The organism is bacterium, assembly GCA_020444065.1.
Classification (GTDB): Bacteria; Sumerlaeota; Sumerlaeia; order SLMS01; family JAHLLQ01; genus JAHLLQ01.
Genome location: JAHLLQ010000013.1, coordinates 1 through 51,024, shown reverse-complemented (window position 1 = coordinate 51,024; position 51,024 = coordinate 1). Strand labels below are relative to the sequence as shown.

At 58.2% G+C, this 51,024-nt stretch carries 16 protein-coding genes; 10 read left to right on the top strand and 6 right to left on the bottom strand.

Annotation, left to right across the window (positions count from 1 at the left end; genetic code table 11):
• Positions 1-336: 336 nt before the first annotated feature.
• From KQI84_19430 to KQI84_19420, 3 genes are all read left to right on the top strand, one after another.
• A complete protein-coding gene (locus tag KQI84_19430; GenBank protein ID MCB2157055.1) occupies positions 337-6,900 on the top strand; it encodes a right-handed parallel beta-helix repeat-containing protein in 6,564 nt (2,187 codons plus the stop codon).
• Between the two features lie 670 nt (positions 6,901-7,570).
• Positions 7,571-18,016 carry a fibronectin type III domain-containing protein gene (locus KQI84_19425; protein ID MCB2157054.1) on the top strand — a complete coding sequence of 3,482 codons (10,446 nt, stop codon included), beginning with the start codon at positions 7,571-7,573 and terminating at the stop codon, positions 18,014-18,016.
• Positions 18,017-18,907: 891 nt separating this feature from the next.
• On the top strand, positions 18,908-26,623 hold the full coding sequence (locus tag KQI84_19420) for a hypothetical protein (protein MCB2157053.1): 7,716 nt from the start codon (positions 18,908-18,910) through the stop codon (positions 26,621-26,623).
• Between the two features lie 256 nt (positions 26,624-26,879).
• Here the strand turns inward: KQI84_19420 and KQI84_19415 are convergent, their stop codons facing one another.
• The 6 genes from KQI84_19415 to gnd all read right to left on the bottom strand — a co-directional run bounded on the left by KQI84_19415 (position 26,880) and on the right by gnd (position 36,993).
• On the bottom strand, positions 26,880-29,417 hold the full coding sequence (locus KQI84_19415) for a WD40 repeat domain-containing protein (protein ID MCB2157052.1): 2,538 nt from the start codon (positions 29,415-29,417) through the stop codon (positions 26,880-26,882).
• 547 nt (positions 29,418-29,964) lie between these two features.
• The gene (locus KQI84_19410; protein MCB2157051.1) at positions 29,965-32,310 is read right to left on the bottom strand and encodes a hypothetical protein; all 2,346 of its coding nucleotides are present in this window, start codon (positions 32,308-32,310) and stop codon (positions 29,965-29,967) included.
• Positions 32,311-32,491: 181 nt separating this feature from the next.
• A complete protein-coding gene (locus KQI84_19405) occupies positions 32,492-33,163 on the bottom strand; it encodes a lactate utilization protein (protein ID MCB2157050.1) in 672 nt (223 codons plus the stop codon).
• Complete coding sequence (locus KQI84_19400; GenBank protein ID MCB2157049.1) at positions 33,160-34,572, bottom strand: iron-sulfur cluster-binding protein; 1,413 nt, start codon at positions 34,570-34,572, stop codon at positions 33,160-33,162. Before KQI84_19400 ends, KQI84_19405 begins: the two co-directional genes overlap by 4 nt.
• On the bottom strand, positions 34,569-35,372 hold the full coding sequence (locus KQI84_19395) for a (Fe-S)-binding protein (GenBank protein ID MCB2157048.1): 804 nt from the start codon (positions 35,370-35,372) through the stop codon (positions 34,569-34,571). Before KQI84_19395 ends, KQI84_19400 begins: the two co-directional genes overlap by 4 nt.
• Positions 35,373-35,535: 163 nt before the next feature.
• Positions 35,536-36,993 (bottom strand): decarboxylating NADP(+)-dependent phosphogluconate dehydrogenase, encoded by a 1,458-nt coding sequence (gene gnd / locus KQI84_19390; GenBank protein MCB2157047.1) that lies wholly within the window; start codon positions 36,991-36,993, stop codon positions 35,536-35,538.
• Positions 36,994-37,394: 401 nt separating this feature from the next.
• Between gnd and KQI84_19385 the strand changes: the two genes are divergently transcribed.
• The 7 genes from KQI84_19385 to KQI84_19355 form a co-directional block, all read left to right on the top strand.
• Positions 37,395-39,722, top strand: coding sequence for a hypothetical protein (locus tag KQI84_19385; GenBank protein MCB2157046.1), 2,328 nt, complete (start codon positions 37,395-37,397; stop codon positions 39,720-39,722).
• A gap of 125 nt (positions 39,723-39,847) precedes the next feature.
• Positions 39,848-47,908: a hypothetical protein gene (locus KQI84_19380; GenBank protein MCB2157045.1), complete on the top strand. Its 8,061-nt coding sequence runs from the start codon at positions 39,848-39,850 to the stop codon at positions 47,906-47,908.
• Positions 47,905-48,390: an immunity 26/phosphotriesterase HocA family protein gene (locus KQI84_19375; GenBank protein ID MCB2157044.1), complete on the top strand. Its 486-nt coding sequence runs from the start codon at positions 47,905-47,907 to the stop codon at positions 48,388-48,390. The genes KQI84_19380 and KQI84_19375 overlap by 4 nt, the downstream gene beginning before the upstream one ends.
• Positions 48,391-48,473: 83 nt before the next feature.
• On the top strand, positions 48,474-48,968 hold the full coding sequence (locus KQI84_19370) for a hypothetical protein (protein ID MCB2157043.1): 495 nt from the start codon (positions 48,474-48,476) through the stop codon (positions 48,966-48,968).
• 101 nt (positions 48,969-49,069) lie between these two features.
• Complete coding sequence (locus tag KQI84_19365) at positions 49,070-49,441, top strand: hypothetical protein (GenBank protein MCB2157042.1); 372 nt, start codon at positions 49,070-49,072, stop codon at positions 49,439-49,441.
• Positions 49,442-49,456: 15 nt separating this feature from the next.
• Positions 49,457-50,170 carry a hypothetical protein gene (locus KQI84_19360; GenBank protein ID MCB2157041.1) on the top strand — a complete coding sequence of 238 codons (714 nt, stop codon included), beginning with the start codon at positions 49,457-49,459 and terminating at the stop codon, positions 50,168-50,170.
• A gap of 226 nt (positions 50,171-50,396) precedes the next feature.
• Positions 50,397-51,024, top strand: a 628-nt coding sequence (locus KQI84_19355; protein ID MCB2157040.1) for a hypothetical protein, incomplete at its 3' end; no start/stop codon positions are given.

The following is a 51,024-nucleotide window of genomic DNA, read 5'->3' as shown; positions in this document are numbered from 1 at the left end:
TCACATGGACCCGCTCGTAGCCCCATCCGATCCTTGCGTGGGCAATCTCGCGGATTCGCAGCCGCCGCGAAACACCCCGAGGAGGAAAGAACCAATGAATTTGATGTCCAAGCCGTCGAGGGTTCGATCTCCCACGGCTAAGCACTCCGCGAGGCCAGGAACTGCGAGGTAGTGCTCGACACCCCCCGCAGCATCGAGCAAGTCTCAGCAACCTGGTGGCGACTTTTTTGCCCCTCTCGACCCCGCCCCTGGTACCGTTTGGAGCTGTCATTTGCATGCAACGGCCTCGAACACTGAAGTACCCATGAAGTACGAGGATACAGGAAGGGACTCGAGATGGAGAAGAAACGACGCAGCGAGAATACCGCGAGGAGCAGCTCTCTCTTGCTGCCACTCCACCTAGGGGCGCTGGCACTGCTGCTCCTGACCACGATGGCTCCTCTCTCAGCGGAGGTCATCACGGAGGATACGACGTGGTACACGACCGGCACGATTGTCATGGCGACCACGGTTACGGTAGCCGGGGGCGCAACGCTGTCCATCGAGCCGGGCGTCGAGGTCCGGGTGGCAGATGGCGGAGTGATCCGCGTCAGCAGTGGCGGCAATCTCGTCACGCAAGGGACCTTGGATCTCCCGGTTCTGTTTACGCACGATTCTGACACGCCGACCTCGGGCGGCTGGCAAGGGGTCTACGTGGCCCCTGGCGGAGCGGCTGAACTGGTCCACACGATTGTGGAGTACGGTAATGCGAACAATCAGAGCTCTGCAGTGGACTACCGCAATGGTGGCATTGTTACCGTGGCTTCGCCTGACGTCGTCTTGGAAGACTGCCTGCTGCGCCATGGCGTCCAAGACGGATTCGTCATCACCGACGGCAACAGCACTCAGGCCATCGACGTCGAACTCCAGAACGTCGAGATCATGGACTGCCCGCGCTACGGCATTGAGATCCGCGCCCAGCAGAATGCGTCGATGCCCCGGTTCGAGGGACTGAACATCCACGGATGTGGCGACGCCGCCATCAACGTCACGAATCTCGGTGACACCCCGGTGATCGGCGATGCCACGCTGACGGGTAACGGCTTCGACGGCGTGAGGGTCTACCCGGGCTGGGACGCCCCGCGCGACGTTACAATCTCCGGCGCCGTTCCTTGGCGGATGCACCAACTGCGGGCCGCCGCCGGTACAACTGTGCGCGTCGAGGACGGGGCGCAGATCCAATTCACGCCGACCGGAGGCCTTGGCCTCCAGGTCCCGACCGGCGGCGCCCTGATCGTGGAGGGAACAGCGTCGGACCCGGTCGTCTTCACGTCCGGCCAGGAAAGCCCAGCTGCCGGGGACTGGCCGATCATCCAGTTCAGCGGCGGGTCGACGGTGCGCCTTGACCACTGCCGGCTCGAGTATTCCAAGGGCATCCAGTGCCAGACCCAGGACGCGGAACTTCGCAACACGGTGATCTCCGACTGCCCGGACGGGGGGTTCTACTACGCGCCGGACAGCAGCTACGCGTATGCCCGCCCCCTGCTTCTTAACACGACGTTTGCCAACTGCGGGGACTACCCCATTCACGCCCCGTATTTCTTCTCGGATCTCCCCCTCATGGACGGGCTGGTGTTGACGGGAAACAACCCCGACAAGATCATGCTGGACGGGGGATACTCGCCAAACTTCCCGCCCGGGACGGAAGTCACGATCCCGGATCCGGGATATCCGATCGTTATCATGTGGGGTTACGTGTCGAGGGGCCTGACGGCCAACATCGAGGCAGGAGTGCACTTCGAGAGCGGGCAGGGCACGGGGATCACGGTCCAGGGGTCCAGCACCGGCGGGGAAGCCCTGTTGCGACTCCGGGGCACGGCGGACAACCCCATTCGCTTCACGGATTCGCGGGGAACTCCGGGCCAGGCCCTCTACCTGACCGTTAATGGCTCCGGCGGGTTCCTCGGTCGCGTCGACATGGAGCACTGCACGTTTGACGGTGGCAATTATGATGCGGCTGTCAGTGTTGCCGCCGGAGGGTCCCTTACAGCTCGCGACTGCACATTCAACGGCAACCAGGATGGCAAGGGAGTCGGCGTAAGCAACGCGGACGCGAGGTTCACGCGCTGCTCCTTCACGAACAACGCCAACTACGGACTCGAACTCGGCGGTTACGAGCACACCGTCGTCCTGGAGGAATGTCTGATTTCCGGCAACGGTCAGGATGGCATCTACACGATTGGCCCCCGCGTGATCACGGGCTGCGACATTACCAACAACGCCGGGGCGGGCATCAGCACGTGGTACGCTCTTGGGACAAGCACCGTTCCACCGCCCGTGCTGGTCGCCAACCGGATTTCCGGTAACGGCACGTTCGGTGTCGAGAACACCGCGCGCGCGGTTGGCGCGGAGGTGCCCGGCAAGGTCATCGCACGGAACCACTGGTGGGGCGATCCGACGGGGCCATACCACGCCACGCTCAACCCGGGCGGGCTCGGCGACCCGGTCAGCGACAATATCACGTTCGTCCCGTGGGCCACATCGCCGGACCTGGCCGGATCGAGTGACCAGATGCCCATCTCGCTGGACCAGCCCACGACCGGAACCGTCTCGGGAACCCGGATCTACGCCCTTGTCTTCAACGGCGACGAAGCACCGAACGTGCTGGCCCGCCTGAACCCCACGGGAGGCGCCGGAACGTGGAAGTTGACGGAACGCGACGGGGAACTCCCGACTGCCGGGCTCTACGACCGGACCGGAACCGCCCGCAACGGCGGGCACGAGATTCTAATCCCTTCTCCCGGACCCGGCATCTACTACTTCGCTGTCACGTACAACGACCCCGCCGGCGAGGCCGGGTCTTATGAGTTCGAGATCCGTTCCACCTGGCGTGCGTTCACCGGCATGGAAACCGCCTCGGCAGGCAACGGCGGGCTGTTCACACAACGCCTCGATGGAGCTGGCTTCGAGTCCGGCATGACCGTGGAACTCCGCTCTCCCGCCGGAGGATCACTCCGGACCTTCACACCGTCCGATGTCACACCAACAGAACTGGTTGTGCCGATGGACCTGAGCGGATTGCCCGTTGGCATGACGGATGTCGCGGCAGTTTGGCCAGACACCGATGAACTGGTTCTCCAGGATAGTTTCGAAGTGGAAGCAGGACAAGGCGGCGAGTTCTGGGCTTCGTTCAATCGCCGCTTCGACATCGGCGTCTATCGTCCCTTCCGCGTCCAGATGCTCGACGTCTACTACGGGAACAGGGGGGACGCTGATGTGCCGAGCCGGCTTCTGGTCCTGAACTTCCCGGATCAGATCATGGCGCGCGCCTCCCTCGAAGATGAAGGGGATCCGGAGAGCCTCCAGATCTTCACACTGGGTCCCCCGTCTTCTCCTGGAAAGCTGCCACCGGGCTTCCAGGGACACGTCGTAGTCTACTACACCGTCAGCAGTGAGATGGGAGCTTTCACATTCAACCTGGAAGAGAAGGCGCCGGATGACACGGTCATCGACTGGGATTCCCAGAAGGACACGCTGCGGCCCGCCGACATCGATACCGCCACCTGGGATTCCTCCTGGCCGGCCATCAAAGCCGCCTTGGGCGGCACCACCGTAGAACACCTCAACGCCCTTGCCGGAGCGGCGGAACGCCTTGTCCTCATGGGATCCGCTTCGACGAACCCGGGCTGGTCCGTCAGCCACCTCGTCGACCTTCTGGTCCATGAAGCAGCAGGAGCCGCTCACGCCGCCGTGTCAGGTCGCCTCACCCTCTTGCCGTGGGGCCGACCCCAACCGACCGCTGCCGTCAAACTCTATGACATTGCCGCACCCGATACAAACCCTCGCACCGTTCGGACAAACAACTCCGGCGACTTCTACTTCGCCAACATTGCAGACGGCACGTACGAAATCTTTGTGAACGAGTACTTCCTCGACCAGAAGTGGATCGTCACCGTTGCCTCTCAGCAGGATGTGCTCGGGCTCGACATCCCCATCTACGAAGACAACCCCAACCCCATCGGACCAGACGGCGTGCTTCTCGGCCATTCCCCGTCCCTCGTTTCAGGGGCCGGCGGCTCCGTCTACATGACTTGGGAAAACAGTGGAGAGCTCTGGTCGCTGGCCTGGACCGACAACGCATGGCAGGGTTCGACGGCCATCGCGGCCGAGACAGGCGCCAACCCCGACGTGGTCTATGACCCCGACCTGTTCGGTGCCGGGGAACCGGGATTGCTCGCCGCATGGGAAATCATGGATGCCAACCAAGTTAATACGCTGGCCTGGTCCGCCGGCAAGTATACGGGTAGCGCGTTCGAATGGACCATCCCCGTGGCCTTGACTTCTGACGCCAATGACGACCTCTCGCCGCAGATCGTGCGAGCGCAGGACGGCTCCTGGATGGTGATCTGGATGCAGCGGGCCAACGGGGCGGCCGATGATACCGACCTGTACCTGACCACGCTGGATCCTGCCACCGCAGGCGCGTGGTACGTCCCGCCGGTACCGAAAGCAGACCGCTCCCTCGCTGTCTGCGATAGCTTCAACTTCGCGACAAAGATCGAGATCCCCAATAAACTCCAGGAGGTCTTTGGCAAGAGCTACGAAGCCGAAGTCGGGTGGGAGCTCTGTGAGGACACGGTCTCCTGTGGCGAATACAAGAAGTCTGGAGGAGCCAACCTGTCGATCACGCTCGGCGACTCGCTGACCGGGACTGTGGCTGGACAAATGCAATCCTCCTACCGCCTCTCCTGCAAGCCCTGCCGATACATGCCCTGGACGATGCGCCTGAACGCGTCAGGCGGGCTTGAGGCCAATTTCGCCCGTCCCGTCCCTGTTATTGTGGCTGGGATTCCCGTGGGCACCGCGAAGTTCTCGCTTCCCGTTGCATTGCAGGTGAAGGGAAGCCTCGGCTGGCAACGCGATTTCATGGGATGGCCCGACTCCGGTTTCGTCGGAATCGACTGTGTCGGCGGCGGCCGTGTTGTTATCGAAGATCACCTCGGATTCAGCAAGGGGCAGGGCGACCTCAATATCACCGGGTCGTACCAGTGGAACCCCAACGAGGGCTTCAAAGTGGACGGGGCGTGTATCACACTCTCAGGCGAAGCATCCATCGGCGCTGGCTTCCTCAAGCGCAAAATTAGCAAGCAGTGGGGCGAGGCGTGCCGCCGCGGTGAAGTCCGCCTCGGCGATGAACGCTGGATTACCAACGACACGATTCACATCTCACGGACCAGCATTGACGGGGACATTCTCGTCAGCGAGTCCATGGAAGTGATCGTCAGCCCGCTCACGGGCACGGGGGGCGTTTACGAAGGCTCGCCGGTGCTCTCCACGGTGCCATCTGATCTCTACGACGATGGTGCACCGGCCGTCGTTCGCAACGCCTCGGCCAACGAGGTGTACCTTGTCTGGACCAAGGACACGGGAGACTACAACAACGGTCTCGGTAACCAAGTTGTCTTCTCGGTCGATGACGGGACGGGCTGGAGCGCTCCCGAAGCGGTGCAGGCGCAGCGGCACTTCAACCGCGACTGTGCCGCCACGCTGGACCCCAATGACGACCTGTTCGCCGTCTGGTCGCAAGGCTCCGCGGCGGGCTTGACGTCGGGCTCCTCGGTCAGTGAGGTCGATGCTGCCGTCCAGGCGTGCGACATCGTGTTCGCACGCCGTGTCGCGGGGGCGTGGGAGGACCCGTCCCCCATCGCCAGCCCAGGGGGGCGCAACGACCAACCGTGCGTCCTCAGGCTCGGTAGTCGGATCCTCGTGACCTGGGTCCAGACTCTTTCGGATACGGAGGCCCGGGTTCTTTCCTCGTCCTGGGACGGAGCGCGCTGGACGGCTCCCGCCATTGTCAGCAGCTCGGGCTGGTGCAACGCCCCCGCCATTGCCAGCCTCGGGTCCACCGCGCTGCTCGTCTGGTCCGAGGACGAAGACGCCGATCTGGAGACAACGGCCGACACGCGACTGCGCTATGCTACCGCGGGCTCGAATGGCGTCTGGACCAGCGCCGCCTTCATCCCGGCATCCCTCACGTCAGACGTTCAAAACACAGAGAACGTGGCGCGAGCCACAACCCGCGCCGACATCATGCGCTTCAATAGGGCAATCCCAAGACCCGACAGCTCGTGCTGCGGTGACAACTGCAAGCCCTCATACAAGAAGCCGCGGCCCAGGAAACCGCCTCAACCTCTCAATGAACGTGACAATTACTCACTGAATGAATTCGTCTCAAAGGATCCCAACGAGAAACACAGCCCGCTCGGCTGGGGCGTCTCCCATGTTGTGGATCGAGGCGACGAAGTCATCTACACCATCCTCTTCGAGAACAAGGCCGAGGCGGCAGCGCCGGCACAGGATGTCTTCGTGATCGATGACGTCTCCGAGAGCCTCGACTGGACAACCTTTGAGATTCGCAGCCTTGGCTGGGGTTCCGAGCAGATGGCCTTCGAGGACGCTCCCGCTGCCATCGATGAGTACATCACGATCGCCGACTACCGCGCCGAAGTGGGCGCCGACTGGCTCCTCAACATCAACGGCAGCATCGATGAGACAACGGGGCGCGTGTCGTTCACGTTCCGCACGCTCGATCCCATAACCGAGGAACCCCCTCTGGATCCCGAGGCAGGCTTCCTGCCCCCCAATGATGAGACCCACCGCGGCGAAGGCTTCCTTGTCTTTGCCATGAAGCCGAAACCAGACCTGGCGGAGGATCTCACCGTCACGATCTCCAACGTCGCGACCATCATCTTCGACTTCGAAGACCCCATCGTCACTAACCAGGTGGATAACCCGGTTGGCGACGTTCCGGAGCTCTGGGCCGCGATTCTGACACGCCTGGTGGGCTCGGAAGAGTCAACGGAACCGATTGATGTCAACGGCGACGGTGCGTTCGACGTAGGCGATCTCCTGGCACCGTAGGCCCTGGAGCTGTCGGTGCCTCCAGACATTGAAATTGCCCCTTCGTCCTCACGGCCGGGTGGGGACTTCTGCGACCGCCCTCGCACCCCCCTGGTACCGTTCTGGGGGGCTGCAGGCCGGGTCGACACTTCTCCATGCAACTTCGGCAGTGAGGCATTGGGGAGCCGGCTCTCCCTACTGGACGCCGGCGAGCCTGCAAGAGAAAGAACCAGCTTGCGAAGAGGCTGGTTCGTATTGTCGTTAAAAATTGCCTCCCCACGTGGACTCGAATCACGAACCTGCGGGTTAATGGGCGAGTTCTTCGCCATTGGTATTATTGAGTCTATCGCCAGAGCATTGTGGTTTCAGCGACCCGCAGCACACCCGGACATGCTGGCACCACGCTGAGACGTGGTGGACTTGCAGGTTCTTGCAACTCCTGACCCTCTGGCGAGGACAGAGGCAGAGACATTGAATTCAATACTCAAATAGGACCGAATACGACGGATCGAGATCGGGTGAGCCTGATTGCAGAACACCTGCTGAATCTCTCTGGGCCCACTTCATGCTCTATCGCAGATATCGCATCCCCTAATGCACCAGGTGAGCACTCAATCACACAACTGGGGCCCTCTGCTTCGCAGCGGCGCGTGGTTTCGAACTCCATTCGATAAGATTCGAGGGCTCCAACATGACTGGTCGACGAACGGTTTCCCGAGGGGGCACCGGGCCCAGATGTCTTTGGACGGTCCTTCAGTTCCTTTTCGTAGTCATGTGCTTGTCTCTCTGCTCCGCCGCGTTCGCGGCGGAGATTTTTGTCGTAGATACGCTGGTTGACGAAGATGACGGTCTGACAACAGGCGGCGTTTCTCTGCGCGATGCACTGAATGCATCCGGCGATGGAGACAAGATCCAATTCGACGGAGCACTGCCTTCTGGTGGGAGCATTATTCTCCAATCGGCTCTTCCAGAGATCACTTGGGGGATTGAGATCGATGGCGGCAGTCTCGGCCTGACGGTATCCGGGAATTACCAGTTTCCGGTGTTCACGTTTGTCGGTGGTGGTGCGTCTGCTGTTCGGAATCTCTCCATCGCCGACGGGTTTGCACGAGGAGGGAATGGCGGAAGTGCCCAGATGGGCAGCGGCGGCGGCGGCGCTGGCCTCGGCGGCGGAATCTATGTCGACGCTCTCTCGGGCGAACTGATCTTGGAGAATCTATCCTTCCGTGGGAATATCGCTCAGGGCGGACAGGGAGGATTCCTTGAGGGCGGTGGCATTCCCGGTGCCGGTGGCGGTGGTGGAACTGTCGGAGACGGCGGTTCTCCAACCCGATCGGAAGTAGGCAACGGTGGCGACAGCCGCTTTGATACAGACCCTTATCCGACACGTGGAATCAACGGTGGCCTCGCCGGTTGTCCTCCCGAATCCGGTTCTTTTGGATCAGGCGGCGGAGGAGCGACAGCAGACTGCCACGGAGCGGACGGTGGCTTTGGTGGTGGCGGCGGCGGATCGATTTCCGGAACAGGCGGCGCGGGTGGATTTGGTGGCGGTGGCGGTGGCGGTGCAGTCGGGTCTGGAGTCGGTGGAAGCTGGGGAGGAACGAGCAACTATGGAATCGGCGGTGGGGGAGGGGGCCTGGGCGGCGCCCTCTTCGTGCGCAACAGCGTCGTTACACTGAAAGACTGCCACTTCTTTGCGAACTCCGCCCGACGAGGAGGCACCGGAGGCGCTGGGCGATCAAACGGCCTGCGATACACCGCCGACGGTCAGGGCAAGGGTGGAGCCATTTTCATCGATCCATCTGCAACCCTGTTTGCAAACGGGTGCGGCGGCGACGGCAATTACGCGGATGATTCTTCCGGAAGCGAAACCGTGAGCAGCTTCTCTCCAGGCTTCCACGACGAGAAGCCTGTATATGGTTTGATTCAGACGCAATATCCGGTCGCCGAGTCCGCCGTTCCTGTGGGCGCCTCACCCTTCTCGGGCGCTTCCATGGACGTCACTTTCACATTCAATGAAGGCGTGTCGGGTGTGGACCTCACGGACTTCACGGTGTTGCGACTCGATGGGAATTCGACCCCAACAGCGACCGGAGTTACCACGAATTCCGCAACGGACTACGTTGTCCATATCGGACTTCCCCCTTCTTCGGCTGGAAGCTTCCGTGTCCGTCTCACAGATGATAATTCCATCTTGTCCCTGAGTGCCAATGCTCCTCTGGGTGGCACGTCGACAGAAGATGGTGTCTATGAAACTGGCGACCTCACATTCGACAACGTCGGCCCTGAGGGCGCGTTTGACTCTGTCAGTTCTCCCAGAAATGCGATGCCCTATTCAGTGATTCTCCGCTTTGATGAGTCCGTCTCCGGACTCGTACTGGCATCGCTGCGGTTGAAGCACGACGGTTCCGAAACGCCGATTGTCTCGTCCGGCGCCGAGAGCGCGATTACTGCCTCCGTGGATCGAAGAACGTGGACGATCGCTTCGATTTTCCAGGAAAGCGATGTCGGAGATGGCGATTACGAGGTGATTCTTCTTCCCGGAACCGTCGCCGATGATCAGGGCAACGGCAACGCTGGATCCTCAAGTGGCTCATGGACCGTGGATTCGATTGCCCCAAGCGTCGACATCACCATCGACACTCCCTTTCCTACGAGGGGACCGCAAATCGACTTCTCCGTTCAGACTTCCGAATCCGTCGCTCCATTTGTGCTGAACACGAACCTCGCCGTTTATACATCGGGCGGCAGTTTGTCGTACAGCAGTGTCGACGTCACTGAGACCTCGCCCACCCTCAGCCTTGTCTCGCTTTTGGGTGTCACTGGCGACGGCAGCGCGCAAATCCAGGTCTACGCAAGCGATCCGGCTGGGAACTCTAACTATGCTCTCTCCAACCCGCCGGTTGTCGTCGATAACACGGCTCCCTATCTGGCGAGCACCTCAAGCCAGGAGTTCGCATCTGGTCCGAATGTGGATTTCTATTTCACGATCAGTGAACCCGTCACGGGATTGAACTCAGCAGCCGATCTGGAGATTCTGACAGACTCCACCTACGATTCTATCGTTGTGACGAGCATCCCCGAGACGCCCCCGACAGCCTCCTATCAGGTGTCACTAACAAATGTGGTCGGCGATGGTACACTTGGTTTCCGTGTTCCGGCAGGTACATTGATTGACCAGGTCGGACTCACGAACAGCGATATCGTCTCGTCCGTTGTGCTGACGATAGATTCGACAGCACCGACGATTGATTCCATCGAACTCGCCGGCGGTTCGCCGACAAACGACTCGACGTTGCGCTTCAATGTCCAATTCAGCGAACCCATCCATCGATTCGATACCCCCTCCTGGGTCAACGTCGTTGGCGACGGCGTATCGTATTCCAATGTATCTGTCGGGCTGGACGATCCGGCTCAAGGCGACACCGGGTATATTGCTGTCCGATCCGTGTCCGGCAATGGAACGATCTCAATTGGCGTCCCAGGCGGGAATGTGACGGATCGTGCATTCAATCCGCTTGTCGAGTATCCTCTCACGGTGCTCGGCGAACTGGATCAGACGGCGCCGACTGTCTTGAGTATGCGATCGGCTACCGGGGCCACCCTTATCAGTGGTCCCACGGCTTCCGTCTTTATCGAGCTTTCCGAACCTGTAATCGGATTCGGCAAGGATGACATCATCCTCAATGCAGAGTACTCGACCTACAGCAGTATGAGTGTGACTCAACTTCGTTCCACGCTCTATCTGCTGACATTGGAAGGTGTCGGCGAATATTGCGGCGGTGCGTGTAACTGGCCGGACTACTGCTACGATTGCAATGGGTGGTTTCACCTCGGCGTCAGATCGGCGGGGGCCACGGATGAAGTCGGGAATGCCTTGTATGGTCAGAATCCAATCCACCGGTTCTTCACGATCGATTCCGACCCGCCGAAGTTCGCCTTCGATCCGTTGCCTGGCGCTCTTCCCGGAACGCGACCTTCCATCACGACGAATCCCACGACGATAACGATGCGGCTCTCCGAACAAGTCGTCGAGGATATCACACCGCAGGACTTCACCCTACTGATCAATGGGGTAGAGGAATTCATCTCGCCCAATGGCGAGGTCCTTGTCCCTTCCCCCGGCCGCTATCAGCTCGTGAACTTTTTCGATGGCATCGACATGCAGGGGAGATATGACTTTCGGTTGTCGAACAGAACCATTCGCGACCCAGCAGGGAATCCGATCGCAACCGGATATTCCGACCGGGAGTGGCTCGGTTGGGATTTGGACAACATTCGTCCTGTCGTCACCGTTGAATCTTCTATCGCGACGACTGGACCGCTCGTGTCGACAACATTGGATTTCTACGTTCAGTTCAGCGAGGAAGTCAGTGGTTTCGACAGCTCGTCGGACTTCATTTGGGAGGGGGACGGCGCATACTACTCGAACGTGTCGTTTACGAATTTCGATGGAAGTCGCTATCTGCTTCGCTTCACCGGCGTGGGTGGAAGCGGTTGGCGGCTACCTGACTACGATCTCTTCCAGTTCAAAATCAAGGAAGGCGCTGCCACGGATGCAACTGGGCTCACGAATCTGGAGAGCCCTTCGGCAACCATGTACATCGATCAGACAGCACCGTTCGTGCTCTCTTGCGTTCCAAACGTCTCATCGCCGACGAATGCAGAGTCGATTTCGTTCACGGTCACATTCAGCGAACCGGTAATTCCTTCAGGCGGAAGCTCCGAATCCACTCAGAATCCGAATTACGTCTTTCCCGAGACCGTTGGACTGGAGCAACTCTCTCCGCAAGTCATTCGCTATGATCTCAACAACCTATCCGGCCTCGGGGGTCAGCTCTTCACCACGGATGGCGATATCAGTTTGAAGCTTTCGCAATACGATGTTCGCGATATTGTCTACCATCGAGTGCCGGAGTTCATCAGCGATCCAATTCACGTGGATCGTATTCCTCCCTCTCGATTCAATCCGAACGATGGGTACATTGGCGATGCTGATTTCGGGCTCCGACAGGCGCATCCCTTCGACATGACCTTCAGATTCTGGAGGCCTGTTGTGGACGTCTCGATCTCAAACCTCGAAGTCCTCAGAGATGGTGTAGCAGTCCCTACGACCTTTGCGGAGAGTCAATTGGTGCGCGCAGGCGGCGATTCGAGTGGAACGACGTGGTACTTCGCACCGGGCGGCGGTATTCCCCTGGAAGATGGCCAATACCAGCTCATGCTGACGAACACGGATTCGATCGTGAACTCGCTCGGATCCCGTTACTACAACTGGCAGCCGCTGCTGACAGCGGAGGTCTTCGCGACCTGGGAAATCGATGCAACTCGTCCGACTCCTGAATTCACTATCCATGGACCAGATCTGATCAGCGCGGATCAAGATGCTGTCTTCGACATTGATTTCGGCGAAGACGTGACCGATTTCGATACAAGCGATCTGATCATCATCGCCTTCGGCGTCTCTACCGGTCCTGCGTCGCTTGCCTCATTCAGTCAAAGTGTGTATCGCGCGACTATTCCGATTTCCGACACCGGTCGCGGCATCGGATCTTCCGTGGCGATTCGCATCGCCGGCTCCAGGGTTCATGATCGAGCAGGAAACGGGAACATCGACAGCACGAGTCCCCAAATAACCCTCGATACGATTAACCCCTCCATCATGGAGGTCACGACAACAGCAGCAGATCCGACGAACGCCGATCAGACTTCGTTCGAAGTCCTGCTCAACGAACCAACTGTGATCGCCGATGCGAGCAAAGTGCGTTTCGAACTGGATACCGGTGTCAGCATCAACACAGTCTCGGTCTCAGCGATCTTCGGGACCAGTGCATATCGAGTGCTCGCCAGCGGCATTGCAGGAGACGGGGAAATACGTATGCAGGTCGACCAGGGAGCGTTCCAGGACGCTCTCGGGAACCCGAACAATGCGCTTCCACACTCCACCTACTTCCAGACAGACATAACAATCGATAATTCTCCACCCTCGATAACCTTCTCGCCCTACAACGGACCGGATCCGATGACGGCCGATACTTATCGCGCATCGTTCGAGACCACAGAGCAACTGGTCGGGTTGACGGATAGCAACTTCTATGTTAACCGAGGCGGAGAGTTGTCTTTCCAAAGCGGAGCCTTCGATGGATTCCGTTCCTATGTGGTCTCTGGTCTCGATGGTGCCGGAACGATTCAAGTGGGCGTCAGTGGATTGTACAATGTCCGCGACAGCGCGGGAAACATCGCTGTGCTGACAAACTCGCCACCGATTGTTGAGCGAGTTCAGCCGATTCTGCTCCTCGGGGCGACTCAGGTCGATGTGTCCGGAGGAAGTCGCCGCGAAGTCAGCGGAACCCCCGGCGTCTACGAATTGCGTGGGACGATTCTTATCCGCGGCTTCTCGAACCATCTACTCGGTCGGCTTCTTGTCCCTGATGAATCTCCTCTAATCTTCGATGAGAATGCAGAAACCCTGGCAGGCAATGCGACCTGGACTCTTCCATCCGTGCTCCATCATGAGTACGATCCGCTGGAGTTGGCGACGAATCCATGGACATTCGATGGATACGTTTTGGAATCCCGAACGGACACACCATTTGAACTGACCGTCTCGACAATTCCTCTCCGAGTGTGCAACTATCGCGTCAGGACGGATGAAATTGGAGGCAATTTCAAATCGTTTCTCTCAGCTACGGGGCTATTCGCAACGCCGGATCTGGGGGCGTTAGGTTTCACTGGTCTCCGCCTCGGCAGCGGCATTCTCGACTTCGATCCATCATCCTCGCTGATCTTCCAGGGTGGTTGCCTGGCTGCCGACCAGACTCCGCGGTTCTCTCCTGCGTCAGCCACGATCACCTCGAGTTCGATTTCGATTCCAGGTCAGGTGGTTCAGGGCTCCACGCCACCGATTTATCTGGAAAGCCTCGTTTTGCAAGGGAACACGGCAGAGGATTCCTACGCTCCAATCGACTATGACGGCTTCTCGATCGGGCTCGATGGCGTTGCGTATCCAGCATGGGGAGGCTACACTCTTGATGTCGCGTCTCCGGCATTCACCATTCCCGTTCCATTTAATCCGAACACAACCTTCGAAACCAATGTGAACTTCTACTTCGATGGTGTAGAAGTCGACAATTCCGGCGAGTTCATCTTCGGCGACGGCTACTTCGAATCGCGCTTCACGAATTACCTCAATTACAGGTGCTCGTTCGCGGAGCCGTCCTTTGCGCAGAACACCATTTCCTTGGACGAAGTGGAGTTGCAGACTGTCAGCAATGGCACGATTGCGATCAGTGACATCATCGCGTCTAATCTCGAAGATAATCCCGGCATATTCGCCAGCGAAGGCGACCTGACGGTCAATGGCATCAAGCTTGTCCTAGACGAATCGGCTGCTTTCTACGGCGATAGTCTGTATGCAGACACCATCTACGTTTCCAATCTCGACGGGTTCACGATTCCTTTAAAGAAGCTTCGCTTGGACGGTACGCGGTTTGAGATTGGAGGCGGAGGCTTCGACATCGCCGGGCTGAAGTTCGTGATTTACACATCTGGGGATCTGGGTTCTCCCGACGGATTGGTCATTGGCGGTGAACTGGCTTTCCCCGAGAATCTTGTATCTGAAGACAACTCTGGCGGATTCGGCGCCGAAGTGACTATCAAGGATCGTTCGCCGAGATTACCGAAGGTGGAATTGGAGGCCATCAACTTCTGTCTCGGAGGCGATGGAGCGATCGGCGGTACCGGCTTCAGCCTCGCAGAGCTTTGCTTTGGCTATGAGAGCGGTCCGCCGAAATTCTTCACGGGCTCGACGACATTTGGAATTCCGAGGGGCTTTGAGCTCAGCGCGGGATTTGAAATCCTTGGCGGCATCATCGATAGCCTCACCGTCGGACTTGGCTTCCCTGAGCCGGGCCGTCCAATCGGCTCGACCGGCGCCTTCATGCAGAGTATTACTGGATCCCTTTACAATCTCAGCCAAAGTCGCGTAACGGAGATCCTTGAAACGAAAGACGGACCAAGACAGATCACATGGATTCCGCCCGTCACACTCCGAGGAGAGATTGAGGCGACGGCTGGTCCGGAAATCCCGATTCTCGACGTAGCTGCTGTCACGGCCACTGCAGGGATCACCGTCAACGAAATCAGCCTAGGCATCGATGGTACCGTGACCGTCGTGATCTTCGAGATCGGTTCTGCCTCCGCCAAGATCACCTGGGGTGGTCCCCCGGACGCCCAAGGATTCTCCTTTAGTGGCAAGGTCATCTACTACGGCATCATCGCCGGTGAGTTCGATGGTTTTGTCGCCCCGGGTGGTTATGCGCGCGCATCCGCCAAGGTTCGCCTCGGGATACCTGACGATGTTCCCGTGTTCGGTGGTCTGACGTTTGGAAGTGTTGGCGCGGGGTTGGAAATCGATCCCGAGAAGAATCCAAAGTTCAAAGCCTGGGCGACAGCATCTTTGCCGCTTCTTGTCTACACGGCCCATGTGACAGTGACATTCGACAGCAATGGGAACGTAGGCTTCGATGTCAGCCGAGGTACGCGCGTCGCAGATTGGGAAGTCCCGTATTGGCAGCCCGTGCCTGTATCCGATGAACTGCACCGCGACAAGAATGGAAACCCGACTACGTCCTACGTCAGTGTCTTGCGCGATTTCGATCAGAGCTTCAAAGCCTACGCGAATGAAGGCAAGTTCCGTCAGACCCCGCGTGGAGCAGGCACTGCCATTGACTTGCCTACGACAGCCTCTCTCGAGGGCACTGTTGTTCGGCTCACCTACGAAGATCCCGCCGGCAATCCTGAGTTCACGCTAACCAGCCCGTCCGGAAAGACAATCACGCCGGCGAATCTGCCGTCCGATCCTCCATCGCCTGATGTCTTTGGTGTCTGGTTTGAGAATCCGTCTGTGCGAGATGCATCCTACTTCATGATCGCCGAGGAAACCGGCACTTACAGAGCGACCATCCTGTATCCGGAAACACTCGGCCAGTACGCAATCGAGGTGCTATCAAGAAACACAGAGCCGACCTTCGCTTTTGAGGAGGTCGTTGTGAATGGCAGCGACCTGGCGTTCCGATGGAGTGCTTTCGATCCCGACGGTGAAGCGAGGATCGATCTGTTCGCAGGTGCCGATCGCGAAGCATCGCAGGGCATTCGCCTGATAGCGGACATCGCAGAAGTCGACGGATCGGGCATGGCTGTCTTTGATCTGGCCAATTCACCCCTTTCGCCCGGATGGTATTGGCCATTCGCCGTGATCGATGACAGCCGCAATGCACCCGTGACCGTTGTGGCGGAAACGCCCATCTACATCCCAAGTTCCGAAGCTCCAATTGCGGTACAGAACATAGATGTCGTGAGCTTTGGCGACCAACTTTTCGTCAGTTGGTACGCGGTCAAGGATCCGGATCTTGAATTCTACAACCTCAGCTACACCGACCAGCCGGGCTCGGGTTCGTACAAATTCGATCAGGTCGTGGCGAAGGAATACACAAGCGCGCTCCTTGAGAATACGGATCCCAATTCGGAATACCAGGTTACTGTGACTCCGATCCTGACTGCCACAACAAGTGCTGCGGCCCGGGCGGAAGGGTTGAATGCGATTCAGGATCTTGCAGACAGCCTCGTGCATCTGCGCGGCGTTCGAACCGATGATCGGCAGATCGTGCTGGACATGCTGGACGCGAAATCACGCGGAGGAACGCTGACCGTTCGCGAACCCATGGCAACGACTGACCAGGTCGTGGAACTTGTGCGTTCGCGGGAAATCGGAAAGACACTGCTTGGACCAAGCGAGGAAGTTCAGCAACTTCTGCAGGCGGAAAGAGCCAAGCGCAAGGGCTCCCGATCCCGGGCCGTGGAGGAGTACTTCGTTCCTGCTCCAATTCTGGCATACGATGTCGCGAGGACCGGCGTGATTGCTGGTGCGAATCAACCTCCAGTCTTTACGGGTTCACCAACGACCGTTGTTGCTGCGGGAACGGACTTTGATTGGACAGCGACCGCCTACGATCCGGAAGGAAGTGCTGTTTCATTCCAACTGATCGATGGTCCTCCCGGGTTTGCCGTTTCTCAGGAAGGAATTGTCTTCTGGTCCACAAGCGAAAGCGATGTGGGGACGCACGAAGTGATCATCGCCGCCATCGATCTGGTCGGCAGCCGCTCCACACTCTCCTGGGATCTGACAGTTTCAAACGTCTACCAGAGTCTCTCGCTATTTGAGATTATCTCGGATCCGCCGACGGACGTTGTGCCCGGTGACCTCTACGCCTATTCTCCAGAATTGGTGAACACGTTTGTCTCTCCGACGAATCCCGTTGTCTGGTCCCTGGTGGATGGTCCACCCGGCATGATCGTCGACTCCGCATCAGGAGCCATCTACTGGCAGACGCTCGACTACTACATGGGCGCGCCGCGTGTGATCCTCCGCGTGGAGCAATCCAGCCTGGGCGATCCTCTCCTGGACATTCAGGAGTATCGAATCAACGTGAGCCGTTTGGGAGACTCCATCACCGGCAAGACAACGGTCGGTGACGGAGACAGTGACGGTGTGCAGTCGGAGACTGAGGACCTTGCGCCTTCGGCACCCGGCTCAACCGTCCAGCCCTCTGGTGATGGCAATGGAGACGGCATTCCGGATTCTGAACAACAGAACGTCGTGTCGCTCCGCAACGGTGCGCGCGAAGGCGCTTCCGCGGGCGAGTATCTGACGATCGTCTCCGCGCCAGGGACCGTTCTCTCGAACGTTCGGACCTCGGCTGCACGAGAGCCCTATCCGGTAGGAACGAAGGGATTCCCCGTCGGCGTCGTCTCATTCACATTGTCCGGCCGCGGAGTCGTCTCGCCTCCGGGCACCAATTCCGTGAAGATCATGTTGCAGTCGCGACCCAGCGAATCCATTGGCCAAGGGTACTACCTCGATGATGGGATTGCCTACTCGAGCTTCGTCGGTCCAACTCCGCCATACGACAGTGGTGCCCAGTGGGATTCGAATCGAACATTCACACTGGAATTGCTGGATGATAATGGATCAGTTGGCGACCTGAGCGAAACGGGCGATACAAACTCATTGGTTGGCATCCTGACGAACCCAGGCGGGCCGAACTCGGTCAACGCCTCGATCTGGCTGATTCGGTGAACGCGGAGGCATGCCGGGCTCTTCCTCGCCGGGCCCGAGAAATGATCGATCCCTTCTTCCGGGTGCACCCGTGGGAGTGTGAGGCATCATGGCAACGATTGACACCGTGTACTGACGAGATAGCACGGACGGCGGCCCTGGGTTTGCCAAGACCGCCGTCGAAACTGCACGCCAGTCGTGTAAATCGAGTGGCTCCTCTTGGAGCAGGCGATTCGAAATCTATTGTTCATGCCAACGCCGAGCCTCGTGGCGGCGATTGAATCGGGAAGTCGTCTCAGGTTCTCGGAGCAGGAAGGAGAAGTCGCAATAACTTCAAACACCCTATTCTCGGCGCGCACCACATTTGGGATGGGCTATGATCCTGTATGACTGTGTGATACCAAGACTGGAGCGGCGCAGTGCATGCGCCGGGGATTCCATTTCCACTTCCAGCCGCTTCCAATCACGCGCTTCGGTGCACGACCGGAACAGTTGCATATGGACTTCCCGCCGCTTGCCTCCCTTCGTGGGGCATATGCGGGGCTGGGTATCTGGGGTGGGCGGGGGAAGCCCAAGACGCGTCCTCTGGCGGTGCGCAAATCGTGTTGCTTTAGGAATCTTCATGGAGCGGGGCACCGGGGTCGAATCGGTGACCTCCACCTGGGCACTTTCTCACCGGATCAGTAGCATGTTCGTGACCTTAATTGCGGGTTCCTGAGGGGATCTGAGCTGCGGGGTCCGAATTGGGCGAGGGGGGGGCATTTGACGCTCGAAATTCGGTGTCGGGAGATCGTTGTCGAGGTCCTGCGTAAAACCGATTGATCCTCGTCGCCCCGTCTTGTAAACGACACTCACGTGAATAAACATCTCGCAGAATATCCCGCCGCTCTTTCCGACGGGAGGGAGAGTGTCATGCATTCGTCATTGGTGCGTTGGCGGTACGCATTGGTTATGCTCTGTGGACTTCAACTGGTGATGTCCGCGGCGTTCGCACAAACCGGGGACAGCAAGGCCGTTTCGCAGGAACTAGCGGAAAAGACCGCACAGTATTTCGCCACCCAACAATGGCCCGACGCGCGTCAGATTGCGGTGACGCCATACTATGGCCTGGACGAATCGGTTCAGGCTTACGCGGTGCAGTTCGCCGTCGCGCCGGGAGCTCCGCAATCGGAAGCCGAACTGATTCTCAGGATGGCCAAAGCGGAGTCGCGGCTTTCCGATCTCGAGTTATCTGCATTGGATCAAAGGGCGCTCGAACCTGCAGCACCCGAGGTGGCGATAGATAGCGAGGCCGAGGAAAGGGAAGACATGGCCGAAGCCATTGCGATTCCGGATCGGCATGTATCGACGAAGATCCCCCGCGACGTACTCGAAAACGCCGAGCGCTCGCGCCAAGACGCCGTGCAGCAACTGCAGGCGGAGAGAAATGTTCGCCTGGAGCGCGAAACAGAGCTGGCCCGCGCCGGGCAGGCCACGACGTTCTCCGACTGCGTTGGCACCGTTGTAGTCTCGGCGCGCAGAGACTTGTACCCGCTCATTTCCATGGAGAAGGGAACGGCTCCGCACCTGCGACAGGAGCGTCTTGTTCGAGAGGCGGCGGGACTGAAGAATATCGACGAACACGCCATCCAGCGTACGTACTTTCTTGGCCCACTGACGTACCTGTACGAGGTCGGCGGCAAGGAGAGCGCCGCGCGCGGTATTGCTGGGCGTCTTGTCGAGCCGTTCAGTGGGACATTGCTGGATCGCACTTCGCTTCGTTCGAGTATCCAGCCCGCGATGCGTCCCATGTCGGGAGAGAAAACTTCCGTTCCGTCGGAAACGATCTGGGAGTCCTTCGAACTGACGGGCAGTCCTGCGAAGTACAGCACCATTGAACGCAGCGAGCGAGGAAGCGCCGAGATTTCCGGCGTTCCGTATTACTTCCAAAGCCACTACGGACAGAATTCCTGTGGACCGGCCGCGATGGCGCAGGTCTTGGGGTATTGGGATATGCATGGGTACGGTAACCTGGTGGATTGCGGCGAGGCCATGCGCACCAGCTTGGATTACTACAATGACGGCGAGCCGAAGCCGGCTATGCAAGGGCATGAGGAGGAACTTGTTTATCACATCATGCAAGCGGTGGATTACTCGCCGACTCTCGGAACCTGGCCGGAATGGTTGGGAATCGAGTGGGACGATGTGGATGGTGGGATCGAGAAAGTCTGCTCAGACAACAAGTACGGGAACTCTGTCTTCTTCAAAGCGCACGATGTTCAGCCCGTCCGCTGGAGCAGCATTGTGAAGCTGGTCGATCTTGGGCGTCCCTCGGCCTATTGCTTCTACATCGAGGAGGATTCGCCTTGGACGGGGCACTGGGTGACGATCAAGGGATACAGCGATGCCGATGGCGCGCACAAGATTCACGTAAACATGAACTGGGAGACTTATGCCTACGGCGGCAAGTGGCTGAACTGGGACAACATCCCGGGCGATGAGGAGTGGTTGCTTTGGATACGGCCCGAGGCCGATCCGTACGACTGCGTCTGGTCGGAGGATTTCGAAGCATACCCGGAGCTCTGGAACAATGTGACGACGGGCGTCCCTTCAGAGTGGTTCCGCACAACGACCAATCCACACACTCCGGCCCTGAGTTGGGCTCCTCCGGGAGGCGATCCGTCGTACTCGGTGCGCTGTTCACCGGCGGGGGATAACACGACGGGTTATCCAGCAGGCACGGATGGCTACTACATTTATGGGCCTTTCTCTACTCGCGGGCATACCGATGGCTCCGTTGCTGTGGCCTTCAAGTCCACATACGGCGATTTCACAGACGACTATTTCGCGATTGCGGCTTCGACCGACGGCGTGAATTTCGAGGGCAACTGTTACCGCAGCGATCCCAGCAAGTGGTGGCGCGGTGTGTTGCCGCTGGACGAGGTTCCCGGCTACGGAAACCTGATGAACAAGGACCAGGTTTGGGTCGCATTGTGGTTTCACAGCGACAGCGACTCGCATCATTCGGGGAACATCTACGTCGACGATATTTCGATTCGCCTGTGGCCCTACATAGACGATCCGGTCGATCCTCCATCTTACGTCTGGGCAAGCGCAGGACTCTACTCCGACAGTGTGCACGTGGATTGGGGATCTTCCACCGGAGCGACAAGCTATCGTGTGCACCGTGCCGAGGAAGGTGGGGAGTCTGCCCCCGTCAGTTCCTGGATGGCCGAAACGGCGTGGAATGATACGGGTGCCGTTCCAGGGACGAGGTATGACTATTGGATCGAAGCGGCTGCAGGACCGGGAGGTTACCAGGGGAGTGAACTGAGCAGCAAGGTCACCGGATGGCGTGCTCCACCTACTCCAACGCATGTGACCGCCGCACGAGGTGAATCGCGATTCCGGATCCAAGTGGAATGGGATCGTGCGACGTACTTGAACTACTACCGCGTGTATCGCTCACAGAGCTACGAACCAGTTAACGGCTATCTTCCAGTCAGCGGTTGGATCCAGTCACTGTACTGGTCGGACGACACGATCGAGGACGGTGTTGGCTATTACTACCGCGTGCAAGGCGCCATTGCGAGTGACGGCGGGTACCCCTCCGCGTTGAGTGATGCGGACTTCGGTTATACCATCTGCGATTGGCCGGACGATGTGATGGGATCCGAGGGAACGTACTCCGACTTCGTTCGGGTCTCATGGCACAGCGAGCCGAATTACGCTTTCCAGGTATATCGAAGCGATGAACCGGACGTGAATTTCTCGCCTATTTCCGGATGGGTCGTGGCGAACAGGTACGACGACACGACGGCCGTGCGCGGGCACAATTACTACTACCGCGTGAGCAAGGCGCTCAATACTTCCGGCATGCGGGAGAGCGGCATGAGTGGGCAGGATCGCGGCTGGCGCGGCTTGGCCATCCCATCTAACGTCACTGCCTCGCAGGGGACTTCCTCCGACGTTGAGGTCCAATGGGATGCCGTGCCCGACGCGAACTACTACAGTGTCTATTGGTCGAATTCGCCGACGGGCGGGCGTTTGCCGTTGAGCGGCTGGCAGACCGGAACTTCCTTCACGGACAGCATCACCGCGACTGCCGGCAACCAGTACTACTGGGTGAAGGCCGCCTTCAATTCTTCCGGCTATCACGGAACGGACTACAGCGAGATGGCGACCGGTTGGCGCCTGACTCCGGCGCCGACAGGGCTGACGGCCGAAGATGGAACGAGTGACACATCGATTCACGTTTCCTGGAATGCCGTCGATGGAGCGGGCTTCTATTGCGTCTATCGTTCGGAAAGTGCGGGCGGCACGTACAGCGCCGTCACGAGTTGGAGAACGAGTACGATCTTCTGGGATCCCTACCTGATTGGCGGCCGTGACTACTACTACAAGGTTCAGGCTGCGGTCGACGTGAGCGGCACCGCACCGAGTGCTTTCAGCAACGTCGATTCCGGTTGGCGGCTGTTGTCTCCGCCGCGGAACGTGGACTGTTCGCAGGGAGAGGCGGATGGCGTTCACATTCAATGGGATGCCGTGGAGGGCGCTTCATATTACCGGGTCTACTACTCGGATAATCCATCGGCAACGCCCGGGGAGCGTTCCCCTGTGACCGGCTGGCAGGTGGGGCAGACGGCTCTTCACGATGCGACGGCGGGGACGAACTTCACCTATTGGGTGATTGCTGCGATCAGTTCGAGCGGCGGACGCCCGAGCGACTGGAGTGATTCGGACACCGGCTGGCGGGCGCTTTCTGCGCCGACGGATGTTGCCGCGTCCGACGGCACTTACACCGATCACGTTGCCATCACCTGGAGCGAACTTGGCGGAAACCCATACTACCGAGTCTACCGCGCTCCTACAGAGGCCGATCCTCCCACGGCGATCTCTGACTGGATCAGCGAAGTCTATTTCAACGATACCACGGCGACGCCGGGGCAACTGTACGCGTACTGGGTACAAGCAGCCTCCGATGCCGAGGGCAGTTTCGTTGGGTCGTTGAGCGATCCGGATACGGGCTTCTGTGCAAGTGCGAAGACCGAGCAGCTTCCGAATCTCGTGGATGGAAACGGCACATGGTCGACGCAAGATGATACCGGCTTCTACGGCGTCATCGACGATTGGCAGTGCCCCGATGGCAAAACAATCTACACGATTCAGTGGTGGGGCGGATATCAAGGATACGAAACGGGCACGGCCGGCCCGCTGAGCGAACCGGCCTCCGATCGTCCGCTGAAGTTCTATCTCTCGTGGTATAACTACACGGAAGGAACGCCGCCGACGCTTGGCCCACTGGTGTGGGAAGAGGAAGTTGTCGGCTACAGTTCCGACTGGTACTCCGATGTCAACATCGGTGCCCCCGCTAATCCGGTTTACGAGCACGTCTTCATGTACACGGCGACTCTTGATTTCCCGTGGCAGCAATTCGAAGGCGAGAAGTACTTCCTCAGCATTCGGGCCAACCAAGATGTTTCGGCACTCAGGGTCTGGGGATGGTGGAACACGGAAAGCCACTGGAACTCGGACGCACAGCTATACGATGCGGACCTGGGGTGGCAGGAGTTGTCATGGCCTTTGGGGCATCGGCTGTATCCCCAGTCAATGGACATGGCTTTCCGATTCCTTGCCGGGCCGGATCCTTCTCCGACTCCATCTCCCACGCCGACTCCGATTCCAACGTGGGGCCCAAAGATCGAGCTGACACCGAACATGACAGACGGCTACGCGATCGATTCGTGGAAGGACGATTCGGGGTCGAATTCCTATACCGTGTTCGACGATTGGATGTGTCCGGATGGATCGGACATCACGAAGATTCGTTGGTGGGGCGCGTTCAATGGATACGGATCGAGCAGTTCCGCCCAGCCGTCGTACCCGACCGAATTGCCGGATCACTTCCTGATTCGCTATTACGCTTCGACGCTGGATGGCGATGGTCGGCCCGATACGTTACTTGGAACAGAGTTGTGCACCACCTACGAGATGAACTATGCTCAGGGCGTTGCACTCTGGTACAGCGGCGGACAATACACCCACGTGTATGATTTCCAGTGCAACCTGTCTGCGCCTTGGGCGCAGGCCGCCGGGAACAAGTACTACCTGAGTATCCAGGCGGTTTATGGGCCGGGGATGTCGCTCTCCTACCCGTGGGGATGGTTCGCTGCAGAAGACACGAGCGGTGATGCATCGCTTCTGGATGATATGTGGCAAGTGTTCACGAACAACTGGGGTGCCGGTCATCGGTTGCAGTTCCTGCCGATGAATATGGCGTTCAATCTGTGGCCGCCGGAGCCGGCGACGCCGACACCGACTCCGTCCCCAACCCCCAGCCCATCGCCGACGCCCTCAGATACACCCAGTCCGACGCCGACGGAATCGCCGACGCCGTCTCCGACTCCATCGCTGACACCGACGCCCAGTCCAACGCCTTCGCCGAGCCCATCGCCAACACCGGTGAATATGACGCTTGTTCTGAGTCCGAACTTCATTGACGGATTCCCGACCGAATCTTGGCAGAGCACCGGAGTCCGCGGGTTGTATCAACGCTTCCTGCCCGAGCAACGCGTGTATCTGCCGGTCGTCCTGAAGTCCAACAGCCGTTCGGCGCAGCCAATCACGGACCTCAGCTTCTGGGGCTGCTACGATAGCTGGCAGGAGGACACGAACGGCTCTGTTGCAGCGCCACCGACAGATGCTCTTGTCGCCATTCACTTCTCGATTTACGACAATGACGGCGCTTTCCCACCCGGACCGGGAACGCTCTTGCACGACGAAACAATCAGTACGTTCAGCGAAACCTGGAGCCAGTCCGTCGAGAAGTGGAACGATCCGGGGCTTTACCATCATGTCTTCCACTATGAGTGCTCTCCCGCATCCCCCGTCACCCCCCCAACAAGCGATCCGTACTACATCGTCATCCAAGGTGTGACGAATGAAGTGGTGCCAACCTATCCATGGGGTTGGTGGAACAGCGAGGAAGAGGTTTCCGATGCGGCCCTGCAATATACGGTTGGCGCAGGCATTGAGGAACTGTTGTGGCCGACGGGACATCGCCTGGCCGGAGAACCGATGACGATGGCTTTCGAATGCTATCAGGAGCTCGAGCCGACTCCGTCCCCATCGCCTTCTCCTTCGCCCTCGCCAACTCCTTCGCCATCCGCGACGCCGAGCGAGAACCTCGCCGATCGTCCACCGGACCTTGATAATGGATTCGATACGCTTTCGTACCGATACGACGAAGGAGCTGTCAGCGTTTGTGTTGCGGATCCCTTCGATGGGCTTGCGAGCGAACCCGTGCAAGCAATTCGCTGGTGGGGCTCGTACCCCGGCTGGCACACAGACTCGAACGCCGAAACGGAGTCGCCTGCATCGCTGGTTGGTTTGACAGGCAATGCCGATTGGCCCCCCGACCGCCCAGTCTACTTCGCGATCCGGCTCTATGAGAGCATCGACTCGCCGTTCCCGCAACCCGGCGCGATATTGCAGGAGGCGTTCTGTCGTTCGTACACCGAGACGTGGGCAGGTGCGATTGAGCTGTGGGATGCGCCGGGCTCCTACGAGCACGAGTACGAGTATCAAGCCAACTTGTCCAACCCGTTCTCCCTGGAGCCAGGGACTGCTTACTTCATCTCGATCCAGGCTGCCTACACAACCGACACGGCAATGCTGGACTACTTGTGGGGATGGGCGAATACGCCGCCCGTCTCCGGCGATCCGACCGTGGCATGGGACGATGCAGCGGGACCGACTCAGCTCGCGTGGCCAGTCGGACATCCCGATGCCGGACAGCCGATGAACATGGCGTACCAACTCTGGACAGAGTCGCTCGAGACACCGGCCCCGACACCAACACCGACGCCTTCACCCGTTCCCTCGCCGACGCCGTCGAGTTGGTATGCGCTCACCACACACGCAACTAATGGAGCGATCGGCGTTGATCCGGAACAGGCGACATTCGAGCCGGGCAGCACGGCGCGACTGACACCAAAGGCAGATCCTGGCTTCAAGTTCATCAAATGGCTGGGCGATGTGCCGTCTGGTCAAATCAATGACAATCCGCTCCATCTCATCATGGACAGCGCAAAGGATGTCACGGCGTCGTTCGGACCCGAGCAGTATACTCTCACGGCAACCAACGAACACGGTACGGTACAGTTCTCGCCTCAGAAGACGGAGTATGATTTCAACGAGAGCGTTGAGCTGCACGCGATGATGGACGCCGATTATCGCTTCATTCGTTGGGACGGCGATCTGCCCGATGGGGTCAGTTCTACCGACAATCCCATTCTGGTTACGACGGATGAGGACCGCGACATCACGGCCGTCTCTCTGCCGGTCGGATCTCTGGATTCAGACGGAGATGGATTCGGCGATGCACTTGAGATCGGATACGAGACGGATCCCACTGATCCCAACTCGCGGCCCAGCTTCGGCGACTTCAACGGCGATGGCATGACCAATATGGCGGATGCCCTGAGCTACATCCGCGCGCTCGCCTATGGAGCCCCCTTGGGGTACAGCGAGAACCTGGACTGCAACGCCGATGGTGTGCTGGATGAACAGGATGCCTTGGCGCTCTATTACTGGTCGATCGGCATGGTTGGATACGAAGTCCTTCCGATCGATACCAGTTCGCCTTGATAGTTCCGTAGAAGACGATGAGCCCTTCCGCGCGTAACGGAAGGGCTCAACGGTTCTCATCGAAGTTGATTCGGCTATAGGACGCAGACACAAGTGCCCCGCGCTCGATACTCGGTACCTTGCCGATAGCGAGAATCTCACAAAGCAGGTGCGCCCGAACTTTCGCAGGGGGTGATTGGATTTGATCGGGTCAAGCATCACCACAACTCTGCCAGAATTCCGCGAACCAGGTTCTCGTACCGATCTTGGGGGCAGGTCAGTTGATGATGGTTCTCCTCATTGAGCCGATCGAAGGCGAAGGTCCCAACGGCATGACCTCTCTGATGACGTCCGCCACGTCCACGATGCCGTCGGTGTTCGTATCGTCCTCGGTTGTGACGTCGTCGTGCAGGATGTCGTTGGCCAGTTCCTCGTATGCGCCGGGCGGGACCGCGAAGGTCCAGCACTGCACTCGGCTCGGCGTTTCGACCACGAGAGCCTGCATCGCTGCGTCCCATGTCGTGGGGAACATGTTCCACGTGAACGTATCCGGGTCGGTCCTGGACGCTTCTCTACCATAGAGTTTGGCCCTGGACATGTCGTAGCCCGGGGCGTTGGGGAAGAAGCGGTAGGCCGAGGGGGGGAGCGCGGCGCCCTGGTTCGTCACGTCGTAGTGAATAAACCACTGCTGGTTGCCGGGGATGATGTGCGGGTCGGCCTGGTATTCGTCGAACAGGGTTGGGGCGCCGCTGCGTGTCCAGGCCGCGACGGCCGGCCGTGATGTCGATGTGCCATTGGACCAGACTTCGATTCCGGTGTTGCCGAGTTTCTGCCAGCCGGTCTGGGAGAGGTCCAGTCTGGCAAAATGGAAGTTATCCGGGGTGAGGCCGCTTGAGATGATGGTGTCCTGGCCGTCGATTCCCCAGATGTTTCCTTCGTCTGTGCGGCAGAGCGCCTGGAGTGGGCTTGAAGCGAGGTCGATGACCCGGGCAGCCTGAGTGCCTTCAAACCGCCAGAGGATGCCTCTACCGCCGCCGACGTATCCCGGGTTTGTCTGCTGAGAGACGAAGAGGGCGTTTCCGCCGTCCGAGACGGCGTCCCAGAAATCGTCGCCGTTGCGGGGTGTGATGGCGGCGTGCTGGGTCCAGCTGCTGCCATTGCGCATCAGGGCCAGGCCGTTCGGGCCAAACGCGTAGGCCCCGGAGCCACAGGTGGCGATGATCGAAATCTCGGCCGAGGGATCCGGGACGGACTCGGCCGTCCAGCCGGAGCCGATGTAGTGGTAGATTCCGTACTCTTCGGACTCCCAGTTCCGCGTGATCATGTAGACCTCCGAATCGGAACGGCCGCCCAGTTTCAGGATGTTCACCTCGTTGCCGAGTGTCAGGGACGGGAGGATCGTGTGCCAGTTGCCCGCGGTATCCATGTAATGCACCGACTGCTGCGTGGCGGCGTAGACGTTGCCGGAGGGGGCCTTCCAGAGAGCTTCGGCGTAGTACGGGCGGTCCGAGCCCTCGTTGCCGGCGTCGCCCCACTGGGACCCGTTCCACCTGCTGAGACCGGAGCCGCTTATCCCCGCCCAGCTCACGATGATGTCATCTGGCCCGTTGGCGACTGCACCCTTGATCCATGTATTGTTCGCCATGGCGGAGGGGATGGATGGGAACTGGTGGGGGAGTGTGCCGTCGAAGTACCAGAGCGGCCACTGGTTCTGGTTGTACGTGTGGCCGTAGATGAGGAACTGATCGGGACCCGTGGGTTCGAGGCGGGGTTGGGCGACCGTATAGATGCTCTGGCCGACGGTCATGGGCGACAGGGTTCCACTGCCCGGCCCTTCGGGGATGTATTCGTGCACGACGCCGGCGCGGCCGCCCATATAGAGGCGGTCGCCAACAGTTGTGGCGCAGAACCACTGGCTGCGGATAGATGCGGTCAGGTCGTGCCGGACGAGTGACGCGTCACCATCAAACGTGCGCACGCCATGATTCCCGACGATGTAGATGTTGGTGGGGGAAGTGCCCCCCAGGAAGTTGACCGTGTTGTCGCTGGAGATATCGGAAGGGAATTCCATATCGGTCCAGGTCCCGTTGGCTTCGCGCCGGTAAACCTGCCCCCAGTTGCCCCCTGCGTACACGGTGTTGAGATCGAGGCCCCAGACCTGGGTGAGGATGTTGGTGGTGAAGTCGCCCTCCTGGAGTTTCTGCTCGAGCCTCCAGACGCCATGGTCCAGGTGGAGGATCTGCCCGTGGGTCCCGGCGAAGAAGACGTTGTCCGGCCCTGCCGCCCACACATCGTTGAAGTTCCCTTCGACAGAGACAGGAGGGATGGACATGGTCCAGGACTGCCCGTCCCAATGATAGATGAAGGCATAGCTGGCGCCAGTTGCCCAGACGTCGTCGTAGGCGATGGCATGGACGCTCTCGATGGGGAAGGTCTGGCCGAACGTGTCGGTCGGAGCTGTGTGGTGTACCCAGGAGTTGCCGTCATAATGCAGGATCAGCGAGCGGTCGGAGAGATCAGCGTCAAAATTGCCGCCGACGGCCCAGATGTCTGTCTCGGAGGTGCCGTGAATATCGTAGATGGTCATGTTGGTGGCGGTGTTCACCCATTCCCACCCGGACCCATCCCAGCGCAAGAGCGTGCCCCCCTCGCCACCGGCGTAGACGTGGTCGACCGCAGGTGCCCAGACCGCGTTGATCGTGGAGCCCGTTGGAAAGGGCGTGTGGGAGTGCCAGGCCTGGGCGGGAAGGACCGCCAGGGGTATCAGGACGGCCGTGGTGATACTGATTCGTGTTCTGCCGGGGTGCCTCTGCATCGTGATTTTTGCTTCCTCTCGCTTCCCAAGTGATTCCCATCGGGAGCGCTTCTATCGCGCGGGACGTGGAGAGGCAAGCTGAAGAGAAGGGAGATTGGCACGCGGCGGAGGCGACGAGAGCGCGAGCCCTCCGTGATGCTATTCGGAAACGCACTTCATCCATCATCATTCATCTGTGCCAGAATTTGTGCCAGAATTCGCTGGAACAGATGTGAATATTGAGAATTCTGAGAAGTTTGCGATTCCGGAAGTCCCATGATTCCAGCATTATCTGTGTTTTCTGGCCTGTCCCGACCGAATCCCCCTCTCTCCGCCACTAAATCTTGGAAAATCAAGCCCTCTATGCGCCCCCGGCCAGTCCGGGGGCTTTCGCTTTCCTTCCGGTTTCTGGCCGAAGAGAGACATTGTCGCCCATGGTTTGAGCACCATTTGGGAGCAGAAACTGTGGCAGCCCATTCAACTGCACGTTTTCTCTGGGCCCATCTGGGGAATCGATGGGTGTCCTATCCGCGGGATTGTCAGGGCTGTTAGGGAGGTGCGAAGGTTTCTACCTTGGGCTCTTGACCAGATCGCCGACGTCGATGATCGTGTCCCAGTTGCGGTTGATCCAGAAGTTCTCCGGATCGGGAAACTCAAGACGACCAATCAGGTGTTCGGCGTAGGACGTGGCGCGGGCGTAACCGACAAACGTGTCCGAGCCGCTTGCCGACGGGCCAATGAGGCCGGTCTTCCCCACGACGCGGATTTGCCACCGGTACTGCTTTCCCGGTGTATACGTTGATAACAACGGCAGGCGGACCTCATTGATCCTTCCTACGGAAAGCCACGGGCCGTCTGTGGTTGTGCCGCCGGCACCGGCCTGGCGGACCTGGTAGTAGCCGAGATGTTCCTCTGCGGCCACCGCCGGCAACTCGTACGCAACGGTCGCCCACCAGCCCGTTTCGTTACCGATCGCTGATGTGACAGTTGGCGCCGGAGGGGCCGCGGTGCTGGTCCAGGTCCGGACAGTTTCGTGCCCCAGCGCATCGGAGAGATGTACCTCCACAGTATCCAGGTACCCCGCGCCGAAGAGATCATCCACCTTCCATTGGCCTCCGCCGAGGTCCACAAGTGCAGAGGAAACATCGTTGCCGTTCCAGAGGACGGTTGGACCGGTCGGATCGAGGCCACTGATGTCTCGGCCTGCGATCTCACACAGTCCAATGCTCGGATTGTCGCCGAAGATGGTGTACGTCAGGTCAACGTCCGGTCCCTCGGTGTCGATGTCAGCAGGCGTCGCGATCCAAGATCGAGAAGGATTGCCATCGGGGCCGATTTCCCGCCATTCGCCGGCAGGAACCTGGATCGGCGTCCCCCCATCCGGACTATACGTGAAGGAACCGCCGGAGGTGACGAGGCGGGTTGAGCCATCGTAGTATGTATCGAACTCGGCCCAATTGTTCCCGCTGGTACGCGAACCGTTCACAACGTGATCAATCACAGCATCCGTGCCGGCGCCGGCGGCAGTAGAAACCGTGTAGCGCACGACGAAAGCAACTGCCCCCGAACCTGGGATGATGTTGGAAGCGACCTTCTTGACGGCGAACTTGGCAGTGGCTCGGGCGTATTCCTCGGGTGTGTTGGGAAGTCCAGCGTATTGCTCGCACAGGTAAGTGGCAAAACTGCCAAGGAATCCACCGCGGACATCGCTTAAATCTGTGATGCCGGTCTGACCGATCTCGAAGACCTTGGTGAGGCAGGCATTGGTGGCGAGGTCCTGGAACGCGGCGAGTTGCTGGCCGCTGACGAACCGCAGCACGATACTCGTCTTGTCGCCGGCGCTGGCGTCGAGTTCGACGATGGACCCAGGGGCCAAAATGTCCCCCTTCACGAGCGTCACAGCCGGGATGCCCGGTGTCCACCACCGCGCTCCACCGTTCAGTTCGACGACTTCGCAGAAATTACCGGTGATCTTGCGCTCCCGAACGATTTCCTTGTATCGAATCGCCATGCGGACTTTAGCCCAACTGAAGCTGCCGCGAGCCGATGCGGGACCCCGCTCGACCAGGCCGCGGGAGGAAGAGAAGCCGTAGAAAACCTCGGGTTTGACGCGGAGAACGGCTCCAAACCGACCCTCGGAATCGGTTGTGGTCGTCGTCGGCGTGATGTCGATGTCGAAGGCCTCGAAGCTGACCTCTTCACCAGCTTCGGGCACGCTGACGTAAAGCCCGTCCTCTGGGATGGCAGCACCCGAGGAGAACTCGGGATTCAGTTCAGTGCGCGTGAGTTTGTACCAGTAGTCGTCGGTCCCCTGGTCCTGGCCCAAGTCGGTGATTTCGTGAGATGTGTTGTAATCGATGGCGATGCGTCCCTCGGGATCGGCAGACGGGGCGATAGGGAAGTAGTTGAACCAGACGGTAGAGTTGTCTCCGTAAGGATTCACGAGGGCGGTGCCGTCCAGGAGGTCTGTCGAGATAGTGAGATCGAGACCGATCCAGCCCGGGTCTTCACCTCCAGGGAGATCGAATTCGGTGACGGCGACGTGAATATGGGGATCAGCGGGGATGATCAGATTGGAGCCATTCGGCGAACTGGTTGTGGCAATGTACTCTCCGGCGTCGAAGTAGGCCGTCACATGGAGCGTGACCGGGGCGGCGGAGACGCCGTTACTGCCGATCAGGGAGAGGACGTGGCTGACCGGCGGCCAACTGCCGGGCTGGTAGACGAGGGGAACAGAGAAGGGATCGGCCGCGGGAGCGGAGGAAGCAGTACCGGCGGCGGTGTCAATGAGGACTCCCTGCTGCGCGCCGCCGGACCAACTGACTGTCATGGTGGCAGCGGAGGCGAGTGTTGCCAGGGCCAGGCAGATGCCTGCCAGAAGCGAAATCGGTTTCCGCGACGTAATCCTATCCACTTGCTGTCACCTCCCACCGGTGATTTGCCCCCAGTTTCCCGCGCAGTTGAGGGCTGCATGTTTGTCACAATGCGAGGGGGAGGTGTGTAAGGCTAGCAAAAAGAACAGGATCCCGCGTCTTGGGTGCGTGACGGTGGCTTCAACGCCCTGGCAAGACTCCTATCGGCTTCGAACGATGCACTCACACTGCTTCCTCCCGAACCAGAATGACGATCAACTCCCGAGGTCCATGCGCCCCGTGGATCAGTATCCCATCGATGTCGGCTGTTCGACTGCTTCCCGTGATCCAGGTCGTGACAGCGTGTTCGGGGCCGGGATGATTGGCAATGACGTCGGCGATGTCGCTCACCAAGCGGGATTCAGGCAGCAGAACGATATGGACCTCAGGAGCGAGGCTGGCCAGACGCAGTTTGCCCGCGCCGCTCGCCACAACGATCGTTCCGGTCTCAGCGACTCCCGCCTCGGCCATTGTGATTCCATGAGTGCATGCGAAGGATCTCTCGGCTGTATCCGCAGCCGTCAGCAACGTGATGGCATCCTCGATGGGAGTCTTCCACTCCAACATCTCAATGGCCTTATTGTCTGCACAGGCAAGAACCGGCGTGGCGGATGACTTGCGAAGGAAGTCCAGCAGCCAATCGCGCGCGGCCGACCAGCCATCAACGCAGACGTAGGAGTCTCCCAGTTCCTGGATGCGTCCTTCAAACTCGGCTCGACGTTCAGCGGGAGAGAGGTCCTTGGGAAGTTGCCGGAGCACAGCATCATTCACCTCCGGCACTTCCGCATGATGCTCTTTTTGTGAAGCCAGCGCGTCCCTAATTCGCCCCAGTATCCGATCGCGGGAGGTGCTCATCGGCTTCCTCCTTTTCGCTCTTTCCAAAGCTGGCGGAAACTCTTCTTCGGCCACTCCGGAAGTTCGCGCTCGCCAAGCCAGTTCTTCAGGGCAGTCAGGTGGGCGAGCTTCGCGGGCCCCCACCCGAACGTGCGGGCGCTGGCCATTGCCGCCTTCCAGAGAGGCGGGCGTTTTGAGAGCGCAGCCCACGGACCAAACGGAGGCGCTCCGCCGGGGGAGGGAACATCGGTACCGTAGAACTCATCTCTCAACGCCAGCAGCATTCTGGGAATCGGAATTCCGACAGGGCAAACCTCCTCGCATGCCCCGCACAGGCTGCTTGCCTTTGGCAGGTAGGAGTATTGCGCACGACCTTTCTCGCCGCCAAGTAGGGGCGACAGGATCGCACCCATCGGCCCAGGATAGACGCTGCCGTACCCATGTCCTGTGACCGTTCTGTAGACTGGACAGACATTGAGACATGCGCCACATCGAATGCAGCGAAGCATATCCTGGTACTGTCCCCCGAGAAGATTTGTCCGGCCGTTATCGAGCAGAATCAGATGAACCTCTTCCGGTCCGTCGAGATCTTCCGCGCGCCGAGGTCCCGCGATGAATTGCGTGTACACGGTCAGATCCTGGCCGGTCGAGGAGCTGGCGAGCATCTTGAGCAACACAGCGGCGTGCGCTTCGGAAGCAATGACCTTCTCGATGCCCGTTATGGCCACGTGGACTCTGGGAGCATTCGAGGATAAGCGAACGTTGCCCTCATTCTCGACGGTGATGAAGCGCCCCGTTTCGGCGACGACGAAGTTCGCTCCGGTGATTCCAAGATCGACTTTGCTGAAGTGCGTGCGCAGATAGCGCCGCGCCTGCATCGTTAGTTCCTCGGGATCCTCTGTCGGTTCGCCCAGGCCTTCCTTCTCGAACAGCTTGGCGACTTCGCGACCGTTGATGTGGATGATTGGCGTGACGATGTGGCTGGGTACGTCGCCTGCAATCTGGATCACGAATTCTCCGAGGTCTGTCTCGAGCGGCGAGTATCCGGCATCCTCCAGGAAGTGGTTCAGACCGATTTCCTCGGTCACCATGCTCTTGCCTTTTGTGATTGTCGTCGGACGAGTGCGCTCGCAGATCTCCAGGAAAATCGTCCGGGCTTCCTCCGCGTCCTCCGCCCAGTGAACCTGCACACCGTTCTCTGTGAGCTTGCGCTCCGCCTTCTCCAGATAGTGATCCAGGTTTTCGATCGCGTGTCGGCGCACGGAGGCGGCCAACTCCCGCAGAGCGTGCGAATCATTGCGCCTGAGTTGGAACAGTCGCTTCTCTCGGGATGTGATCTTGTTCTCTGCGGCGCTGCGAACGCTTTGGCGAACTTCGGCAGGCTTGGCGCACCCGATGGCCTCAATGTCGATATGGACAGGCGGCTTCATGATCCCGCGCCCTTTCCATCGCAGGTGCGTGCCTCGTCGAGCACCTCAACGACATGGCGAATCGGAAGCGGCTGAGTCCCGGTTTCTTTTGCGTGCCGTTTCTGCAAACCAGCCAGGTGCATCACACATCCCATATCTGTGCTGACCAGTTCCTCTGCTCCCGAATCCCGCACGGCTGCCAGCTTGTCATCACCGATTTCGCGACTGATCCATGGAAAATTGACGGCGAAGACCCCACCGAAGCCGCAACACTGTTCGGATGCCCGGAACGGCACCAGTTCGATCCCTTCCAATTTCTGCAGAAAAGCGCGGGGAATGTCTCGTGAACCGAGTTCCCTTAGGTGGCAGGATTGGTGAAGCGCGATCTTCTTCTCGTAGCGCCCCGCCCAGGGAGTGGAACCCATTGCGTTGCTGAGAAACTCGACAATCTCCCACGTCCTGCCCGCCATACGTGCGACTTCCGCAGCTTCCGGTTCGCCTTTGAAGAGCAATGGGAACCCCGAACGGATCATCGCTGCGCAAGAACCCGAAGGTGTGACAATCGCCTCCGCATCCCGGAACACATGCAGCCAGTGCCGTGCGACGGCGCGTGCGCTCTCGCGATCTCCGCTGTTGAACGCCGGCTGCCCACAGCACGTCTGGCGATCATCAAAGATCACCCCGAATCCAATCGCTTCCAGGCAATTGACCGAGGCGATGCCCACGGCAGGGTAGAAGGCATCGCACAAGCAGGTCAGCATCAGATGCACGGGAGCAGTGGTCGGCGGAATCGCCCTTGTGTTCTGTGAATTGGGATTCAATTGGGCTCTCCTGAAGAGGAATAGCCACTCGGTGAGAATGTGCGTGAATGCCAGTTCGTCTATGGCGTGTTTCGCGCGCGTCAGGGAGCACGGTCAAGGAAGAAGCCCTCGATGCTAAATGGACTCCCAATTGTGCTGCCCAACCTGCCCTTACTTCAATGCCCTACGCGTTGTAGCTCGATGACGTTGTGTTTCCGCCAAGGCCGACCCAGTCGGTGTGGAAGAATTCGCCACGGGGACGGTCGATTCGTTCGTAGGTGTGGGCGCCGAAGTAGTCGCGCATGGCCTGGAGGAGATTGGCAGGCAGCCGAGCGCTCCGGAAGCCGTCGTAGTATGCGAGAGCGCTGGAGAGCGATGGCGTAGGAATGCCGTTGAGAGCCGCTGTCGAAACAACCCGGCGCCAACCCGCTTCGGCCTTCAGAATCCGATCGCGGAAGAACGGCGCGAGAATGAGATTCTCCAACTGCGGATCCTCAGCGAAAGCGTTCCGAATATCGCCAAGGAATGCGGAACGAATGATGCAGCCCGCGCGCCACATCAGCGCGATACCGCCCTTGTTCAACTTCCAGCCGAACTCTGTGCCGGCGGCCTCGATCATCTGGTAGCCTTGCGCATACGAGACGATCTTGCTGGCGAGAAGTGCATCGGCCAGCGCCTTGATGAACTCCGCGCGATCGGGCCGCGAAGAAATCGTCGGCGCCGGGAGGTGTTTGCTTGCGCGGACGCGCGTTTCCTTCATGGCAGATAGATTTCGCGCGAAGACGGCCTCGGCGATGAGAGTAATCGGCTGGCCGAGGTCCATGCCATCGATGACAGTCCAGCGACCCGTTCCCTTCTGGCCTGCCGCGTCCAGAATCAGATCCACCATCGGCTTGCCGGTTTTATCATCTTTGCGTTGAAGGATGTGCGAGGTGATCTCGATCAGATAGCTGTCCAGTTCGCCCTTGTTCCATTCGGCAAAGACTTCGCCGATTTCCTCGGGATCCATGCCGAGGAGTTCGCGCATCAACTGGTAGGCTTCGCAGATGATCTGAATATCGCCGTACTCGATCCCGTTGTGAACCATCTTGACGAAATGGCCAGCGCCTTCGTCACCAACCCAGTCGCAAGCGACCTCTTTATCGTTCACCTTCGCCGCAATCGCCTGGAAGATGGGCTTGATCTCCTTCCAGGCGCGTTCGTCGCCGCCGGGCATAAGTGAAGGACCGTGGAGCGCGCCTTCTTCGCCGCCGCTGACACCTGTGCCGACGAAGAGAATTCCCTTCTCGCGCAGTTCCTTCGTGCGCCGCGTGGAATCGGGCCAGTACGAGTTGCCACCATCGATAACGATATCCCCTTCCTCGACGTAAGGCAGCAACTGCTCGATCACGGCATCGACGGGGCGTCCCGCCTTGACCAGCATCATGATCTTGCGTGGACGCTTAATCGAGGCGACGAACTCCTCGATCGTGTGGGTGCCGATGAAGCTTTTGCCCTTCCCTCGACCATTGATGAAGCGGTCAACCTTCTCTGTCGTGCGATTGTAGACGGCGGCGCAGAATCCCTTGTCCTCAACGTTCAGGACGAGGTTCTCGCCCATGACTCCAAGTCCAATAAGCCCAAAATCCGCGGTGGCAGCCATACGGTGTTCTCCGTAACCAAGTGATTCTGCCCTCTCTTGGCAGACGACGCAGGATCGAAGCACGCACCTATGTGGGAATGCAAATGGTTCCTAGAAGAGCCCGAGCCCTCCTTAGCGCCAAGTTATAATCGCTTAATTCGCAAATCTGAGGCGAACTCAAGAAACGCAAACGTTAGAGATCGGAAGTTTGCTGGATGGCACTGATAATAAAGGCCTTTGCCAAGTCTTCCCTGTTGATTGCTCCGACTCATACCAATGCACTCTGGGGTCTGAGAGCCTTGATAGAACTAGAGTTATGCCATTTTGGCGCCACCGAGAATTGTACTTGCCACCGTCCGAAGAGGTGCTAAGTCATATGTGTAATCAATAACTACAAAGCACTCATTGAGGGGAGTACTTCTATGGCAGCCTTTGCACTTACTCGTCCGGCCCGCTTGAGTCTTCTTGCATTCTGCATCTCTTTCCTTCTCGGCGTGGCTGCTGCGGACTCGCCGCCCGATTCCGGAGTGATCCGTGTTTCCAAGGACTCTGCACAGTACCTTGCGCCATACCACTACGGCTCGATCCAGGCGGCAATCGATGACTTGCCATCGGCACTGACGACCCCGACTCTGATCTTGGTATACCCTGGAACTTACGAGGAAGGCGTGACGATTGATCGCCGGAACCTCAGCATTGTCGGCGCCGAGGCTGGCGCCGTTGTGCTTTCCTCATCCGGCACGACCTCAACCCTCACGATTGCTTTGCCTGCTGGATCCGTCGGCGATGTCAATGTCATCGAAGCGCTTCGCATTGAACATGACGGCACTTCCGGCGGTGTCCCCGTGGATATTAATAGCATCAACGCAACAGGTGGGCTTGATGTCGATCTGAGGGTTCACAACTGCGTGGTTGAGAGCGCTGGAGGAGATGCGGTCACTTGGGCCGCGGCCGGTTCAACGGTGCTTTCGGACTGCGATCTCCAAGGTGTAGGTGGCATTGTGAATTCGTCATCCGTACCCACTGGAGGAAGGCTATCGATCCGAGGTTCCCGTCTTGCACTGACGAGCAGCGCGAACGGCAACTCTGCCATTTCCGCCGATGAGACGATCGATACACGCGAGGTGGTCTTCTCCGCAGCAAATGCCGGGACACACTCAGGCCTGACAGCGTTCTCCGGAGCGGCTGGGGCAACTGTCACCGTAGCTCTCGGAACAGTTCTCGATTCGATGACCTGGGGCGATGGTGTCGTCTTCAACAATGTCGACGCGGGACAAGGTTCAAACCTCAACGCTGACTACCTGGACAGCCTGGATAGTACGCAGTTCCTCCGGTCTGACGCAGCAGACACCGCGACTGGTGCGGTTACATTTTCCGGCGCGCTTCTCTCTCCTGGATCTGGCAGTTCATCTTTCAAGATTGGCAACAGCGCCAGTGCATCCGGCGCGTTCGCAACGGCACTTGGAAACGGTGCAACCGCCGCCTTGGACAGCAGCACGGCAGTTGGGCACGGCGCGAATGGTGGTGAGATGAGCACAGCATTGGGAAAGGGGGCCAATGCCACTGGGACGCAAGCTACTGCAGTTGGGTATGGAGCGCTCACTAGCGGCTCGTATGGTACCGCACTCGGCAGTTCCGCAAAGGCGAAGAGTAGTTGTGTGGCAATCGGTCGAACGGCAGATGCCGGTCAGACCGACTCAAATGCCTCTGTCGCTATTGGATCTGGAGCCAGAGCTGAGCATGACAGGAGCATTTCGATCGGCAACAATGCTCTCTCGACAGCGGGTGATTCGATCGCCCTCGGTCATAACGCCGATGCTGCTCACTCTAATGCGATCGCGCTTGGGACCAATGTCACATCGACCGCCAACTATGAAATCCGACTCGGCGGAACATCTCACATGGTGAGTGTCCCGGGAGAACTCGGCGTCGGCGTCGTAAATCCGGTCGAGAGGTTCGAAGTCTATAACGGTGCGATCAGCATTGGGTCGGATTCCTATTCAACACCAACAGCCCAGGCAAACCGCGCGAAGTTCTTTGTCAATCAGGATGAGAACAACGCGAGTGTGACGGCCATGTGGGTGATGGACTCCGCGGGCAACACGACACAGCTTTCGTCGCACGCCACCCCTTTCGGTGGTACGTCTTCCCGCTCCACCCGTTCCGGTTTCGTCTCTTCCTTCGATGATCCGACCGTCGATCTTCCCTGGAGTTTCCACCATGCCAATCGCCTGACGGGCGACGCTGCTGTCGTGGACATGGCCAAGCTCGTGCAGTGGGTCGAGCAGAAAATGCAGGAGGAGAATAGCTCTGCACAACTTGTCTACGAGTACCAGCTTCCTGAAGAGAAGATGATCTCGAAGGAAGACTGGGAAGTGCAGGCCTTTCTGGAGGCCGCGGAGCGGGAACTCGCAAAGGCCCCTTGGATTCTCGTTTCCCTCGAGAGCGGTAACGTAATCCCCGCGGAGGCGTATGAGTCGATTCCGGAATATGAAACCACCGAAATCGAAGAAACTTACACGGACTTCATCATAGACGATGCCACGATGACGATCGTTCCTGTCACGAAGACACGGATAGTCAATCAGGAAGTACCAACCGGTGCCATGGTCAACCGGCTGAAGTCCAACTACGTTCTGCGCGATGGCCAACTCTATCGCCGCCGCACGATCGACGACCTCGATCTGACGACGATCGCCATCCCGGAACTCCCGGCTTGGATCGACTCTCGAATCGATACGGCTCAGTAGGCGGGACATCCACTCAGCGGGGGAGGGCACGGCGGCCAGTGCGGCTTTGCTCTTCCTTCCCTCTTACGCAGCCATAGGCTCTCCCACGTCAACCATAGACGCCTCTGAAAGGAACTTCCTCGATCATGCCTCGCCGCATTCGGAACTCCAACTCTGACGATTTGTTTATTCGCAACAGCTTCTCACTGGGCCTTTGGCTTCTCATTCCTTTGGTTATCTTCAGCATCTTGCCAGCCATGCCGAGCAGAGCCATTCAGTTGGGGTTCTTTGAGGAAGGAGCCTATGGCGAGGTAGAGAGCCTTGGAATATGGGATGGCTATGAGTCTCTTGGCATAAAGCTGCGCTCGCCATCCTGCGAGGGCGTCCACGTTTCAGTTTACTACCAGACCGATGTCGAGGGCCAGCCGGCATATCAGTTGGCCACACTCGCCATAAAGCCGTCCAATCCATTCTTCCAAGAAGATGGATGCTTCAACGAGATCGTGTGGTGGGACTACGAGGCTGACAAGATCAGCCCCAACACGTTGGTCACGTTGCAGATCGTCGCCAGCACGGTGTCAGGCAAGAGCCTCGTGTTGGAGACCATGCCTTTCGAGGTCGCGGACAGCTCAAGGGCCGATCAACTCGAGGATGAGGGAGATCCCAAGTCCATTATTGAATACGACAATTTCTGTCACGCAACGATACATGTCTACGGACTGGAAGACTGCATTCGCTATCGTGGGGATCCCGTTTCTGTTGGCGCATATAAGGATCCCGACTGTGATTTGGGAACCAAGCTAGAGTGGAGATGGACGGTTTCGGGCGAGAACAGCAGCATTACAGATGAGCACGCCGAAGCAGTCCTCTTTCGGGACCCGACCGACAATAGTGTGACGATTTCTGTGAGTATGAAACACCAGAAGGGATATGCTCAAGGTCAGAGGACGTTCTGGTTCAGTGAGCCTGATTTCTACGAAGAATACGTTCTGCAGAATGGCGATCTGGCCAGCGTCGTTGTACCAGGCTATCCCCTCTCTGCTGAACTGGGACAATCACCTCCCTTTTCCGACGGCTATATTCACTATCTCAATTATCCTATCACGATTGGTGAAAGAAAGATACTGGGCTGCAACTCTGATCCGGGCGATGAGGTGAGGTGCAACTCACAAAGCTCCAGCCCCGAAGTCCTTTATGCAAAGGAGTACACCACCGATCACGAAATCACGGAACCCGGAACGTACGAATTCAGTTCCGGACTCGATGCAGAAGAGGTGCAGCAGTATAATCAAGGAGTCCTCGACCTGGGCACCGTCAATTCCGGCGCCACCTATCAGGGGGCCGCGCATTGGGCTGAGGCAACAGGTACAGTCCATATCGTGGAACTTGACGATTGGATACTTCCTCCGTATCCACTCGGTACGTCAGAAGATGAACTAGAGACCATCTCCATCCCTGTGGGGGCGACGTACTCTCCGCCTTCTGCGATCGTTCTTAATCATGATCTCGGGGTCGGTACCGACTTCGCCGCAGAACTCATCATTACGGACCTTTCGAGCTCCAGTTATAAACGTATTTACCAGATGGAACTTGCGGGTCATCCGCAGCCAAGCTACGTGGACGCATGCCATGCCGGTGGCGGCGCAATCATGGCGGCATGGGATGGGATCCTGTACGGAAGCGGGGGAACTGACATCAACGACCAGCGACATCCCGCCACAGGTCAGTATAGCGTCTCGTTTACGATCAATTTCGAGAACTACACGTTCGATGGAGTGAATCCAGAGGGTGTTTACGGAAAAACTCAATTCGCGGGATCGAACAAGTCCTACGGCGAGAAGATGCTCCCGGGAACTCCACCAGCGTATCCTGGTGAGGCCAGTGTCAGTATCGTCTCGGAGGGCGATTCAGACGAGCACATTGATCCAGTCTGGTTGCATAACCAGGAGTTCTATCTCCCCGAAATCGATACGATCGTTCCAGGGGACGAGGACCTGTCTGTTGTTTGGTCGCGGTTCCACCGGAGCCAGAGAAGAATCAGGACCGACTCGAACATGGGCTGGCAGTGGGATCATTCCTATAATCTCCGCATGATCGAATACGAGTACGTTTTCAATCTCGGAGGCTCAATCGCGCTGAACTATCCATCAGTTTTCGTAATTTCCGATGGTAAAGGGAACGAACTCTATTGCTACATGACGGGGGGTGCAGATGGACACTATGGATACCGGATTCCTTACACAGATATCCACCTGGACCCGTCTCCGGACGCCGATTGGCCGGAACTGAGTTTCCCAGATGGTTTTCCTCCTTGGGGCGCCTCAGTCAGCAAGTACACGTTGGAATTCCCAAACGGTGGGAAGTGGGGTTATGTAGAGGAGTCCGAAGAAGTCTCCACGAACTTTCTCACAGGACCGGGTGACCCTGTTCAACAGAATCTGACTCTAACCAAGAGAACCTACGTCGTTCGGACCATTGAATCACCCAAGGGATCCGACCTGCAATTGGATTGGGCCTATTCGCCATCAACGACGCATGATGATAGCTGGGAAACTCTCTACAGATTCGCCGCTGCCAGCTTCGCGAACGGCGCTGGAATTACCGTCGACTACTATCCCCGTCAGATCCCCATGGATCCCAATGAGCCATGGGGGGGGCTGATCAAGTCTGTCACAAACAAGCTGACGTCGGAAGTTATCAACTACGACTACTACTTCGCCGATAGCTCCTCAAAATGCCAATTAAAATCGGTCACACGAGAAGTCGAGCTCGGGCCGGATTTAGATCCGATCTCGATCGGCATTCGGTATGGATACCACAGTTGGAATGCGGTCTGCGGCATCTCGAGCATCAGCGAAATCATCGATGGAGGACTCGTCAGCCCGACGCTGTTGTACAACACGTATCAACCCGGCGAAGCAGGGAGGATCCAGAAGCAAATCTGGCAGGGAGAGGAAGTCGAGGTAGGTCTTCCGATCGTGAACGCAACGCCGTCCGACTACAATGACACACACATCACCACGGAACTCAAAGATCGGCGAGGGTTCAAGAAAACCTACGAATACAATGTGATGGGGAACTGCGTCCGGAAGACGGAGTCGTGCGACTCTGATGACTCGTACGAGAACGCGGAACTCCCCTCGTGTACGACGGACTATGTGACCGAGTTCGAGTGGACGGGCGAAGGCGAGTTGAAGAAGGTCACGTACCCGGAGGGAAACGCAACACAGTATGTACGAAGCTACGACCTGGCCGGAAATAAGATCATCGAAGTGATCGATCTTCCCGTATTTGGTTCTTCGGCTGAGCCAATCCGCAAGGAATACACGCTTTCGGACTGCTGTGATCACGTTACTCAGATCGCCGATGAGCAGGGAAATGTCACTGACTTCGAGTATCACGCGGATGGGACCCTGAAACATGCTTCCTATCCGGACGGCAGCGAGCATTTCTATCTCAAGCTGGAAATGGGCGATCGTGAAGTCCATATTTGGCCGCCGGATGCAGATGGTCACTATCGGTACGATCTCTTTGAATATTCGACGGCCTGTGGCAAGCGTGTCCTTGCGGATGTCTATATCGATAGCACAGACGACGATCTCGATGATCTTGCCGATGCCCCATCGGATTCCTTTGATGGTCTGGGACAGAATCTGAACTGGCACTTGGAGTACGACAGCAATGGGTTCGTGAACCACGTCGAGGACCCCAAAGGCAATCTCGTCCAGTACACGAACAGCATTCGGGGGGATGTTCTGAGGAAGACCATTGTTCGTCCCGACCAGTCGCAACGCGTGACGAAGTACTTCTATCGCCGGCCAGGGCAGATCAAACGCATCGAAAAGGAGTACCTGACAGTCGATGACAATGGAGACCTGGTCGAGGTCTGGAATCTTCCATCTACTCATCCCGCCTACGAGGCCGAATACAACTCTTCGAACCCGAAGATCCAGACCATCGAATACGAGTGGGAACACGATCGAGTTACGACGGCCACACTGACGGTGGGTTCGGGCGAGCAGGTTGTCGATGTCTTTGGATACGATCGGAATGGGAATCTGAATGCCTTCCACAGGACGGGTGTGCTCAATGGAGTCCCATCCCCTGAGATCCAGGCGCACAACAACGTCACTATCAAGTACGATCAGCGCGACATGCCTTATCGAATTCGGCGGGGTGTGGGATCGAACATCGAGTCATTGCTGGAATACACGTACACGGCGAATGGCAACCTCGAGTACATCATCCAAAACCCCGGTGAGGCGAATAGTCGCACAACGACCTATGAGTATGACGACCTCGATCGCCTCGCTTCGATCACCGATCCGCTGGGGAATCTCGTAAGTCTGACCTACGAGCAGGATCTCGCGACGACTTCAACCTGGAACTCATACCGCGTCGAGGAAGTCGAATATCTTGGGCAACTGACCTCACTGGTCGATGTTGGCATTCACCCGCTCGCTCGTACGCACTTCGAGTACGACGTGATGGGTCGCACGACGAAGGTCGAGGAAGAGCTGTTCAAGTACAACGCGTACAAGAGCGGCACCTCGCTCGTCTTTGACCCGGCCACAGGCAAGTACGAGGACGGGACGTTGCCGAATGGCGACCTTCTCTTCAGCGAGATCCCCTATTCCGACAGCCTCAACTCGACCCAGTTCGCCTACTCCCCGAACGGAGCGCTGATCTCGACCACCAATGATGCCGGCAAGACCTGGGACTACCATTACGACTCGGCACATCGCTATGCCGGATGGGAAGACCCCATCGGGAACACGCAGGCCTATCTGTACGACGCCAACTCAAATGTGACGACCAGTACCCTGGTGAACATCGTCCCTAGCAGCACGGCGGAAACCCTGACGACGGTGTACAGATACGATGACCTCGATCGCCTCACCAGAGTGACCGAGGATCCCTCTGGCTCAAACGAACGTACCTGGGAACTCTACTACGATTCGTTCGATCACATTGTAATGGGAATCGACCCCCTCGGGCAGGTCACACGCCACCAGTATGATCTGCTCGGCCGCAAGCTGTCGACAGCCCGATACATGTACGATGCCAACGGCACGAAAATCGGAGAAAATACGACCGCTCTTGATTGGGACATCTACTCTCGGCTTATCTCCCAGACGGATCCCAATGGAAACGCCACGGAATACGTCTACGATGTTCTGAATCGTCCCATCGCAACCGAGCACGCCGATGGCAGCGAGTACGACCTGACGTCCTACACGGACTTCAGCGAGCCGTGGGTCATTACCGATCCGAACGGATCGACGATTACCAATGTGTACGATGATCTGGGGCGCCTTACGGGGCGGACGATATCCGTTGGCACGGGTGTCTCGAACCAGACGACCTCCGAGAATTACTACTACGACGGCCTGGGACGTCTTCTTCGCGCCGAGGACAACGATTCAGTCGTCACGCGGGCATTCGACTCGGCAAGCAACCTTCTCTCAGAGACACAAATCGACAGCATCCTGTCCCTCTCCGATACGCTGGCCTTTGATGCGGACAGCATGGGAAGGCGGAAGGGGATCAGCTATCCCGGCAGCCTATACATCACTCGCATGATGGATGCTCTTGGGCGCGGGACGAAATTCCTGGATGACTACCAGCACTCGATAGCGATCAACAGCTATATCGGGACGGGTTATCGCCTTGGATCGCGATCCTTTGACGTAACAGTAGGCGAATGGCCGATGGCCCGTGCCGCCTTCGAGTACGATTCGCTGGGTCGGAGCACGTCCATCCATCTTCTGGAAGGCTCCCCCTCGCAAGGCACCTTCGCCAGGCATCAATTCGAATGGGACGCGCTCGATAATCGGAGTCTTTGGGAGGAACTGGACGCCAGTTCGAACTCGGTCGTTGCGAAGAGCTTCACGTACGATTCGCTGTCGCGACTGACGGGCGTGGACGGGATCACGATCGACTACGATCCGGCAGGCAATCGAGAGAGCGTCGCGAGTGGAACGCAGTGGGACAAGGACTACGACCGCTCCTCGCCGACCGATGACGTGGTCAACCAATACACGGAGATCACTCATTCCGTTTTCAATCAGCAGACCCAAACCTACGATGAAACCACGGATCGGCGCGAGCACGATGCGACAGGAAACCTGACCCGCCGCGGCACGTTCCAGAGCGGGCAATTCGTAACATCCGACACGCTGACGTTTGACTATCGGAATCGCCTGGTCACCTACGAAGACCGCGCGGGCCCCGTCACGACTTACCGATACGATGCCCTCGGCCGGCGGATCGCCAAGACGACGGACGAAACCACCACGCGGTACGTGTACGACGGGTGGGAATGCATCCAGGAGCAATCGTCGGCCGGTACGCCTCAGATTGAGTTCGTCTATTCCGACGGCATCGACGATTTGCTTGCCATGCACCGTCTTACTGGTGCACATCAGGGTTGGTACTACTACCACCAGGACGATCAAGGCAACGTCGTCACGCTGCTCGATTCGTCCGGCGCGGTCGTCGAGCGTTACGGGTACGACGCCTTCGGCGAACCCACGGTCCTTGACAGTTCCCACAGCCCGACGACAGCCAGCTACGGGAATCCGTACTTCTTCACCGGCCGCCGCTACGACACCGAGTCCGGCCTCTACTACTACCGGCACCGTTACTACGACCCAGAAACCGGCCGCTTCATCACCCGCGACCCCATCGGCATCTGGGGCGACCCCCTCAACCTCGGCAACGGCTACACGTACACAGGCAACAACCCGTGGAGCTACGTGGACCCGTGGGGGTTGCGCGGTTGGGCAGCAGCGTGCGGAGCTAGGATCCTGGCAAGTGCGGACGGCTTCGTCAATAGCCTGGAATCCGACCTCGCGATCTACACGGTCGGGGCCGCAGTTTATGGCGGTGCTCACTTCGCTGCGGATACTCTCTCGCTGGGAGAGGAATCCGCAGAGATCTCAGTCAACCATGATCGGATGACGAAAACAGAAATCGTTTCGGGGGTCGCAGGTGAGGTCGGACGCGCCTCAGACATCGCGGGCGCAGCAGGCTTTGCTCTGAAGGCGATTGCCGCGCCGTTCGAGGCAGTCGGGATTTTCCGCACGGCCAAGAACACAGCAAGAGCAGTCGATGAAGTTTCGGATGCCAATCGAATCGTTCGAAGCGCCGATGAGGTCGCCGACGCTGCCGATAGCATTACGGATGGAGGTAAGGCTCTCGACGACACAATCAAGGCTGGCAATGACCTGCCTCCCGCCGGCTGCTTCGTCGCCGGCACCCTCGTCCAACAAGCAGACGGACCGGTTGCGATTGAAGAGCTGGAGGTCGGGGATCGGGTCCTAACGATTGGAGACGGAGAAGACTACGAGACGGAAGTCAACGGGGATTGGCAAGTTGTTACGCTCTACATGCCTAACCCCGACGGCGGATGGGATACGCTCGAGGTCGAACTCCTTCGGTCACCTGAGTGGTTCGCGGAAACCGCGCCCGAAGTGGGCAAGGAAATCACGCTCGAATTCCCAGAACTGGATATCTTCGGACCCGCCTGGGTTGTCTCGATCGAACCCTGTCCGGAAATCGAGGATTCGCCAGGCCGTGTGGTCTTGGCGACAGTCACACGGCTGAGTACGCATATTCTGAGCATAGAACTGCAGGGCGCAGATGAGCCCCTCGTTCTTACGTCAACTCATCGGCTCTACTCAGAGGATGAAGATAACTGGATCCCGGCGGAAGATCTGCGTGTCGGCGGACGACTTCGAACCAGTACGGGATCTGTCTCGATCGTATCCGTGGTTCCGCTTGACGGATTACCTCGTGTTTACAACATAGAGGTTGAGACTGAGCACAGCTACCTTGTGTCAGATCTCGGCGTGCTGAGCCATAATGTGAATCCGTGTTCGGCACCGACACCTCCCCAAGAGCCAAAAGGGGGCACTTATTTCCTCAAAGATCCGGAAACTGGTGAGGTCGTCAGAACCGGACGAACGAACAACCTCAAAAGTCGAAAAGGCGATCATGCGCGTAAACCGGAGACTGAGGAATTCAAGTTCGAGGTGGATCGAACGACAGACGAATACGCAGCCCAAAGAGGACGCGAGCAAATTATCCATGATGAACACCCCGAGGCCAGATTCGAGAATGGTGGACTAAACAAGAACCAGCCGATTTCGCCCAGGAATCCCAATCGGTGCGATTACCTGGAGGCTGGCAGGAAACTAGATTGAAGACAAACCGGCAGTTGAGTGATCTAGAAGGAAATTGCTGCGCCGTGCCGCTGCGGAACGGGGGATTTGCGCGCGGGGTGATTGCTCGGATCAGTGGGAAAGGACCTGCGTTCGGGTACTTCTTTGGGCCGCGCTGTTCGACGCTTCAGGAGTTGCAGTCACTCGGAATTCCGCCTGGTCCGGAAGGGGCAATCTTGTTAACTCAATTCGGTGATCTCGGTCTGAAGAAGGAGGTCTGGCCGATCATCGGGAGGCTTCCCGATTGGAATCGTGAAGACTGGCCGATGCCTGGGTTCATTCGGTACAACGATGATAGAACCAAGGCGTTCATCGATTTCTGCGACGATGATACTGTGGAGTCCGTGAAGGAGATTGTGGTTCCTGTCGATGAAATCGATCCGAACGATTTCGCAGAAGAGGGCCTTTACGGGTACGTCGCATTGCAGATCCGTCTGGATGTGCTCCTGTCGGCGCAGTCCTAGCCCCCGCCCCCCCACAGACATTACCGGTCGACACATCGGTATGAAGTCGGCATCCTGGTGGCGAGAGAAGCGGGGGAGTTGTCTTGAGCCAAGAACAGAACGACACGCCAAGCGAAACAGAAGGAGCGTTGCGGCCCTCGCGGCTGCCGCGGGTTGCTGTGATTGCGACGTGCATGCTCTTGGTCATCGCGGCGGGCGTAGTCTCGTACTGGTTCGTTCGTATGAACCACCCGCAGCCACATAGCTACATTCTGGAGAATTCTTCGCGAGAGAACCGCGAAGCATTGATCTCGGATCTGACCAAGCAGTTGGAGGCTATGAAGTCTGACCCGAATTGGGAAAAGAACTGGAGTGCGGCCAATGACGCCGATTCTCTGTGGCCGAGGGAGCGTGTGCTGACAGTTCTCGCGATTCAGGAGTTCGCCCTGGACCATGGTCGGCTGCCGGACTCGATTCGGGAACTGGAGGAATCGGGGAAACTGACGCCGGACGAAGTGAGCACGCTGCAGCTGCGAAGGACAGGGACGCATTGGCTTCTTGAAAGCACGGCAGGCCACATGGCGGCGGAGGGGAATTAGGAGATGCCTATCAGGCTGGCTTCCAGCACTAAGGGCTTGTGACCTGACTCCCTGGACTCGGTCCGGGTTGAGTATTAGGATTTGGGGAGGGCATCAGTGAAGTGATAACCAGCACACTTGGGTCGACAATATATATCACGGTGCAAGTAGGTTCTGAAACTAAACTCCAGGAGCACGTCAACAACGACGATGTCCCAATCGAGGAAGATCCGACTATTCACGGAATCGCCGTAGTTATTGCGGATGAGCATGCTGATTTCCTTCATTGCGAGAGGGGGATTGAAGGTTGGTTGGATTCCCATTCAGTAGGAGATGTCATTTCAGATGTGTGGCTATTTGAGAATTATCAAAACGACATCGATTATCCACTCCTCATCACGTACAGAGGCGACACGACCCAGTACCTTACGATTGATGACCGGATTGTCACTGAGAAGATCGAAATCGTGAGGCATGATATCGGTCTAGGGTAGAAAGGACAAGAACAAATGAAGAATCACCGAAGCAGCCGGTCGAAAGCAATACTCTGTCTTGTATTGATTTCTGCCTTCTGTGCTAGCGCTCAGTCCGATGAAGGCAGTATGCTAATTGCCCTTGATTTTGTACATGCCAGCATTGCTGACATAGCGGGGGGGATCGTCTGGAACATGAGAGAGACTGGAAGCACAGGCGATGTTGTCTTAGAGGTGCGAACGTTTATCGGAAAGGGCTACTTTGAGGTGCTTCAAGAGGATCAGGGCACGTCAGGTGTCGTCAGGTTCGATCATATCTCAATCCACGCAGACAGCCTGCAAGAGTGCGCGGAGCAACTGGCAAAGCAGACCAAGGGATATCGCTTCGAATTCGACCCTCGAACTGGCGTGTTCGGTATCATTGAAGAAGCAATAGATAGTGACCCAGAATGGCCCTTAAATATGCACGTGGGCGACAATCCCTATCTTGTCGAAGATTGTCTCAAGTACTTCTTGCCAGATTCAAATGCGCTTCGCCTTGAAGACCCCCCACCCTTGGGAAGGACATTCGTTTATCAGTGTGTTAGCCAGAATTCAGAGAAGTGCGACTATGTGATGATCTGGGAAGGTGTCGGTGGCAGGTGCAGAATCCTAGTGAATTCCTTTCCACTGTTCGCAGTTGATCCCGCCCCTCGGCGGGGCGATCGTATTGAGGAGATTTGGGGACAATGGGACCCGACATTACAGTGAGTGCGTTTCCGCCGCAGCCATTGGAGTGGGCCGGATACTCTTTTCTTGTGCCGGACATCGGCCGGGATGTCTCCTATACGCGTTGGGCATTTCGAGGATAGCCAAGCACGGCACGGCTTGCTCGCATCGTTTCGTTCGGCGGCGGTACTTGCCTTCGCCCTCACAACTGCGGGCGGGTATCGAGGAAATTGGAGTCTCCCCGTCAGATGGAGATGACGTTCGATGAATGAAGTGTCCTGTCGCCGAGTTTCTCTGGAAAGCACTGACCATTATAGAGAGAGACATGCGCCAAGTACAGCAGATGCTCTATTTGGCGACGAAACTCAAGCAGTCGCCGAATGAGATCAGAAGAGTCACTCCTCAGATTCGGATGCTTCAGTATCAGGTAGAGGGAGCATCAGAGAGCTGGGTTTCTGAGGTTGTGCGGCAAACGAACAACCTGGAGATGATTGCGGATTTTGAGAGCAACCCTAATTGGGATACGGTACGCTATCATGCCGAGTACATCGAGCATCTGGCGCGTTCTTATCTAAGTCAACTTAGAAGCGATGAGCGACTCGCATGTCGCATTTGCGGCCTCGTTCAGGAGGATATGCCATGGGGCGAGGATCAGCGGTCGCCGAGCTTCGGTTTCTGCTCGTGCTGTGGAGCCGTATTCGGGAATGAAGACGATACACTCGAGTCCGCACGAGAATTCCGGCAAGAGTGGCTGAGGCGAGGGGCAAACTGGCTGGATCCGGATCTCAAGCCCCCGGACTGGAATTGCGAGGCGCAACTCAGGAACGTGCCATCAGCGTTTCGTATGCGTCCCACGAACCACATCTGGACACGACGCCCGACCTCGGTGCAGGCTG

What these genes read in the sequence shown, in the direction of transcription:
- KQI84_19420 (MCB2157053.1), top strand. Translation starts at nt 18,908, where the DNA reads ATGCATTCGTCATTGGTGCGTTGGCGGTACGCATTGGTTATGCTCTGT.
- KQI84_19430 (MCB2157055.1), top strand. Translation starts at nt 337, where the DNA reads ATGGAGAAGAAACGACGCAGCGAGAATACCGCGAGGAGCAGCTCTCTC.
- KQI84_19425 (MCB2157054.1), top strand. Translation starts at nt 7,571, where the DNA reads ATGACTGGTCGACGAACGGTTTCCCGAGGGGGCACCGGGCCCAGATGT.
- KQI84_19360 (MCB2157041.1), top strand. Translation starts at nt 49,457, where the DNA reads ATGAAGAATCACCGAAGCAGCCGGTCGAAAGCAATACTCTGTCTTGTA.
- KQI84_19385 (MCB2157046.1), top strand. Translation starts at nt 37,395, where the DNA reads ATGGCAGCCTTTGCACTTACTCGTCCGGCCCGCTTGAGTCTTCTTGCA.
- gnd (MCB2157047.1), bottom strand. Translation starts at nt 36,993, where the DNA reads ATGGCTGCCACCGCGGATTTTGGGCTTATTGGACTTGGAGTCATGGGC.
- KQI84_19380 (MCB2157045.1), top strand. Translation starts at nt 39,848, where the DNA reads ATGCCTCGCCGCATTCGGAACTCCAACTCTGACGATTTGTTTATTCGC.
- KQI84_19400 (MCB2157049.1), bottom strand. Translation starts at nt 34,572, where the DNA reads ATGAAGCCGCCTGTCCATATCGACATTGAGGCCATCGGGTGCGCCAAG.
- KQI84_19405 (MCB2157050.1), bottom strand. Translation starts at nt 33,163, where the DNA reads ATGAGCACCTCCCGCGATCGGATACTGGGGCGAATTAGGGACGCGCTG.
- KQI84_19415 (MCB2157052.1), bottom strand. Translation starts at nt 29,417, where the DNA reads ATGCAGAGGCACCCCGGCAGAACACGAATCAGTATCACCACGGCCGTC.